Source organism: Sphingopyxis sp. 2PD (assembly GCF_005503695.1).
GTDB lineage: Bacteria > Pseudomonadota > Alphaproteobacteria > Sphingomonadales > Sphingomonadaceae > Sphingopyxis.
In genome coordinates this window covers 1-40,862 of the sequence record NZ_SCMU01000027.1, presented here as the reverse complement: position 1 = coordinate 40,862, position 40,862 = coordinate 1, and the positions used below count along the sequence as shown (strand labels likewise).

42 protein-coding genes and 1 pseudogene are annotated in these 40,862 nt (G+C 65.0%); 13 read left to right on the top strand and 30 right to left on the bottom strand.

The window, feature by feature from the left end; translation table 11 throughout:
- On the bottom strand, positions 1–804 hold an 804-nt coding region (locus FFS18_RS14560), incomplete at its 3' end, for an ATPase domain-containing protein (protein WP_137871371.1).
- A gap of 212 nt (positions 805–1,016) precedes the next feature.
- Between FFS18_RS14560 and fsa the strand changes: the two genes are divergently transcribed.
- The 3 genes from fsa (at position 1,017) to FFS18_RS14545 (ending at position 4,291) form a co-directional block, all read left to right on the top strand.
- A complete protein-coding gene (fsa, locus tag FFS18_RS14555; RefSeq protein WP_137871370.1) occupies positions 1,017–1,667 on the top strand; it encodes a fructose-6-phosphate aldolase in 651 nt (216 codons plus the stop codon).
- 215 nt (positions 1,668–1,882) lie between these two features.
- Positions 1,883–2,677 (top strand): crotonase/enoyl-CoA hydratase family protein, encoded by a 795-nt coding sequence (locus FFS18_RS14550; RefSeq protein ID WP_137871369.1) that lies wholly within the window; start codon positions 1,883–1,885, stop codon positions 2,675–2,677.
- Between the two features lie 120 nt (positions 2,678–2,797).
- Positions 2,798–4,291, top strand: a complete 1,494-nt coding sequence (locus FFS18_RS14545) for an acetyl-CoA acetyltransferase (protein ID WP_137871368.1) — start codon at positions 2,798–2,800, stop codon at positions 4,289–4,291.
- A gap of 123 nt (positions 4,292–4,414) precedes the next feature.
- Here the strand turns inward: FFS18_RS14545 and amaB are convergent, their stop codons facing one another.
- Entirely contained in the window at positions 4,415–5,914 is a 1,500-nt protein-coding gene (gene amaB / locus FFS18_RS14540) for an L-piperidine-6-carboxylate dehydrogenase (RefSeq protein ID WP_137871367.1), read from the bottom strand.
- A 98-nt stretch (positions 5,915–6,012) separates the two neighbouring features.
- Here amaB and acs point away from each other — a divergent pair, with 98 nt between their 5' ends.
- On the top strand, positions 6,013–7,977 hold the full coding sequence (gene acs, locus FFS18_RS14535; protein ID WP_137871366.1) for an acetate--CoA ligase: 1,965 nt from the start codon (positions 6,013–6,015) through the stop codon (positions 7,975–7,977).
- 98 nt (positions 7,978–8,075) lie between these two features.
- Here the strand turns inward: acs and FFS18_RS14530 are convergent, their stop codons facing one another.
- From FFS18_RS14530 to FFS18_RS14505, 6 genes are all read right to left on the bottom strand, one after another.
- Positions 8,076–9,260, bottom strand: coding sequence for a serine hydrolase domain-containing protein (locus FFS18_RS14530; protein WP_249340418.1), 1,185 nt, complete (start codon positions 9,258–9,260; stop codon positions 8,076–8,078).
- Between the two features lie 49 nt (positions 9,261–9,309).
- Positions 9,310–10,041, bottom strand: coding sequence for a proteasome-type protease (locus FFS18_RS14525; protein WP_137871364.1), 732 nt, complete (start codon positions 10,039–10,041; stop codon positions 9,310–9,312).
- A 48-nt stretch (positions 10,042–10,089) separates the two neighbouring features.
- Positions 10,090–10,893, bottom strand: a complete 804-nt coding sequence (locus FFS18_RS14520) for a transglutaminase family protein (protein WP_137871363.1) — start codon at positions 10,891–10,893, stop codon at positions 10,090–10,092.
- 11 nt (positions 10,894–10,904) lie between these two features.
- Positions 10,905–11,846, bottom strand: coding sequence for an alpha-E domain-containing protein (locus FFS18_RS14515; protein WP_120217100.1), 942 nt, complete (start codon positions 11,844–11,846; stop codon positions 10,905–10,907).
- A 193-nt stretch (positions 11,847–12,039) separates the two neighbouring features.
- A complete protein-coding gene (locus tag FFS18_RS14510) occupies positions 12,040–13,437 on the bottom strand; it encodes a circularly permuted type 2 ATP-grasp protein (protein WP_171005326.1) in 1,398 nt (465 codons plus the stop codon).
- Positions 13,438–13,625: 188 nt separating this feature from the next.
- Positions 13,626–14,432, bottom strand: a complete 807-nt coding sequence (locus FFS18_RS14505; protein WP_249340416.1) for a sulfite exporter TauE/SafE family protein — start codon at positions 14,430–14,432, stop codon at positions 13,626–13,628.
- Position 14,433: 1 nt separating this feature from the next.
- On the opposite strand from FFS18_RS14505, the gene FFS18_RS14500 reads away from it, so the two are divergent.
- Positions 14,434–14,871 (top strand): hypothetical protein, encoded by a 438-nt coding sequence (locus FFS18_RS14500; RefSeq protein ID WP_137871362.1) that lies wholly within the window; start codon positions 14,434–14,436, stop codon positions 14,869–14,871.
- Here FFS18_RS14500 and FFS18_RS14495 read toward each other — a convergent pair.
- From FFS18_RS14495 to FFS18_RS14475, 5 genes are all read right to left on the bottom strand, one after another.
- Positions 14,848–15,207, bottom strand: coding sequence for a winged helix-turn-helix domain-containing protein (locus tag FFS18_RS14495; RefSeq protein ID WP_137871361.1), 360 nt, complete (start codon positions 15,205–15,207; stop codon positions 14,848–14,850). The two genes, FFS18_RS14500 and FFS18_RS14495, sit on opposite strands and share 24 nt — an antisense overlap.
- Positions 15,207–17,942, bottom strand: a complete 2,736-nt coding sequence (gene secA / locus FFS18_RS14490; protein WP_137871360.1) for a preprotein translocase subunit SecA — start codon at positions 17,940–17,942, stop codon at positions 15,207–15,209. Before secA ends, FFS18_RS14495 begins: the two co-directional genes overlap by 1 nt.
- Before the next feature lie 107 nt (positions 17,943–18,049).
- Positions 18,050–18,322 (bottom strand): hypothetical protein, encoded by a 273-nt coding sequence (locus tag FFS18_RS14485; protein ID WP_168454528.1) that lies wholly within the window; start codon positions 18,320–18,322, stop codon positions 18,050–18,052.
- A 103-nt stretch (positions 18,323–18,425) separates the two neighbouring features.
- Positions 18,426–19,388 carry a TonB family protein gene (locus tag FFS18_RS17525; protein WP_249340415.1) on the bottom strand — a complete coding sequence of 321 codons (963 nt, stop codon included), beginning with the start codon at positions 19,386–19,388 and terminating at the stop codon, positions 18,426–18,428.
- Between the two features lie 66 nt (positions 19,389–19,454).
- The gene (locus tag FFS18_RS14475; RefSeq protein ID WP_120217105.1) at positions 19,455–19,970 is read right to left on the bottom strand and encodes a hypothetical protein; all 516 of its coding nucleotides are present in this window, start codon (positions 19,968–19,970) and stop codon (positions 19,455–19,457) included.
- A gap of 110 nt (positions 19,971–20,080) precedes the next feature.
- Between FFS18_RS14475 and FFS18_RS14470 the strand changes: the two genes are divergently transcribed.
- Positions 20,081–20,884: an SDR family oxidoreductase gene (locus FFS18_RS14470; RefSeq protein ID WP_137871359.1), complete on the top strand. Its 804-nt coding sequence runs from the start codon at positions 20,081–20,083 to the stop codon at positions 20,882–20,884.
- Between the two features lie 79 nt (positions 20,885–20,963).
- Positions 20,964–21,296 carry a hypothetical protein gene (locus tag FFS18_RS14465; RefSeq protein WP_137871358.1) on the top strand — a complete coding sequence of 111 codons (333 nt, stop codon included), beginning with the start codon at positions 20,964–20,966 and terminating at the stop codon, positions 21,294–21,296.
- A 49-nt stretch (positions 21,297–21,345) separates the two neighbouring features.
- Here the strand turns inward: FFS18_RS14465 and FFS18_RS14460 are convergent, their stop codons facing one another.
- The 8 genes from FFS18_RS14460 to FFS18_RS14425 are packed head-to-tail and all read right to left on the bottom strand — an operon-like array spanning position 21,346 to position 26,411.
- On the bottom strand, positions 21,346–22,056 hold the full coding sequence (locus FFS18_RS14460; protein ID WP_137871357.1) for a head GIN domain-containing protein: 711 nt from the start codon (positions 22,054–22,056) through the stop codon (positions 21,346–21,348).
- Between the two features lie 43 nt (positions 22,057–22,099).
- The gene (locus FFS18_RS14455) at positions 22,100–22,867 is read right to left on the bottom strand and encodes a head GIN domain-containing protein (RefSeq protein WP_137871356.1); all 768 of its coding nucleotides are present in this window, start codon (positions 22,865–22,867) and stop codon (positions 22,100–22,102) included.
- Positions 22,868–22,926: 59 nt separating this feature from the next.
- Complete coding sequence (locus tag FFS18_RS14450) at positions 22,927–23,577, bottom strand: NrsF family protein (RefSeq protein WP_137871355.1); 651 nt, start codon at positions 23,575–23,577, stop codon at positions 22,927–22,929.
- Between the two features lies 1 nt (position 23,578).
- Entirely contained in the window at positions 23,579–24,100 is a 522-nt protein-coding gene (locus FFS18_RS14445) for a sigma-70 family RNA polymerase sigma factor (protein ID WP_137871354.1), read from the bottom strand.
- Positions 24,097–24,555: a DoxX family protein gene (locus FFS18_RS14440; protein ID WP_137871353.1), complete on the bottom strand. Its 459-nt coding sequence runs from the start codon at positions 24,553–24,555 to the stop codon at positions 24,097–24,099. Before FFS18_RS14440 ends, FFS18_RS14445 begins: the two co-directional genes overlap by 4 nt.
- Positions 24,552–25,253, bottom strand: coding sequence for an HvfC/BufC family peptide modification chaperone (locus FFS18_RS14435; RefSeq protein ID WP_137871352.1), 702 nt, complete (start codon positions 25,251–25,253; stop codon positions 24,552–24,554). The genes FFS18_RS14440 and FFS18_RS14435 overlap by 4 nt, the downstream gene beginning before the upstream one ends.
- A complete protein-coding gene (gene bufB, locus FFS18_RS14430; RefSeq protein WP_137871351.1) occupies positions 25,246–26,112 on the bottom strand; it encodes an MNIO family bufferin maturase in 867 nt (288 codons plus the stop codon). Before bufB ends, FFS18_RS14435 begins: the two co-directional genes overlap by 8 nt.
- Before the next feature lie 5 nt (positions 26,113–26,117).
- Entirely contained in the window at positions 26,118–26,411 is a 294-nt protein-coding gene (locus FFS18_RS14425) for a BufA1 family periplasmic bufferin-type metallophore (protein WP_120218296.1), read from the bottom strand.
- 161 nt (positions 26,412–26,572) lie between these two features.
- On the opposite strand from FFS18_RS14425, the gene FFS18_RS14420 reads away from it, so the two are divergent.
- From FFS18_RS14420 to FFS18_RS14400, 5 genes are all read left to right on the top strand, one after another.
- Positions 26,573–27,049 carry a GreA/GreB family elongation factor gene (locus tag FFS18_RS14420; protein ID WP_137871350.1) on the top strand — a complete coding sequence of 159 codons (477 nt, stop codon included), beginning with the start codon at positions 26,573–26,575 and terminating at the stop codon, positions 27,047–27,049.
- Complete coding sequence (locus FFS18_RS14415) at positions 27,046–27,225, top strand: hypothetical protein (protein WP_077147385.1); 180 nt, start codon at positions 27,046–27,048, stop codon at positions 27,223–27,225. Before FFS18_RS14420 ends, FFS18_RS14415 begins: the two co-directional genes overlap by 4 nt.
- A 264-nt stretch (positions 27,226–27,489) precedes the next feature.
- On the top strand, positions 27,490–28,614 hold the full coding sequence (locus tag FFS18_RS14410; RefSeq protein WP_249340417.1) for a BaiN/RdsA family NAD(P)/FAD-dependent oxidoreductase: 1,125 nt from the start codon (positions 27,490–27,492) through the stop codon (positions 28,612–28,614).
- 66 nt (positions 28,615–28,680) lie between these two features.
- On the top strand, positions 28,681–30,546 hold the full coding sequence (locus tag FFS18_RS14405; RefSeq protein WP_137871348.1) for a DEAD/DEAH box helicase: 1,866 nt from the start codon (positions 28,681–28,683) through the stop codon (positions 30,544–30,546).
- Positions 30,547–30,729: 183 nt separating this feature from the next.
- The gene (locus tag FFS18_RS14400; protein ID WP_137871347.1) at positions 30,730–31,707 is read left to right on the top strand and encodes a quinone oxidoreductase family protein; all 978 of its coding nucleotides are present in this window, start codon (positions 30,730–30,732) and stop codon (positions 31,705–31,707) included.
- A 96-nt stretch (positions 31,708–31,803) separates the two neighbouring features.
- Here FFS18_RS14400 and fghA read toward each other — a convergent pair whose 3' ends face one another.
- The 5 genes from fghA to FFS18_RS14375 form a co-directional block, all read right to left on the bottom strand.
- Positions 31,804–32,652, bottom strand: a complete 849-nt coding sequence (fghA, locus tag FFS18_RS14395) for an S-formylglutathione hydrolase (RefSeq protein ID WP_137871346.1) — start codon at positions 32,650–32,652, stop codon at positions 31,804–31,806.
- Positions 32,649–33,152: a prolyl-tRNA synthetase associated domain-containing protein gene (locus FFS18_RS14390; protein ID WP_137871345.1), complete on the bottom strand. Its 504-nt coding sequence runs from the start codon at positions 33,150–33,152 to the stop codon at positions 32,649–32,651. Before FFS18_RS14390 ends, fghA begins: the two co-directional genes overlap by 4 nt.
- Positions 33,153–33,173: 21 nt before the next feature.
- On the bottom strand, positions 33,174–33,551 hold the full coding sequence (locus tag FFS18_RS14385) for a VOC family protein (RefSeq protein WP_120217120.1): 378 nt from the start codon (positions 33,549–33,551) through the stop codon (positions 33,174–33,176).
- Positions 33,552–33,601: 50 nt separating this feature from the next.
- Positions 33,602–34,462, bottom strand: coding sequence for a formyltetrahydrofolate deformylase (gene purU / locus FFS18_RS14380; protein ID WP_137871344.1), 861 nt, complete (start codon positions 34,460–34,462; stop codon positions 33,602–33,604).
- 128 nt (positions 34,463–34,590) lie between these two features.
- A complete protein-coding gene (locus tag FFS18_RS14375; protein WP_137871343.1) occupies positions 34,591–35,703 on the bottom strand; it encodes an S-(hydroxymethyl)glutathione dehydrogenase/class III alcohol dehydrogenase in 1,113 nt (370 codons plus the stop codon).
- 668 nt (positions 35,704–36,371) lie between these two features.
- On the opposite strand from FFS18_RS14375, the gene FFS18_RS14370 reads away from it, so the two are divergent.
- Positions 36,372–36,599, top strand: a complete 228-nt coding sequence (locus FFS18_RS14370; protein ID WP_137871342.1) for a type 2 periplasmic-binding domain-containing protein — start codon at positions 36,372–36,374, stop codon at positions 36,597–36,599.
- A gap of 27 nt (positions 36,600–36,626) precedes the next feature.
- On the opposite strand, the gene FFS18_RS14365 is transcribed toward FFS18_RS14370, so the two are convergent.
- The 4 genes and pseudogenes from FFS18_RS14365 to FFS18_RS14350 form a co-directional block, all read right to left on the bottom strand.
- A complete protein-coding gene (locus FFS18_RS14365; protein ID WP_137871341.1) occupies positions 36,627–37,127 on the bottom strand; it encodes a hypothetical protein in 501 nt (166 codons plus the stop codon).
- 28 nt (positions 37,128–37,155) lie between these two features.
- A complete protein-coding gene (locus tag FFS18_RS14360) occupies positions 37,156–38,535 on the bottom strand; it encodes an L-serine ammonia-lyase (protein WP_137871340.1) in 1,380 nt (459 codons plus the stop codon).
- 214 nt (positions 38,536–38,749) lie between these two features.
- A complete protein-coding gene (locus tag FFS18_RS14355; RefSeq protein WP_137871339.1) occupies positions 38,750–39,364 on the bottom strand; it encodes a superoxide dismutase in 615 nt (204 codons plus the stop codon).
- A 197-nt stretch (positions 39,365–39,561) separates the two neighbouring features.
- Positions 39,562–40,806 (bottom strand): annotated as a pseudogene (locus FFS18_RS14350) (cisplatin damage response ATP-dependent DNA ligase); the annotation flags it as partial.
- Positions 40,807–40,862 lie beyond the last annotated feature (56 nt).

Genomic DNA, 40,862 nt, shown 5'->3' with positions numbered 1-40,862 from the left:
CTCCCCCATCGCGAACACGCCGATCTCGTCGGTGCCGCCAAAGCGGTTCTTCACCGCGCGCAGGATGCGATATTGGTGGCTGCGCTCGCCCTCGAACGCCAGCACCGTGTCGACCATATGTTCGAGCACGCGCGGCCCCGCGATCGTCCCGTCCTTGGTCACATGCCCGACGAGCACGATCGCCGCATCGCTGTCCTTGGCATAACGGATCAGCTCCTGCGCACTCGCGCGTACCTGGCTCACCGTGCCCGGGGCGCTATCGATCAGGTCGCTGTGCATCGTCTGGATCGAATCGATGACGACAAAATCCGCGGTCTGCCGATCAAGCGTCGCGAGAATGTCGCGCACCGACGTCGCGCTCGCCAGCGCGACCGGCGCATCGCCCAGCCCCAGCCGCTGCGCGCGCAGCCGCACCTGCGCCGCGGCCTCCTCGCCGCTGATATAGACGACCGACTTCCCGGCCTTCGCGAGCTGCCCTGCCGCCTGCAGCAGCAAGGTCGATTTGCCGATCCCCGGATCGCCGCCGATCAACGTCGCCGATCCCGCGACAAAGCCACCGCCCAGCGCGCGGTCGAATTCGGCGATCCCGCACAGCATCCGCTCGGGCATCTTGCTGACCGCATCGAGTGTTTCGAGCGCCAGCGTCCGCCCGCCTTTGCTCAGGTCGTGCTTGGCGGAAAAGACGGTCTCGCCCGCCTCCTCGACCAAGGTGTTCCATTCGCCGCAATCGGCGCATTGCCCCTGCCAGCGATAGGTAGCAGAGCCGCAATTCTGGCAGACATATTGGCGTTTTGCTTTGGCCATGCGGGTTTCGATAGCGGGAACAAATATGGAACGCCAGCCCTTTCCTAATTCGTCACCCCGGACTTGATCCGTGGTCCATGCGGCGCCAGTGGAAATGGATGCCGGATCAAGTCCGGCATGACGAAAGGGGCGTGCGGACGGTTCATATTTCGGAAGCGTTGCTTTAGGGGAGCAGCAACACCGAATCACCTGCCCGCAAGAAAGCCCGCGCCATGAAATTCTTCGCCGACACCGCCGAAATCGCCGACATTCAGGAACTCGCCGCGACCGGCCTGCTCGACGGGGTGACCACCAACCCGTCGCTGATCGCCAAGTCGGGGCGCGATTTCAAGGAAGTGACCCGCGAGATTTGCGCGCTGACCACCGGCCCCGTGTCGGCCGAAGTCGTCGCGCTCGATCATGACACGATGATGAAAGAGGCGGAAATCCTCCGCAAGATCGCGCCCAATGTCTGCATCAAGGTGCCGCTGACGATCGACGGCCTCAAGACCTGCAAGGCGCTGACCAGCGAGGGCACGATGGTCAACGTCACGCTCTGCTTCTCGGCGGCACAGGCGCTGCTCGCCGCCAAGGCGGGCGCCACGTTCGTCTCGCCCTTCGTCGGCCGCCACGACGACAATGGCTTCGACGGCATGCAGCTGATTTCCGACATCCGGCTGATCTACGACAATTATGGTTATGAAACCGAAATCCTCGTCGCGAGCGTCCGCCACGGTATCCATGTGCTCGAAGCCGCCAAGATCGGCGCCGACGTGATGACCGCGCCGCCGTCGGTGATCAAGGGGCTGTTCAAGCATATCCTGACCGAAAAGGGCATCGAGGGCTTCCTCGCCGACTGGGCGAAGACCGGGCAGTCGATCTGAAATGACGATCCTCCCTGTGCCGCAGGCATGGGGAGGTGGCAGCGGCCGTAGCCGCCGACGGAGGGGCTTTGGCGTTGGCGTCGCCGCCCCTCCACCACCGCCTACGGCGGCGGTCCCCCTCCCCATCGCTTCGCGACAGGGAGGATCGATAGCCCTTTCCAGTTGACGTAAACGTCAACCAACCGCGATACTCGCCCGAAAGGGAGAGATTCGCGATGACCGACACCACTATCCTTACCGAACGACACGGCCACATATTGATCGTCACGATCAACCGGCCCGAGGCGCGCAACGCGGTCAACGCCGCGGTCCATGTCGGCATCGGCACCGCGCTCGAAACCGCGGAGAGCGACCCCGAAATCCGCGTCGTCGTCATTACCGGCGCGGGCGACAAGAGCTTCTGCGCGGGCGCTGATCTTGTCGCGCTGTCGCGCGGCGAAAGCCTCTATCCCGACGACCCGGCGCAGCAGGCGTGGGGTTTTGCCGGCATGGTGTCGCACCCGATCTCGAAACCGATCATCGCCGCGGTCAACGGCTTCGCGTTCGGCGGCGGCTGCGAGATCGCGCTGATGAGCGACATCATCATCGCCGCCGACCATGCGCAATTCGGGCTGCCCGAGGTCAAGGTCGGGCTGTTCGCTGCGGCGGGCGGCGCGTTCCGGCTTGCGCAGCAGCTGCCGAGCAAGCTCGCAATGGAATATATGCTGACCGGCGACCCGATCCCCGCTGCGCGCGCCGCCGAGTTCGGGCTCGTCAACCATGTCGTACCGCTCGCCGAGCTGATGCCCACCGCGCTCGCGCTCGCCGAAAAGATTGCCGCCAACGCCCCCCTCTCGGTGCAGGCATCGAAGCGCGTCGCGCTCGGCATCCAGGATGGGCGGATCGCGGCGGACGCACCCTATTGGGAGCACAACACCATCGAACGCAGCGCGTTGATGCGCAGCGAGGACGCGCGCGAAGGCCCACTCGCCTTTGCCCAGAAGCGCAAACCCGAATGGAGGGCGCGCTGACATGATGACCGTCGACGCTCCCCCCGTTTCCGTTCGCATCGAGCGAAGTCGAGATGCCCGTCGGCTTGGCGCTTGCCCTCATGGTGTCTCGACTTCGCTCGACACGAATGGAGAATTTGGATGACTGATCCCGAGCGCATTCCCGTCATCATCGGCGTCGGACAGGTCAACGACCGGCCCGACGATCCCGATGAGGGGCTCGATTCGCTCGGGCTGATGGTCGCCGCGCTGGAACTCGCGGCAAAGGATGCTGGCGTCGCACTCGCCGACATCGACAGTCTCGCGATCGTCGATCAGATCAGCTTCCACCACCTCGGCAAGCTATGCGAACCGCTCGCCGCCGCGATCGGCGCCACGCCCGCGATCAACTATCAATCCTCCGCGCCGCACGGCGACACCCCCGTCCGCCTGCTCAACGAGGCCGCGAACCGAATTGGCGCAGGCGAGGTCAAACTCGCCGCCATCGTCGGCGGCGAGGCGCTGCGCACTGCCGCGGGGCGCGCCGCCAAGGCCGCGAGCGGCGAAGACAAAAGCTATAACGCAATCCGCAAGGTCGCGACGCGCCGCGAGCCGAACTATGCGCAGAAGCACGGGCTCGCCGCGCCGGTCGATGTCTATCCGTTGTACGAAAATGCTACGCGCGCCGCGTGGGGCGAAAGTCTGGCGAAGGCGCAGTTCGAAAGCGCCGAAATCTGGTCGCGCTTCTCCGAGGTCGCGGCGGCGAACGAAGGGGCGTGGATCCGCAAACCCGCCTCGCCCGAGGACATCCTGCGCGTCGACGAGCGCAACCGCCCAATCGCCTTTCCCTATTCGAAGCTGATGGTCGCCAATTCGTCGGTCAATCAGGGCGCCGGCTTCATCGTCGCCAGCCTGGCCGAAGCGCGCCGCCGCGGCTTCGCCGAGGACCGGCTGATCTACGTCGGCATGGGCGCCGCCGCGAAGGAACCCGCGAGCATCCTCCACCGCGACCGGCACGACGGCAGCGTCAGCATGGAAACCTCGATCACCCGCACGCTCGCGTTGAACGGCATGACTGCGGCGGATTTCGATTTCGTCGAGCTTTACAGCTGCTTTCCCTGCGTGCCCAAGATGGCGCGGCGGATCCTCGGCTGGCCGGTCGATCGCCCCGCCACCGTCTTCGGCGGGCTGACCTTCGGCGGCGGCCCGATTGCCAATTATATGAGCCATGCGATTGTCTCGATGGTCGACCGCCTACGCGCCGAGGGCCGCTATGGCTTCCTGTTCGCCAACGGCGGCTTTGCGACCGACAATCATTGCGTCGTGCTGGGCAAGCAGCCGATTGCTGCCGCCAGCTTCCCGCAGGATTTCGACTATCAGGCCGAGGCGGAAGCCAAGCGCGGCCCGGTGCCTGAGCTGGTGGAGGATTATGCCGGACCAGCGACAATCGAGAGCTATACCGTTTTCTACGGCCGCGACGGGGCGCCAAAGGCGGGCGTGGTGGTGGCGCGGACACCCGAGGGGCAGCGCACGCTGGCGCATGTCGATGTGAGCGATGCGGCGATGCTGGCGTTTCTGACCGATGGGAAGCAGGAACCGGTGGGGACTGTGGGGCAGGTCGTGGCGCTCGATGATGGCTTCGGCTGGCGGGCGTAGGCCTCTCCCCTCTCGCTTGCGGGAGGGGGCGGGAGTGGGCAGCGACGTTGCGTTCACCCACCCCGCTGCGAGTAGCGAACAAGTTCGCAACTCTCGCTGCTCCTCCCGCAAGCGGGAAGGGGACTAAATCTCGAACGAAACCCCCTGCGCCAACGGCAACGCGTCCGAATAATTGATCGTATTCGTTGCCCGCCGCATATATTGGCGCCACGAATCCGATCCGCTCTCGCGCCCGCCGCCGGTTTCCTTCTCGCCGCCAAACGCGCCGCCGATCTCGGCGCCGCTGGTCCCGAGGTTGACGTTGGCGATGCCGCAGTCGCTCGCCGCCAAAAACCGCTCGGCTTCGCGCACGTCGGTGGTGAAGATCGCCGACGACAGCCCCGCCGCCACATCATTGTGCACTTCGATCACCGCGTCGAGATTGTAGTAGCGCATGACATACAGGATCGGCGCAAAGGTCTCGTCGCGCACCGGTCCGATCTGCCCCGGCATTTCGACGAGCGCCGGCTTCACATAATAGCTGTCGCCGTCGCCCACGCGGTCGCCACCGAAAACCACCCCGCCCGCGGCGCGCGCCGCGTCGAGCGCGCTTTGCATCGAGTCATAGGCCGCGCGGTCGATGAGTGGCCCGACGAGCACCGCGCTTTCCAGCGGATTGCCGACCGCGACGCTGGCATAGGCCGCCTTCAACCGGGCCACGAAATCGTCGTAAATGCTGTCATGGACGAACAAGCGCCGCGTTGTCGTACAGCGCTGCCCCGCGGTCCCCATCGCACCAAACGCCACGCCGCGCAGCGCGAGGTCGAGGTCGGCCGACGGCGCAACGATCGCGCCATTATTGCCGCCGAGCTCGAGGATCGCACGCGCGAAACGCGCCGCGAGCCGCGGCGCCACGCTGCGCCCCATCCGCGTCGACCCGGTCGCGGAGACGAGCGCGACGCGCCGGTCGTCGACCAGCGCCTCCCCCGCTTCGGGCCCGCCGATCAGCAGTTGCGCCAGACCGTGCGGCGCATCGCCGAAGCGCGCCGCCGCGCGGTCAAAGATCGCCTGCACCGCCAGCGCGGTCAGCGGCGTCTTTTCCGACGGCTTCCACACCACGCTGTTGCCGCACACCAAAGCGAGGGCCGCATTCCACGCCCACACCGCGACCGGGAAATTGAACGCCGAAATCACCCCGACGACACCCAGCGGATGCCAGACCTCCATCATCCGGTGCCCCGGCCGCTCGGTTGCGATCGTCAGGCCATAAAGCTGACGCGACAGCCCGACTGCAAAGTCGCAGATGTCGATCATCTCCTGCACCTCACCCGCGCTCTCGGACGGGATCTTCCCCGCCTCGATCGTCACCAGCCGCGCGAGATCGTCCTTCGCCGCGCGCAGCTCGTCGCCGAGCAACCGGACCAGTTCGCCGCGGCGCGGCGCGGGAACACGGCGCCAGGCACGAAAGGCGGCGGTGGCGGTGTCGAGCACGGCCGCGGTGTGCGCCGCGTCGGCGACCTGCACCATGCCGATCCGCTCGCCCGTCAGCGGCGTTACCGATGCCATCGACCCGCCGGTCCATGCGTCACGATCGACGCCGAGTCCGTCGAGCAGCCGCGCGACATCATGGCCCAATTGCGTCATCCTATGTCCCTCCCCTGCATGCGCGCGCCCTTGCAGTTTATGTCTCGCGGGTTATCGCAGCCAGCAAGCGAGTCAAATCGAAAGCGGGAGAAGCAGACGTGTCCGACCTACCCCCCTCCGAACCGCTGGTCCCGGTCCCCGCCGACGCCGCCGCGAACACGCATTGCACCGCCGCCGATTATGACCGGCTCTACCGGCAGAGCATCGACGACCCAGACGCCTTTTGGGCCGAACAGGCGAAGCGGATCGACTGGATCAAGGCGCCGACGAAGATCGCGAACTGGTCCTATGATCCCGTCGAAATTAAATGGTTCGAGGACGGCGTCCTGAACCTCTGCCACAACGCCGTCGATCGCCATGTCGCGGCAGGGCAAGGCGACCGCCCTGCGATCATCTTCGAGCCCGACGCGCCCGACGGCGAGACGCGGACGATCAGCTACGCCGCGCTGCTCGCCGACATCATCCGCATGGCGAACACCCTGAAGAAACTCGGCGTCCAAAAGGGCGACCGCGTCACCATCTATATGCCGATGATTCCCGAGGGCGCGGTGGCGATGCTCGCCTGCGCGCGCATCGGCGCGGTGCACAGCGTCGTCTTCGGCGGCTTCTCGCCCGAGGCGATCCACGGACGGATCGAGGATTGCGCGAGCGACTGGGTGATCTGCGCCGACGAGGGACTGCGCGGCGGCAAGGTGGTGCCGCTGAAGGCCAATGTCGACAAGGCGCTCGAGCGCGTCGACGTGAAGGCGGTGCTCGTCATCGCGCACACCGGCGGCGATGTCAGCATGACGGAAGGGCGCGACCACTGGTATGACGCGCTGTCGGCTGACGTCGGTGCCGAATGCCCCTGCGAACCGATGAACGCCGAGGATCCGCTGTTCATCCTCTACACCTCGGGATCGACCGGCAAGCCCAAGGGCGTGCTCCATACCGTCGGTGGCTACAGCGTGTGGACCGCGACGACCTTTCATTACGGCTTCGATTATCGTCCCGGCGAAATCTTCTGGTGCACCGCCGACATCGGCTGGGTCACCGGACACTCCTATGTCGTCTATGGCCCGCTCCAGAATGGCGCGACGACTTTGATGTTCGAGGGGGTGCCCAATTACCCCGACCACGACCGCTTCTGGCAGGTGGTGGACAAGCATCGGGTCAACATCCTCTACACCGCCCCGACCGCGATCCGCGCGCTCATGCGCGAGGGTGACGAGTATGTGACGCGTCACGACCTGTCGTCGATCCGCCTGCTCGGCAGCGTCGGCGAGCCGATCAACCCCGAGGCGTGGCGCTGGTATCACGAGACCGTCGGCAAGGGCCGCATCCCGGTGATCGACACCTGGTGGCAGACCGAAACCGGCGGCATCATGATCACCACCCTGCCCGGCGCGCATGCCATGCAACCGGGCAGCGCGGGCAAGCCGTTCTTCGGCATCCGCCCCGAACTCGTCGATGCCGAGGGCAACAAGCTCGTCTGCGAGGAAACCGGCGGCGCGGCCGAGGGCAACCTCTGCATCACGCACAGCTGGCCGGGGCAGGCACGGACGATATACGGCGACCATAACCGCTTCGCCGAAACCTATTTCTCGACCTACAAGGGCAAATATTTCACCGGCGACGGCTGCCGCCGCGACGCCGACGGCTATTGGCGCATCACCGGGCGCGTCGACGACGTCATCAACGTCTCGGGCCACCGCATGGGCACCGCCGAGGTCGAAAGCGCGCTCGTGCTGCATGAGGATGTCGCCGAGGCCGCCGTCGTCGGCTTCCCGCACGACATCAAGGGCCAGGGCATCTATGCCTACGTCACGCTGAACGCAGGGGTCGAGCCGACTGAAGAAGTCGCAGCGGCGCTGAAGCAGCAGGTCCGCAAGGAAATCGGCCCGATCGCGACCCCCGACCATATCCACCTGACCCCCGGGCTGCCCAAGACGCGCTCGGGCAAGATCATGCGGCGGATATTGCGCAAGATCGCCGAGAATGACTTCGGATCGCTGGGCGACACGTCGACGCTCGCCGACCCGAGCTTGGTCGACGGGCTGATCGAGGGGCGGAAGAACCGGTAGAACCGGCCTTGGAAAAATGGAACCGCAGCCCTGAGCCTGTCGAAGGGCGCCTCACCGAGAAGCGCCCTTCGACAGGCTCAGGGCTACGGTGATGGTCGCTATTCCGACAGCGCCTCGCACAGCCGGTCGGTCGCCAGCGCGATGCGCGATTCCGCGGTGTTGCGATTGGCCGCGCTATTCTGCACGCCCTGCGTTTCGGTGTTGAACGCGAGCAGGCTGCCGACGCGCTGGTCGGGGCAGAGGCTGAGGTAAGCGCGAAAGCCGTTCTGGTCGCCATTGTGGCGGATAAAACGGACCGTCGCGCTGCGGTCGATGAAAAATGACAAGCCAGCCTGCGTCGTCGTTGCCATGCGGCCTTGGGTGAAATCCTCGCCCGCCGAAATCTGCGGCACCCACATTTCTTCCAGCGATGACCGTTTCAGCACCAGATCATAGTCGGATTGCCGCGCCGGATCGCCGAGCAGGAATGCCGCATATTTGGCCATGTCAGGCATCGGCGCGTTGAGCCCGCCGTTCGACACGGTGACGCCAGTGTCAACGTCGAACGGTGCGGCGACGCGCTTGCCGCTCCGGATATAATAGCTGTGCGACCGATGCGGCAGCAGGTGCGGCGGGGTGCGATCGAAAGTGCTGGCGTGCATGCCCAGCGGCTTCAGGATATTCTTATCGATATAGACCTCATAATCCTCGCCCGACAGGCGCTCGATCACCTGTCCCAGATAGACGATGCCGGGGTTCGAATAGCCGAAGCGGCTGCCCGGTTTGAACTCGACCCGCGTGTAGGGCAGCATCGCGACCAGCTGGTCCCACCCCTGTGGCTCGAACGGCTGCCAGTCATGGTCGCGCCAGGGCCAGGTGCCGCTGCGAAACCCCGCACTGTGGCTCATCAACTGGCGCAGCGTGATCGCGCCGGTGTCGCCAAAGGGATTATGCACCGCCGCCAGCTCGGGAACATATTTGACGATCGGGTCGTCGAGCGACAGCAGCCCGCGATCGCGTAGCTGCATGATCGCGATGCCGGTCATCGTCTTGGTCACCGACGCCCAATGATAGATGGTTCGCGCATTGACCGGAACCTTCGCATCGGCATCCTGCTCGCCCAGATGGTCGGCGGCGACGGTCTGCCCGCCCCGCACAACATAAAAGCTGCTGCCCGCGATGTTCGATTTGCGTGTTTCGGCGCGATGCAGTTCGCGAAATTCGCTGAGCGCCTTGGCGAAACGCGCCTCGTTGGCGGCGGCGGGCGTGGCTGTCAGAACAAGCGCAGCGGCGATCCAGCGCATCACGGCAATCTCTCCCGATCCGGTGCTGGCGGACGGTGGCCGAAGCCGGTCAGAAATGAAAGTCCGGCAATTCCGCCAGCGCGATGCCCAGCGCTTCGGCCCAGCCGTTGGCGACGCTATCAAAATAGGGATCGCCGCGCTCGAACCGCCGCTCGCGCACGGTCGTATAGTCATCGCGCTCGTGAATCTTGAGGTCGATCGGCAGGTCGACCCCGGCATTGGCGCGGATCGTCGAATCGAACGACACGCAGAGCAGTTTCACCGCATCCTCGAAGGACATTGCGGGGTCATAAGATCGCACGATGATCGGGCGGCCATATTTGGTTTCACCGATCTGGAAGAAGGGATTATCCTCGCCCGCCTCGATAAAATTTCCCTCGGGATAGATCAGGAACAGGCGTGGTTCGGCGCCCTTGATCTGCCCGCCGACGATCAGCGAGGCGCGAAAGGCGGCCGCCGCGGCCGGCCCCTCGCTGTTGTAGCGCATCACGATCTGGCGCAGCGTTTCGCCGATGATCGTCGCGATCTGGAACATCGACGGCGCCGCCAGAATCGACGGGTGGCGGTCTTCGGGCGCCTTGGTGCGTTCGTCGAGCAGGCTGACCACCGCCTGCGTCGTGGCGAGGTTGCCCGCCGACATCAACGTGATGACGCGCTCGCCGGGGACGTGCCAGCTGCGCATCTTGCGCACCTGCGCAATATCGTCGACGCCCGCATTGGTGCGGGTGTCCGACATGAACACCAGCCCCTTGTTGAGCCGCATTCCAACGCAATAAGTCATCGAATCCCGTATCCCCGCCCCGGATCGTCCTGTGTCCCCGCAGTCCGCTTATTGCTGGACCTGCAATTGAACAACCAGATTTTCCTGCGCCGCACCATAACGAATGCCGCGAACCGGGGCCGCATCGCGGTAATCGAGCCCCGTTGCGACGCGGATATAACGCTGGTCGGGCGAATGGCCGTTGCTGACGTCGAATCCGATCCACCCGATGTGGTCGAAATGCGCCTCTGCCCACGCGTGCGTTGCGTCCTGCTGTGTCCGGTCGTTCATCATCAGATAGCCCGACACATAGCGCGCCGGGTGGCCGAGATGGCGCATCGCGGCGATGAAGATATGGGCATGGTCCTGACACACCCCGCTTTCTCCGGCGAGTGCCTGTTCGGCGGTCGTTTCGGCATTGGTGATCCCGATCCGGTACGCTAGCCGGTCGATGATCAGCGCCGACAGCGCGTGCGCGCGTTCGATGTCGCTGGCATGGTCGCGGCCAAGCTGCGCGACCAGCCCGCGCACTCCCCGCCCGGCGCGGGTCAGCGGCGTCGGGCGCAGAAAGGTCCATAAGGGCATGGCGCCGCGGTGCGGGCCAATCACCCCGTCCCAGCTTTGCAGTTCGACCTCGCCATGACAGCGGATCATCAGCTCGCTGGCGCCGCCCTCGACCGCGATCAGGTCGACACCATTGCCGTGATGGTCGGTGTAATGAAGCTGCTGCGTACCGCCGTCGATATCGATCGCCCAATTGACGACATGCTGCTGCCCCGGGCGATCCTTGGGCGTCAGTTTCAGCTGCTGCAGCGCGTAACGCACCGGGGCGTCATAATGATAGCGGGTGATATGTTCGACGAACAAACGCATGACCGGCCGCCCTATTCCACAAACCGATAGTCGCGCTCGACCTGCCGCGCGAGCGCCGCGGTGTCGCGCAGAAAGCCGGTGACATATTGGTGCAGGCCGCCGTCAAAGATCGACTGGATCGGGGCGTTCAGCTTGTCGTGAACCAGCGCATGCGCCATCCGCCACGCCTCCGTTTCGTCGCCATAGTGGCGTTGCAATTCGTTCAGATGATTTTCCATGCGCTCACTGCAAAAGGTCAGGCTGCGCGGCATCTGGCGATAGAGGATCAGGAATTCCGCAATCTTCAGCGCGCTGATCTCCGCCCCGTACAGCCAGCGATAGGCGCGGTGCGCCGACACCGACCGCAGGATCGTCTCCCACTGCACATTGTCGATCGACGTACCGATGTGCGCGACCGACGGCAGCAGCAGATAATATTTGACGTCGAGGATGCGGGCGGTGTTGTCGGCGCGCTCCAGAAAGGTGCCGAGCTGCGCGAAATGATAGCCGTCGTTGCGCAGCATTGTGCCATTCAGGGCGCCGCGCACCTGCGCGCTTTGCTGGCGGATCGTCGTCAGCACATCGGGCAGGTCGTCCTCGCGCACCTGCCGCTTGAGCAGCGCGACGAGGGTCATCCAGCTGGTGTTGACCGCCTCCCAGGTTTCGCGGGTCAGCGCGGTGCGCGCGGTGCGCGCATTGTCGCGCGCCTGACGGATCACCGACAATATGCTCGAGGGGTTGGCCGGGTCGCGCAGCAGGAAATCGATCACCCGCGCCGAGCTGTAATCGCCGTGCGCCGCCTGAAACGCCTGATTGACCCCGGCGGTCACCAGCACCGACTTCCACTCGGCGGCCGCGGTTTGCGACCGAGTGAGCGCAATGCGAAACCCCGCGTCGATCAGGCGCGCGTTATTCTCGCTGCGCTCGAGGTAGCGTGCCATCCAGAAGAGGCTGCCTGCGGTCTTGCCTAGCATGGGCGCATCCCCATTCCCTCCCGCACGCGGGAGGGGCAGTGAGACTTGCGAACCTGTTCGCTAGTCGCAACGGGGTGTGCATTCGCGCGGCGGGGTCGGCCCACCCCGCTGCGGCTAGGCAGCAAGCTGCCAAGCCTCGCTGCCCCTCCCGCTTGCGGGAGGGGATGATTGGGGGATGACGACACGCTCACCATCAATCCTCCAACACCCACGTATCCTTGGTCCCACCGCCCTGGCTCGAATTCACCACCAGCGATCCCCGGGTCATCGCGACCCGCGTCAGCCCGCCCGGCGTAATCGTGATCCCCTGCGGTGACATCAGCACGAACGGACGCAGATCGACATGGCGCGGCGCCAGCCCTTTCTTGGTAAAGATCGGCACCGTCGACAGCGACAGCGTCGGCTGCGCGATATAATTGCCCGGGTTCGCCTCCAGCTTGGCGCGGAACGCCGCCAGTTCCTTCTTGCTCGCCGCCGGACCGACGAGCATCCCGTAACCGCCCGATCCATGGACTTCCTTGACCACCAGTTCGGGCAGGCGATCGAGCACTTCGCGCAGATGCTCGGGCTCCGAGCAGCGCCAGGTCGGCACATTGGGGAGCAGCGCCTTTTCGCCGGTATAAAATTCGATGATGTCGGGCATATAGCTGTACAGCGCCTTGTCGTCGGCGATGCCCGTTCCCGGCGCGTTGGCGATGGTAATGCCCCCGGCGCGATACACGTCCCAGATCCCCGGCACCCCCAGCATCGAGTCGGGGCGGAAATTCAGCGGGTCGAGGAAGTCGTCATCGACGCGCCGATAGAGCACGTCGATCGCCTTATACCCCTGCGTAGTGCGCATCGCGACACGGCCGTCGACCACCCGCAGATCATGCCCCTCGACCAGTTCGGCGCCCATATGATCGGCCAGGAAACTATGTTCATAATAGGCGCTGTTGTGGATACCCGGGGTCAGCACCGCGACCGTCGGCGTCCCGCCGCATGCCGGCGGCGCACAAGCGGCAAGTGATTTCAAGAGGTTGATCGGATAATCGCTGACCTCGCGCACCGGCACTTTCGCGAACAGCTCGGGAAACATCTGGAGCATCGTTTCGCGGTTTTCGAGCATGTACGACACCCCCGACGGGGTGCGCGCATTGTCCTCCAGCACGTAAAACTCGTTGGCGCCGGTGCGGACGATGTCGGTGCCGCTGATATGCGTATAGATGCCGCCCGGCGGGTCGAGCCCCATCATCATCGGCAGAAAGGCGTCGTTGTCGGCGATCAGCTTGGTCGGCACCCGGCCGGCGCGCAAAATCTCCTGCCGGTGATAGATGTCGTAGAGGAATGCGTTGAGCGCGCGCACGCGCTGTTCGATGCCGCGCGACAGGCGGCGCCATTCGCTGGCCGAGATGATCCGTGGCACGACGTCAAAGGGGATCAGGCGCTCGTCGCCGTCGACGGCGCCATAGACGTTGAAAGTGATGCCGGTGGTACGGAAAAGCGCCTCGGCCTGCACCGCCTTGTGCTGGATGCGCGCCACATCCTCGGCTTCGAACCAGTCGCAATATTCGCGATAGGGCGACCGGGTCTCGCCGCCATGGCTGTTCATTTCGTCAAAAAAGGAAATGCGCCTGCCCTTTCCACGCAACGTGCCAACCCATGCCGCGCGCCCAATGTCCTGGGCTTGCACGGCGCATCCTGTTCCAGCTGCTGCGCTGCTTGCCGGCTACGTGGCCACCAAGCTTATGGCAACGATGCTAGCACCGCTACGCGCGAAGGCAAGCGCACAAAAAAGCGTTAGAAACCAAATAACAGGCGGATGGCGACAAAGCCGACAAGCACGGCGGTGAGCCGCCGGATCAGCGCCGCGGGCCCACTCTTGACGGCAAGCTGCGTCCCGATCGCGCCGCCGATCAGCACCGCGACCAGCAGCGGCCAATGGCTGGCAACCGCGCCGACCATCGCACCGCCCTGGCCCTTGATCAGCTGGCCGGTCAACCCGAACAGGCTGTTGACGAGGATGAACAGGCTCGCGGTCGCAGCGACGGACCGTTCCTCGGCCCAGCGGATGAGGTGCAGGATCGGCGCGAGGAATATCCCCCCGCCAATGCCGACCACGCCCGCAAGATAGCCCAGCGCCGCCGCGATCGGCAGCAACAGCTTGGGCGACAGTTTGACGGGCTGGGCCGTCCGCGGCTGGAACAGCAGCGCGATCGCCGAGGCGAGCAGCGACAATCCTAGCAGCATGACGAGCACGCCCTGTTTCACCGGGGTCAGTCCGCCAAGGAACGCAAGCGGCGCCGCGACCGCGATCAGCGGCAGCGCCTTCGCCCACGGCATCACCCCGGCGCGCGCGAACCGGATCGTCCCGCCGCTGACGACGATGACGTTGCACGCGAGACTGATTGCCGGAACCAGCCCCACCGCCACGCCTCCAAGGATCAGCAGCGCGGTATAGGTCGACCCGCCACCGAACCCGACCGCGGCGTAGAGCAGCGCCGTGAAACCGAAAGCTATTGCCAGTCCGCCCATGAAAACCCCTTGCCTGATGCGCCAAGCCATATACAGCAGGATATAGATTGACCAGAGGGACGGAATGATCACGATGTCTTTGCAAACCGCTTTGCTGGCGCTGCAAATCGTCGCCGCGAAACCCCCCGCGCCCGAACCCGTCACTGCGGCTTGCACCGCCCCGGCGGACCTGCGCGCTACACCGTTCGCGGCATGGTCCTTGCCCGACGGGAACCACGCGGTGATCCCCGAAGTCGGCCGCCCGACGGTGCTAGCGCTCGAAAATGGCGGCACATCGCGGCAGATCGCAATTACGGAGGCGGGTCGCTATGGGATCGCCGCCGATGAAAAAGTCTGGATCGATGTCATTACGAACGCCGCACCCGTGTCATCGATCGGGCACGGCCATGGCCCCGCCTGTTCGGGCATTCGCAAGATCGTCTGGTTCAATCTGCCGGTCGGGACTTACGAACTGGCGTTGTCCAAAGCCGAGGTCGCGCGCGTCCGGCTATTGATCGTCCGAGCTCCCTGATCGCAGGGCAGCAATGATCGGTCCAGCGGCCCGGGTCGCCGCCGCCTGCGCCGCAGCGTCGCTGGCCCGGTAGGCAGCAAGCATCGCGTGGGCTGAATCGCTCAGCTGCGCACCGGCCCCCGGCCTGGCCTCGACCAGCGGGGCGGCAAAACAGCTGTTCATCTCCTCGACGAGCAGCCACGCACGGCGATAGCTCATGCCCAGTTGGCGCGCCGCTGCCGAGATCGAACCGGTCGCGTCGATCGCGTCGAGCAAGTCGGCCTTGCCAGGCCCCATCGCAATGGCATCGCCGAGCCGGATCCGCAGCCGCAGCTCGGTCCGCCCGACGTCCGCCATCAGATCGCGCCGTGGCAATGCTTGTATTTGCGCCCCGAACCGCACGGACATGGCGCGTTGCGGCTGATCTCCAGCGCTGCATAGGGATTTTCGCCCTCCGGCATGTCGGGCCGCGGAATCTGCATCGGGGGCAGCGTGTTGGCGATCACGCCCAGCCCGCCGCTATCGATGTCCGCGCTATTGTCCTCTCCCGTGAACGGATCGATATGCGTCGTCAGGAAATCGGGCAGATCGGGAAGCGCCATCGGCTCGGGTTCTTCGAAACGCAGATCGATGCGCGCCACGGTGCGCGTCACATCCTCGCGGATGTTCGACAGCATCCGCTCGAACAGTGCGAACGCCTCCTGCTTATATTCGTTGATCGGCTGTTTCTGGGCATAGGCGCGCAGGAAAATCGCCTGACGCAGCGCGTCGAGCGTCGCCAGATGGTCTTTCCACTGATGGTCGAGCGTCTGGAGCAGCACCGATTTCTCGATCCCGTTCCAGGTGTCCGGATCGACCTGCGCGGCCTTTTCCGCCGCGACCGCGTCGGCCATCGCCTGGATGCGCTGTTCGAAAATCTCGGGATCGACGGCGTCTTCCTGCATCCACTCGTCGATCGGCGGGTGGAGATCGAGAATATTGGCGACGCGCTCCTTCATCGTCTCGATGTCCCATTGCTCGGGATAACTGCCCGGCGGGCAGGCGTCGGCGACGATCGCGTTCACCGTTTCGGCGCGCATCGCCGCCATCACATCATCGACGGTTTCGCTGTCGATGATGTCGCCGCGCTGTTCATAAATCACCTTGCGCTGGTCGTTCATGACGTTGTCATATTCGACGACCTGCTTGCGGATGTCGTAGTTGCGCGCCTCGACCTTTTTCTGCGCGGTCTCGATCGCTTTCGACAGCCATTTAGACCCGATCGCCTCGCCATCCTCCAAATTCTTGTTCATCATCTTCGAAAACAGCGTGTCGGGACCAAAAATGCGCAGCAGATCGTCGTCGAGGCAAAGATAGAATTTCGACAGGCCGGGATCGCCCTGACGCCCCGAACGACCGCGCAGCTGGTTGTCGATGCGGCGGCTCTCGTGGCGTTCGGTGGCAAGGACGAACAGCCCGCCCGCCGCCTTCACCGCTTCGCGCTCGGCGGCGACCTCGGCCTTGATCCGCTCGACTGCGGCGTCGCGCTCGGGACCGGCGGGCATGTCCTTGAGCTCGTCCTCGATGCGGAATTCCTCGTTGCCGCCGAGTTTGATGTCGGTGCCGCGGCCTGCCATGTTGGTGGCGATGGTCACCGCACCGGTGCGGCCCGCCTGCGCAACGATATGCGCCTCGCTTTCATGGAAACGCGCGTTGAGGACGCTGTGCGCGACATTCTCTTTTTCGAGGAAGGACGACAGCAGTTCGGACTTTTCGATCGACACGGTGCCGACCAGCACCGGCTGGCCGCGCTCCTGCGCCTCGCGGATCGTCTTGGCGATCGCGCCGAACTTGTCGGTGATATTCTTGTAAAACTCATCCTCGTCGTCGATCCGCGCGATCGGGCGGTTGGTCGGGATGGTGACGACATTCATCTTGTAGATGTCGAAAAATTCGGGTGCCTCGGTCGCGGCCGTCCCGGTCATGCCCGAAAGCTTGGGATACATGCGGAAATAATTCTGGAAGGTGATCGACGCGAGGGTCTGGTTCTCCGGCTCGATCTGTACGCCTTCCTTGGCCTCGACCGCCTGGTGCAGGCCGTCGGACCAGCGGCGGCCGTCCATCATGCGCCCGGTAAACTCGTCGATGATGACGACCTTGCCGTCCTTGACGATATAGTCGGTGTCGATGCGGAACATCTGAATCGCCTTCAGCGCCTGATTGACGTGGTGGACGACCTGGGTGTTCTCGATGTCATAAAGGTTGCTGCCCTGGAGCAGGCCCGCGGCTTCGAGCAGCCGCTCGACATGTTCGGTGCCGTCTTCGGTCAGGCTGATCGATTTGGACTTTTCGTCCTTCTCATAATCCTTGTCGGTCAGCTGCAGGACGATCTCGTTGACCCGGACATACAGCTCTGACTTGTCGTCGGTCGGGCCGGAGATGATCAGCGGTGTCCGCGCTTCGTCGATCAGGATCGAATCGACCTCGTCGACGATGCCGAAATTGAACGGTCGGTGGACCATCTGCTGGCGGTCGAACTTCATATTGTCGCGCAGGTAATCGAACCCCAGCTCGTTGTTCGTCGCATAGGTGATGTCGCTGTTATAGGCGTCGCGGCGCTGCATTTCGTTGAGGTTGGGGACAATGATCCCAGTCGTCAGGCCCAGGAAACCATAAACGGTCCCCATCCATTCGGCGTCGCGCCGGGCGAGATAGTCGTTGACGGTCACGACGTGGACGCCCTTGCCTTCCAAGGCGTTGAGGTAACAGGGCAGCGTCGCCATCAGCGTCTTGCCCTCGCCGGTGGCCATTTCGGCGATTTCACCGCGGTGGAGGACGACGCCGCCGATCATCTGGACGTCGAAATGGCGCATTCCCAAAGTGCGCACCGCTGCCTCACGCACCGTCGCAAAGGCTTCGGGCAGGATATCGTCGAGCGTCTCGCCCGCCGCGAGCCGGTCGCGGAACTTCTGCGTCTGCGCCTGCAATCCCGCGTCGTCGAGCGCCCGCATCGCGGGTTCGAATGCGTTGATCTTGTCGACGATCTTGCGGATCGAGCTCACATAACGGTCGTTGGACGAGCCGAACAGGCTCTTGGCGAGGCCAGAAAACATCTAGGATTCCTTGGAATATGAATGAAAGGGCGGCCCAGAGGCCGCAAGAATATGCAAAGCCCCATCGCGGGGCGGCGCCTGCACGAACAGGACGCTAAACCGGCACTCTATTCGAGCGCGCGGTCGCTGCCGGTGAGGAGGCCGGGAAGATGCGGAGGCGGCGCCTTGCGCGGCTTGCGGCCCGTACCGCCGCCGCTCGACCGCCGGGTCGGCGTTGTCGCGGACGGACGACGTTCGCTATCGCTGACCTCGGCCTGGCCCGCGGTTTCGGCGAGCAGGACCAGCGCCCCCATCGCCGCCGGAACGGCAGGCGCGGCAACCGCCCGGTCGGCAGTCGCCAGACCGGTCAGCAATGCCAAAAGGGTCAGCAATAACCGCAAGAATCGCCCCTGTTACGCATCGGAGCGTAACATATTGCGCCCCGTTCCCTGAACATAGGGTGAAAGCTGCGCGGCGTCTAGGGGCAGAACCTTAGTGGGCGGATTATGGCACCGTGGACGGCTTTGCGACGTCGGGCGCCTCGATCTTCGCTTCGATGCGGAGCGTTATGCGCCGCGCGACCGGCTGGCCCTTGGCATCCGTGAAGGGAATATAGTGCTGCGCCCCACCGATCGTGTCGCACGGGTTGATGCCGGGGGCCACAAGCCATGTTTCGCCGATTCTTGAATAAGTACAATTGCTCGCCTTGCCTTCGGCGTCCAACAGTACCGACAGCGAGGATTCCCCCGGTTCGCTCATCGGAAATTTCCGCAGCGCGAGCGACCGCTCGGCGTTGGCGACGGGTGCCTCCGGCCGCGGCAGGAACCAGCGGAACATCGCGGGCACGACCCCCTTGGTCGGCTTTCCATTGCCGTCGAGCGCCGGCGTGAAGGCACCCTGGCTCAACATCAAGGCACAGGCCGCCTTGTCGAGATCGGCCGACAGGCTGCTGTTAATGACACTGCATCCGCTCACCTTGCCCAGCGCATCGACGCTTACAGCCATATGGACATCGCCCTCGTGGCGGGCGGCAAGGGCTGCGGCGGGATAATGGGCTGTCGTGTCGATCAGCAGCATGGCGGGAAGGGGCGACGGACCGCGCGGCCAGCTCTCGCGTGTCTGGTCGACGCTAAATCCCGCATTTGCCAGTTTGTCGATGTAATTGTCCGGGATCGTCCAGCGAATGCGGTTGGAATAGGTACCGCCGACGGGCTGGTTATTTTCGTCGCGGCCCGGCCGAAAGCGCGCGCGCTCCATCACCAGTCGGCAGGTCGTGGTATCAAGATCGGTATGTCCGCTCGACGATGTGACGTCGCACCGCTGCGGCAGTCCGTCCGGCCCGATCGTCAAGCGAAAGCCCGTCGTTCCCTCGCGTTCGTCGCGCATCGCCGTCGCTGGATAATCGGCGTTGGTAGCCCAGGTTCCCGGGTTCCCCGCCGGTGTCATCGGCTCGCCAGCCCTCGCCACGTCAGTTGGCGTCACGGGGTCAGCCGCCGTGGCGAGGAGCAATAACAATGGCAACATGAATTCCCCCTATCCCAACTCTGGGTTAAGCCCCTTCACCTCGATCAGAAAACTCTTCGGTTTCTTGAACAGCTTGCTGTTGCGATTGACCTTGAGCCCGACCGCCTCGGCCAGTTCCATGACGAAATGCACGCAGTTGCGCTTGTTCAGGCTATAACTCGGCTGTTCACGGTCGCGCCATTCGGCGACTTTGGCGATCAGTCGCGCATAGGTTGCATCGTCGACGACGACATCGAACTGGCGATCGCTCTTGGCGATATAGTCGGGCTCCGACGATTCCACCTTGCCCTTGACCGACCCGAACAGGATCGCCGGACTGACGGTTGTCGCGGTAAAGCCGTAATTGGCGTCGATCACCTCGCCCGTCGCATCCAATTTGCCCTTCATGACGATGAAGGCGTGCGGAAAGCGGTCGCCGAAATCATGGCTGTAAAAGCTCACGACCACCTCGGCACGCGCCGGAGCGGTCAGTCCGGCGCAAAACAGCAACAGGAACAGGAGGATCAGGCGGAGGCCGCGGGTCATCGCCGCCCTCTTAGCCAGCCGCCCGCCCGCTTGCCAAGCCGTCATTGTCGCTTGACCGGCACGTCAACTTGGCATCTTGTCGGACTGACAAGAATGTAAGGAGGGGCGGGATGGCTCGAAAGGCGATTTTCATTACCGGTGGCGGTTCGGGCATCGGGCGCGCGGTCGCGCGCCATTTCGCGGCGCAGGGCTGGTTCGTCGGCATCGCCGACGTCAACCGCGCCGGGATCGACGAAACCGCCGCGCTCCTCCCCGACGGCGCATCGTCGCGCCACGTCATGGACGTGCGCGACCGTGATCAGTGGAAGGCGGCGCTGGATGAATTTGCCGCCGCCAGCGGCGGCCGGCTCGACGTCCTGTTCAACAATGCCGGGATCGGTACCGGCGGCCAGTTTGCCGACATGCCGCCCGAGGAGGACGATCGGCTGATCGCGATCAATTTCGGCGGCGTCGTCAACGGCATCTATATGGCGCTCCCGCAACTGCGCGCCACACCGGGATCGGCGATCCTCAACACCGGGTCGGCATCGGGATTCTACGGGGTCGCCGGGCTGGCCGTCTATTCGGCGACCAAATTCGCGGTGCGCGGGCTGACCGAGGCGCTGGAAATCGAATTTGCGAAATATGGCATCAAGGTCCGCTCACTGATGCCAGGCTTCATCGACACCCCCCTGCTCGACCAGGTCAGCGCCGACAGCAACGAACCCGCGCGCGACCGCCTGTCGCAGAGCGGATTCGAGATCGTCCCGGTCGAACGTGTCGCCGAGGCGGCGTGGGCGGCGGTCCACGGCGACAAGGTCCATGTAACCGTCGGCAAGATGGCCAGGCGGCTGGCGCGCCTCGCGCGCTGGTTCCCCGGACTGATCATCCGCCAGTCGAAGAAGATCGATGGGTTGGGGACAGCCGGGCAGTAAGCGGCCTGCCGCCGGAGGTCAGCTTTGGGGTGGATTGCAGACGTTCACCATTTTACGCCGATGGAGGGGAGGCGAAGATATGAGTTCCAGTGCGTGTGTTGCGTATTTTGGCTTGCGTTTCGACGTCTCTGTAGAAGAGATCGATAGCTTGGAGCAGCGACGGGACGCTCGTCAAATCGCAGCAAAAGGCGTCGGTCTCAGCAGCTATTGGGGCAATTTCGGCGGGGAGAGCGAACGTTATGTGCTGCTGATCGGCACAAAGATCGCTATTCTCGGCGTCGAGAATGAGGTTGCAGCGACACTTTCCAATCAGCAACTTTCAAAAGTGATGATTGAGACGGTGGATCGGCTTCGTTCAGCCAATTTCGCTGATGGTGCTGGCCTTCATCTTGAGTGGTTGAGCGACGCCTGACGTCCACTTTCGGTCGATACCCGACATTCCCGCTTTACACGCTATACTATTACTTCGCCGCCCCGCACTGCACCGACCCGGCGCCGACATTGCGCACCGTGCACACGGGCTTGCCCAGCACCACCGTCTTGCCGACCCCCCGCGCCGTCACTCCCGCGGTCTTTACTGCAAGCAGCCGGTTCTCGCCCGCGCCTTCGCCGTCGAAGGTCAGCATGTCGACTGCCAGTGCGCCCGCGTCGAACAGCCCCGCGCCCGACACGGTCATTTGCGCCTGTTTTGCCGTTCCGCCCAGCGTCATCGTGCCGTTGCCGATCATCGCGACCGAAAGCCGGTCGGTGGCGATCGCGCCGACCGAAACCGTCCCGGGCCCGCGCAGCGCGATCGACACGCGATTGCCCTTCATCCGGTCGATGCTGAGCGATCCCGCGCCGCCCATCGTCGCCGTCCGCAGACCCGCAACATTGATCCGGATCGTCACTGCACCGCGCGGCGCGCGGCGTTTTTCGTCGCCCGCGAACTGGCGTGTCCCGATCACCAGCCGTCCGTCGCGCGCCTCGAGGCTCAGCCGGTCGAGCGCATCCTGCGGCCCGGACGCGACCGCACCGACGGGAGCGCGCGTCGTCACCTCGATCACATAATCGGCGTTGACTTCGATCGCTTCGAAGCTGGTGAGGCCAAAGCGTTTTTCGGCTGCCGCAGCGGGGGCGGTGGCCAAAAGGACGGCGGCCGCCAGTGCGGCGTTTCGAAGCGCAAGGGTCATGGCACCGCCTTACCCCGTCCGGGCAGACGGTGCCAGCACCGCATCATTTGCAGGTCACGGTCCCCGATCCGACTTCGCGCGACGAACATTTTGCGCCACCGCCCAGCGTCACGTCGCCCGATCCCAGGATGCTGACATCGGCCGTGCCCGACGCCTGCGCCTCGACATTACCCGATCCGGTAACCGACACCTCCAGCGTCCGCGCGACAAGGCCGTCAGCGTCGATGTCACCCGATCCGGTGATACCATATTCGCCGGCATCAACGGTGCCGCCGCCGATTTCGATGTCGCCCGATCCCGATACGCTGATGTCGACACGCTTGGCGGTCAGCTTCGCGACCTTGAGGTCGCCCGAACCGGTGACCACCGCCTCGACCGCATCGCCGTCCATGCTGTCGGCATCGATCGACCCCGACCCGGTCAGCCGCGCGCCGGTCAGACGCGGCATGGTGATCGTGATTTCGACGTCATTGTCCTCGCGGCTCGAAAAGCTGAAGCCTTCGCGCTTGCGTCCGATCAAAAGCGTCGGGCCGTCGACCTCGATCTCGAGCCGGTCGAGCACCGCCTGCGGCCCCTTGGCGCTGATCGAAAAGGCATCGCCGCGGCGAATGGTCACGTCGTCGGGACCGGCGACCTTGACCTCGGTAAATCCGGACAGCGCATAGGTTTGGGTGGTGGTCGGGCCTGCATCGGCGGGCTGCGCCGCGTCGCCCTTGCCTGCCGAAGCGCCGTCCTTGCGGTCGGCGCCGCTGCACGCGGTGACGGTCATCGCCAAGGCCAGCGGCAGCGCCGCCATCGTCCAGTTACGCATCGCAAATCTCCTTTGTGTATTACACGTATAACACACAGAAGATATGCTGTCCAGCGATCCTACCAGCGCAGCAGCGGCGCCAGCAATATGCGGCCCGCAATGCCCGACAACAGCACCGCGAGCCCGTGCCACAGCGCGATATGAATCATGTCGTTCGATGCGCAATGCAGCGCGACGATCGTCGCCCCCGCCGCGCCCGCCGCGATACCGACCACCCAGCCGGCGCGCTCCGGCGACGTCGGCGCGCCGTGCTTCAGCCAGCCAAACAGCGCCGCGCCGACGCCAAGCCCCGCGAGCACCCCCTGCATCAGGCAATGCAGGCCATTTTCAGGATGCGCCGCTTCCAGCGCCGCATGGCCATCGTCCATCGCCATCACCAGCGCCGACAAAGGCAAAGCGAGCGCCGCCAGCCCGGCCCAGCGCCATCCGCTGTAATCGCGCCCGACCCCCGGCAATCCCATCCGCAGCGCGCTCCACGCCGCGGCGAAACCCAACGCCACGATCAACCAGAAGGCGAGCAGCGGCAGCGGGGGCATCATGACGCCTTCGGCCAGATCGTGCCGCATCCCGCCCAGCCCGAACAAGATTGCGGCGCCCGCAGCCCAGCCCGCGGCAACCCACAGCGATCCGCGCGCGACCCGGCGCGGGCGCACCGGCTCCAGCTCGTCGGCAAGATTGTCGATCAGGTCGTCGATCGCGGCGTCGCTCATCTCATTCGCTTTCAATCAATTGCGCGAGCTTCTTCAGCCCGCGATGAATATTCACCTTCACCAGCGCCTCGCTCTGCCCGCAAATCTGCGACGCTTCGGCGATCGAGGCACCCTCGATCTTGACCAGCGTGATCGCCTGTGCCTGCCCCGGGGGCAGCAGCGTGAGCATGCGGTCGAGGCTGAGGCGCGCGTGGACGACCTCGTCCTCGGCCCCGACCGCCGCGTCGCCCTCGCCCAGCTCGACCTCGTCGCGCTGACGGCGCAAAAGGTCGATCCAGCGATAGCGCGCGATCGCCGCGAGCCAGGGCAGGAACGGCCGGCTGTTGTCCCAGGTCGCAAGCTTGCGATGCATCGATACCAACGTCTCCTGCACCAGATCGTCGACCTGGTGCGGCGCGATCCGCCGCGCGAAATAGCGCGCCAGCCATTTGCCCGAATCGCCCAGCAGCGCGCGGTAGGCGGCGCGGTCGCCGCGCTGCGATGCCGTCATCAGGCGCGCCAGCGAGGGTTCGTCGATGCTCATCTGCCCCGCAGTCTAGCAATGACCGCATCGAGCGAAAACAGCCCGCCGCCGCGCACGATCAGGATCGCCGCCATCGCGGCCCACAGCGAATGGACGGGCCACCAGGCGTCGGGAAAAATAAAGGTCTGGATCACCAGCGTCATCACCAGCAGCGCGCCCGCCGAAAATCGCGTCGCCAACCCCAGCAGCAACAGCGCCGGGAAAATATGCTCGGCATAGGTGGTCAGGGGGACCGCGATAACGGGATCGAGCGGCAGGCCCGAAAATTCCGACGCGAACAGGTCATATTGCACCGGATCGATCGTCAGAAACGCGCCCTCGACCGTCTTGGTGTGCCCCGATCGCCAGAACACCCCAGCGAGTGCGATCCGCAGCAACAGCAATGCGAACGCTTCGGGCACCCGCCCCGCGATCAGCGCAACACTGCGATCGTAAAGTCCAACCACCCGGTTCATTCCGCAAGCCTTTCGAAAGCACCAGCGCCGATCAGCGCCGCGACGGCAGCGCCGCCATCGGGATGGGTTTCGGCAAGATGCGCGATGAGGTTACCGAGCGGCGTAATTTCGTGCGCCAGATCGAGCGCCGCAGCATCGGCAGCGTCGATCGCAAAGAGCCGCACCGCGGCGTCAGGCCGCGCGATCAACAGCATGCGGACATCGCGCGTCAGGCCGGGATCGAGCAGCGGGGCTGACGGGCGCGACAGCGCGACGACACGCACCGCCGGGTGACGCCGCACGGCAAGGCCCAGCAGCGCCGCTTCGTCCAGCCCGGCGAGGTCGGCGAGCGTGAGCGCCGGTGCGTCGGCCGCATGATAGCTTTCGAGCCATGCCCATTCGACGCGCGCCAGATCGGCGGCGACCGGATCGGCAAGCCAGCCCGGAAACGCCGTACCAATATACGCGAGCGTGCGACCCTGCGCGCCGCCACCGTCGATAAAGGCGCGCGACACCCGGTTGAACTCGGCGGCGCCCAGATGGTCGCGGGTGCGCGGAAAACTGTCCTCCAGCGCCACCAGCCGCGCATGCGATATGGTGTTGGCATGGACGCAGAGCCCGCGCAGCACCGCGCCGCGATCGCCCGCGAACAGTCCGTGCGGCAGATGATCGGGTCCGCCGAGCAACGTCGCGGCGATCGCCGCCTGCGCGTCACGCATCGACCGGCTCCGACGCGAGCAGCGCATCGGCCCTGGCCACTTCGGCGATCAGCGTCGCATAACCGGGAACATCGCTGTCCCATTCGACCAACACCGGTCTTGGGCCCGCGCGGCGCAGGAAGGCGCTGAGCAAATCCCAGCAGCTTTGCCGGACCGCCGATCCATGATCGTCGATCGCGATCGTCCCGCCGACGCCATCGTCCTTGCGGCTGTGCCCCGCGACATGCACTTCGCCGACCAGCGCCGGATCAAAAGCATCGAGCCACGGCGCCGGATCGCAGCCCAGGTTGAACGCCGACACTTCGACATTGTTGACGTCGAGCAGCAGCCCGCAACCGCTGCGGCGGCACAGTTCGTGAAGGAAATCGACCTCGCCCCAATCGTCGGCGGCATAGGCAAGGTAGCGCGATGGATTTTCGATCAACATCGGCCGCCGCAAGCGGTCCTGTACCCGTCCGACCTCGCCGACGAAATGGGCGAGCGCCGCGTGGCTGTAGGGGATGGGCAGCAGATCGGGGAATTTGTCGTCCGGCCCATTGCTCCAACTCAAATGGTCCGAAACGATCGCCGGTTCGTATCGCTCGCACAGCGCGGCGAGCGAGGCGAGCTCATCGCGATCGACTCCCGCCGCCGACCCCAGCGAGAGCCCGACCGAATGAAAGCTGAGCGGAACATGGTCCGCGATCGCGGTCAGCCAACGATGCGGAGGCCCGCCTGCGCCGAAGTAATTTTGGGGGTGGACTTCGACCCAGGCGGGCAGGGGACCCCGCTCCGCCGCCGCCAGCACGTCGGCATAATGTTCGGGCTTCAGCCCGAAACCGGCGCGCTGCGGCAAGTCGCGGAGCGGGCGGGGGGGCACTTGCCTCAGCTCTTCTTGGCGACCGGCTTGGCGTTGCCCTTGTGCGCCGCCAGCGTGCCGCCCATCTTTTCGCAGCTGCCCTTGGCGACATATTTCCAGGCATTGCCCTGATAATCGACCGTCGAGGTGCCCGCACAGCTGGTGCCCGGACCGGCGGCGCAGTCATTCTTGCCCTTCAATGCCACGCCGTAGCATTTTTCCTTGGCGCCATCGGCGGCGGCGGCGGGGGTGGCGAGCGTGCCAGCCGCCATGGCAAGGACGGCCGAGGCGGCGAGCGACAGTTTCAGACTATTCGACATCATGGATACTCCCTTGGGAAATGGGCGATGCGGGGGATGGCATCGACAGGAGTTTCGCGCGGCGCCCGCCGAAGGTTACGCCCGACGCGGTGGGCTGCGCCATTTTGTCGCCACCTTCGGCGTCCAGAGGACAACTTCTCCCTGAAACCGAAAGCCTGACCATGAGCGTAGCGTTTCGCCGCGAAAGCGACGACGATCATAAGGAACCCGAATTCGAGCTGCCCATCGCAGTCGGCCCGAATCTGGTGACCCCACGCGGGCTTCGGTTGCTCGGCGAAGAGGTGGCGCGGCTTGAAACCGAGATTGCGAAGACTGCGGATGAAGAGGCGCGCAAGAAATTGCAGCGGCGCCTGCGTTATTTTCACACGCGTCAGTCGACCGCCGAGGTGCAGGCACTGCCCGAGGACGGCAGCGTTGGCATCGGCAGCCGCGTCACCTATCGCCTCAACAAGGCCGAAAAGACGGTCACTATCGTCGGCGGCGACGAAGCCGACCCGGCGCTGGGGTGCGTTGCCTTTTCGGCCCCGCTCGCACGCGCGCTGATGGGCGCTGAGGCGGGTGATAGCGTCGAATTTCAGGATCGCGAGGATGCCATCAAGATCCTCGTCGTCGAAGCCGATCCGGAGACGCAGGCATGAAGGACAAGTTCGAACGCCACAAACAGCCGTGGACCGCGGCCGAAATCGACAAGCTGCACACGCTGGCGAAAAAGGGCATGGCGCTGAAAGCGATCGCCAAGGCGCTTACTCGCAGCGAAGAATCGGTGAAGACCCGCGCGAAGGCCGACGGCCTGTCGATCGCCAAGCTGCACTGATATTGTCATGGATCAAACGCACGGCCCCTCCCTCCCCCTCGATGGGGGAGGCCGCGAGACTTGCCAGCTTGCTGACTTAGTCGCAGCGGTGGGGGTGCGCTCTCGGCCTGAGATGGCGGTTGAAGGACGCACCGTCACCCCCATCCAACTCCGCCTAGCCGCTGCGCGGCAAGGCTGCGTATCCTTCCCCCATCAAGGGGGAAGGTGGCGGTGACCGTCACCCATTACGACGCCATCGTGCTGGGTGCCGGCGCGGCCGGGCTGATGTGCGCCGCGGTCGCGGGGCAGCGCGGGCGGCGTGTGTTGCTGCTCGATCATGCCGATCAGGTGGGCAAAAAGATCCTGATCTCGGGCGGCGGGCGCTGCAATTTTACCAATGTGAACACCGCGCCGGACCGCTTCCTGTCGGCGAACCCGCATTTCGCCAAATCGGCGCTCGCACGCTACACCCCTGCAGACTTCATCGCGATCGTCGAGCGCCACGGCATCGCCTATCATGAAAAGACGCTGGGCCAGCTGTTCTGCGACGGTTCGGCGAAACAGATCGTCGCGATGCTGCTGGACGAATGCGCGAAGGGCGGAGTCGATGTACGCACCGGCCAGCCGATCCGCGACGTCACCCACGCCGACGCGAAATTCGCCGTTCAGTTCGGCGACGCCTGTTTCACCGCCCCCGCACTGGTGATTGCGACGGGCGGTCCGTCGATCCCGCAAATGGGTGCCACCGGCTTCGCCTACGACCTCGCCCGCCAGTTCGTGCTCAAGGTCGTCGAACCGCGCCCCGCGCTAGTCCCGCTGACGCTCGGCGGTGACGATGTGCTGTTCCGCGAACTGTCGGGAATCGCCGCGCCGGTCGAGGCGCGCGCGGGCAAAGCAGCCTTTCGCGAAGCGGCCCTCTTCACGCACAAAGGGCTCTCCGGTCCGGCGATCCTGCAAGTCAGCAGCTATTGGCGCCATGGCGAGCCGGTAACGATCGACTTCTTGCCCGACGCACCGAAAGACTGGCTGCTCGGCGCCAAACGCGCCCGCCCGCGCGCCACGGTGCGCGCGGCGCTGGCCGCGATGCTCCCCGACCGCCTCGCCGAAACGCTTGCCGAACGCCTTGCGCTCCCCGGCGAACTTGCGGCGCAAACCGACCGCAAACTCGCCGACGCCGAGTCGCGTCTCGCCCGCTGGACTTTCCGTCCGAATGGCACCGAAGGCTTTGCCAAAGCCGAGGTCACCGTGGGCGGAATTTCGACCGCCAGCCTGTCGTCGCAAACAATGGTGGCCAAAACCGTTCCAAACCTCTATGCGGTCGGCGAGGCCGTAGATGTCACAGGGTGGTTAGGCGGCTATAATTTTCAATGGGCCTGGGCAAGCGGACACGCTGCCGGACAGGTGATTTAAGCCCATTGAGCCCCTTTCTATCGGCTCGTCACCGCACCGGTGGCCGCCTATGCTATTGAGATAACAATGACTTTCGAAAATCTTTCGCCCGTCCTTTCGGACGCTCTCGTCGCGCGCGGCTATGAAGCGCTGACCCCCGTCCAGACCCATGTCACCGAATCCGAAGCGAAGGGCCGCGACCTGCTCGTTTCGGCGCAGACCGGATCGGGTAAGACCGTCGCTTTCGGTCTCGCGATGGCCGACGAGTTGCTCGAGGACGGACGCCTGCCCTTCGCAACCTCGCCGCTGGCGCTGATCATCGCCCCGACGCGCGAACTCGCGCTGCAGGTCAGCCGCGAACTCGCCTGGCTCTATGGCAAGGCCGGGGTGCGCATCGCAACCTGCGTCGGCGGCATGGACGCCAGCAAGGAACGCCGCGCACTCGGCCAGGGCGTCCAGATCGTCGTCGGCACCCCCGGACGCCTGCGCGACCATCTCGAACGCGGCGCGCTCGACTTGAGCGCATTGCGCGTTGCGGTGCTCGACGAAGCCGACGAGATGCTTGACATGGGCTTTCGCGACGACCTCGAGGAAATCCTCGACGGCACCCCCGAAACGCGCCGCACGCTGCTGTTTTCTGCGACGCTGCCCAAACCGATCGTGCAGCTCGCCAAGCGCTATCAGCGCGACGCGCTGCGCATCTCGACCGTCGGCGAAGATCGCGGCCATGGCGACATCGCCTATCAGGCGGTGACCGTCGCCCCCGCCGACATCGAGGGCGCGGTGATCAACCTTCTGCGACTCCACGAGGCCGAAACCGCGATGCTGTTCTGCGCGACGCGCGACAATGTCCGCCGCCTCCACGCCAGCCTGGTCGAACGCGGTTTCGCCGCCGTCGCGCTGTCGGGCGAGCATAGCCAGAACGAGCGCAACCACGCGTTGCAGGCGCTGCGCGACCGCAGGGCAAGAGTGTGCGTCGCCACCGACGTGGCGGCGCGCGGCATCGATCTGCCGACCCTCAGCCTTGTCATCCACGTCGAAATCCCCCGCGATGCCGAAGCACTTCAGCACCGTTCGGGCCGCACCGGCCGGGCGGGCAAGAAGGGGACGGCGGTGATCATCGTCCCTTATCCCCGCCGCCGCCGCGTCGACGGCATGCTGCGCGGCGCGCGGATCGAGGCCGAATGGATGGACGCGCCGACCGCCGCCGATGTGCGCGCGCGCGACCAGGAACGGCTGATGGAAAAGCTGCTCACGCCGCAGGAGCATGAGCCCGAGGATCTGGAACTCGCGCAGCGGTTGATGGCCGAGCGCAGTCCCGAAGACATCGCCGCATCGCTGGTCCGCTCGCACCGCGCACTGATGCCGCCGCCCGAGGACCTGATCGACAACGGCCCGCGCGGCCGCGATACCGCTGGCCGCCCCGAGCGCGGCGAGCGTTTCGAACGTCCCGACCGCGGCGGAGATCGTCGCGAGGGGTTCGAGGACGCCGTTTGGTTCCGCCTCAACATCGGGCGCCATCAAAACGCCGACCCGCGCTGGATCCTGCCTTTGCTCTGCCGCCGCGGGCATGTGAGCAAGAACGAAATCGGCGCGATCCGCATCGGCCCGAAGGAAACGATGTTCAACATCCCGCGCGCGATCGCGGACCGCTTTGCCGAGGCGGTGGTGCGGACAGCGAATCAGGATGGCGAAGACGACAGCGGCGTGTCGATCACCCCGGCGCCCGACGGCCCGACCTATCCGCCGCGCCGCGATAAAGGCGGACATGGGGGCGGCCATTCGGGCGACCGCGCGCCGCGCGCCACCTTGGGCCGCGCGCCTGGCGGCGACCGCAGCTTCGGCGACCGCGCCGGCCCGCGCGGCCCGCGTGGTCCCGGCGGCCCGGGCGGCAACGAACGCTATAAGCCCAAGCCCTTCGGCCAGCGCAGCCCGCGCCGTCCGTCGAAATAGCCGTCATTGCGACCCCGGCGAAAGCCGGGGGAAGCAATCCGGCGCGGCCCTGCACCGCTCCAGATTGCCGCGTCGCCCCGGATCAAGTCCGGGGCTCCTAGCAATGACGATGTTGATGGACGGACTTTCCCTTGCGCTCCCCTGCCCGGCCCACCAGATGGGTCGGACAGCAGGAGCAAGCCGATGCAAGCAATCCAAGCCTTTATCGAACGCCAGGGCGGCCCCGAGGTCATCGACTGGCGCGAGGTGACGCTGGACAAGCCCGGCCCCGGCCAGGTGCTGCTCCGTCACACAGCGATCGGCCTCAACTACATCGATATCTACCACCGCGACGGCACTTATCCTGTGCAGCTGCCCGGTGGACTTGGCCTTGAATCCGCGGGTGAAGTGATCGCCGTCGGCGAAGGCGTCCACGGCTTCCAGCCCGGCGACCGCGTCGCGACTTTTGGCCCTGAACGCACCGCTTATGCCAGCGCAAGGTTGGTCAGCGCGGCATCATTGTTCAAGCTCCCCCCCACCATCGACGACGAAACCGCCGCTGCCGCACTGCTGAAGGCGTGCACGGTCGAAATGCTCGTCGAACGCTGCGCCAAGGTGGAGGCCGGGTGGCCCGTGCTGGTCCACGCCGCCGCGGGCGGGGTCGGGCTGATCCTCGTCCAGTGGCTGAAGGCGATCGGTGCCACGGTGATCGGGACGGTCAGCACCGAAGCGAAGGAACATGCCGCCCACGCGGCGGGCGCCGATCATGTCATCCGCTACAAAAACGACGATGTTGCCGCGCACGTCCGCGAAATCACCGACGGGCAAGGCGTTCCCGTCACCTTCGACGGCATCGGCATGGCGACATGGGACGTATCGCTGAAGGCCACCGCGCGGCGCGGACTGATCGTCAGCTATGGTAATGCCGGCGGGCCGGTGACCGGCGTCAACCTTGGCATACTCGCGCAGCACGGATCGCAGTTCGTCACCCGTCCGACTTTGTTCGATTATTACCACCTCCCCGGCGAGCGCGCAGCGGGCGCGGCCCGCGTGTTCGAGATGATCGAAAGCGGCGCGGTGCAGATTACGGTGGGGCAGCGCTATTCATTGCAGGATGCGGCGAGGGCGCATGCCGATCTGGAAGCGGGTAGGACGACTGGATCCAGCCTGCTGATTCCGTGACCAACCGTCGCCCCCGCGAAGGCGGGGGCCGCCGGAGGTTTATGCAGCGAGGAAGATCAAGGCCGACAGCGGCCCCCGCCTTCGCGGGGGCGACGCCTAAGCCTGCAACCGCTCCGCATGCCACGCGACATGCTCGGCCATGAAGGTCGAGATGAAATAATAGCTGTGGTCATATCCCGGCTGCATCCGGATCTCGGCCTTTTGCCCCGCGCGTTCGCACGCCGCGATCAGCAGTTCGGTCTTCAGCTGTTCGGTCAGGAAATTATCGGCGTCGCCCTGATCGACGAGCAGGTCGGGCACGCGCAGCCCTTGGTCGAGTAGCGCGCACGCATCATAGGCCTGCCATTCCTCACGGTCGGCGCCGAGATAGTTGCCAAACGCCTTTTCGCCCCACGGACATTGCGACGGCGCGACGATCGGCGAAAAGGCCGACACCGAGCGGAAACGATCCTGATTGCGCAGCCCGATGGTCAGAGCCCCATGCCCGCCCATCGAATGGCCGGTAATGCCCTGCCGCGTCAGGTCGGCGCTCGGGAAATTGCGCAGGATCAGTGAGGGCAGCTCGTCCTCGACATAGGAGCGCATCCGGTAATGTTTCGCCCATGGTTCCTCGGTCGCATCGACGTAGAACCCAGCGCCCAGCCCGAAATCCCACGCCCCGTCGGGATCGTCAGGAACACCCTCGCCGCGCGGCGACGTATCGGGCGCGATAAAGATCACCCCATGCTCGGCGCAGGCGGCGCGATATTCGCCCTTTTCCATCACATTGGCGTGGGTGCAGGTCAGCCCCGACAGATACCAGAGCACCGGAAGGCACGCGCCTTCTTCATGGTCGGGGACAAACACGGCAAAGGTCATATCGGTGCCAGTGGTCGTACTCGCGTGCTTGTACACGCCCTGTGTGCCGCCATGACTGCGGACGGTGGAGACGGTTTCGAGGGTCATGCGATTTCCTGAACGGGAATGGGGACAATCACCGGATCATGCCCCCAATGACGCAAGAGGTCGAGGATCGATCCGCCCGACAGCCCCAGCGTCGCGGTATTGCGCAGTGGATGGACATTCACCCGGTCGGCCGCCGCCAACCCCTGGTCGAGCACGACGGTGATGCTGCCCGGTACCGCATTGATCGCGGCGAGTGGGGTGACCGATCCCGGGGCGATGCCGAGCAGCCGGTCCATGTCGTCGGCCTTGCCGAAGCTCACCCGCTTGCTGCCGATCGCCGCGGGCAGTGCCTTCAGGTCGACGCGCGCCTCCGACGGCACGGTGACGAGCCAGAAGGCGCCGCCATTATCTTTCAGGAACAGGTTTTTCGTATGCGCGCCGGGAATATCGGCGTTCACCGCATCGCTCTCCGCAACCGTGAACACCGCATCATGTTCGTGCGCGGCGAAGGGGATGGCGAGCGTGCCGAGGTCCGCCAGCAATCCCGCTTCGCCGCGCATCGTCAATCTTTCAGCTGCGGCTTACAGACGCTTCAGCGCGCACAGCTTGTTGCCGTCGGGATCGCGCAGATAGGCGAGGTACAGCTTGCCGAAACCGCCCTCGCGCACACCCGGCGGGTCTTCGATGCTGGTGCCGCCCGCCGCGACGCCGGCGTCGTGCCATGCCTTCGCCTGCGCCTCGTCCTCCATCGCGAAACCGATGGTGCAGCCGTTGCCAGCCGTTGCGGGCTCGCCGTTGATCGGCGGGGTGACGAGGAACAATCCGCCATTGTGCATATAGATCAAGCGGCCCTTGTCGTCCTCGATCCCCGGCTTGCCGCCGATCGCCTGGAAGGTCGCGTCATAAAAGGCTTTCGCTTTCGCGACGTCGTTCGTGCCGACCATATTGTGACTATACACCGCTCTCTCCCTTTTCGTTGCGAATCGATACCGATCTTGTGCCAGCCTTGTCAGCGAAACACCACGGTCTTGCGCCCGTCGATCAGCACCCGCTGTTCGGCGACCCAGCGTACCGCCTTGGCCAGCACCTGCGCCTCGACATCGCGGCCGATGCGGATGAGATCCTCGACGCTGTCGCGGTGATCGACACGCTCGACCGCCTGTTCGATGATCGGCCCTTCGTCGAGGTCGCTGGTGACGAAATGCGCGGTCGCACCGATCAGCTTGACCCCGCGTTCCTGCGCCCGGTGATAGGGCTTGGCGCCCTTGAAACCGGGGAGGAAGCTGTGGTGGATGTTGATGCAGCGCCCGGCCAGCTTCGCCGACAAGTCCTGCGACAACACCTGCATATAGCGCGCCAGCACCAGATATTCGGCGTCGCTGCGCGCCATCAAATCCAGGATGCGCGCTTCCTGGTCGGCGCGATTGGCGTCGCTGACCGGGAAATGGTGGAACGGTACGCCGTGCCATTCGCTCAGCCGCCGCTGATGTTCGTGGTTCGACACCACCGCGACGATGTCAATCGCGAGATTGCCGGTCGACCAGCGGTGGAGCAGGTCGTTGAGGCAATGGCTGCCCTGCGACACCGCGATCACGAAGCGCGGTTTTGCGGCGCTGTCGCTGATCCGCGCGTCCATCTGAAAACGCTCGACGATCGGGGCGAAGGCTGCCTGCACCCCCGCCAACCCCTCGGGAAAGCGCGGCCCCGCGCCGCGAAATTCGACGCGCATGAAAAAGCGCCCCGAATCGAGGTCGGCATATTGCTGGCTGTCGAGGATGAAGCCGTCGCGCTCCGCCAGCAGCCCGGTGACTGCGGCCACGATCCCCACCGCGTCGACGCAGCTGAAGGTCAGGACATAGGGTCCGGTCAATTTCTTCCTCCCTCGGCGCACCCCCACAACCGCTCGTGCTGAGCCTGTCGAAGCACCGTTCTTTCCTTGGCCGCCGCATGAAGCAAGAGCGGCCCTTCGACAAGCTCGGGGCGAACGGAAAATAAGGGTTAGAAGACTACCACCGAACGGATGCTCTCACCCGCATGCATCAGGTCGAAGCCCTTGTTGATCTCTTCCAGCCCCATGACGTGGGTGATCATCGGGTCGATCTCGATCTTGCCGGTCATATACATGTCGACGATCTTCGGCACGTCGGTGCGGCCCTTGGCGCCGCCGAAGGCGGTGCCGCGCCAGTTGCGGCCGGTGACCAGCTGGAACGGCCGCGTCGCGATCTCCTTGCCCGCCTCGGCAACGCCGATGATGATCGAGGTGCCCCAGCCGCGATGGCACGCTTCCAATGCGGTGCGCATCACTTCGGTATTGCCCGTCGCGTCGAAGGTGTAGTCGGCGCCGCCGTCGGTCATCTGGACGATCGCGGCAACCGTGTCTTCGCGGCTCATGCCTTTGGTGTTGAGGAAGTCTGTCATCCCGAACTTGCGGCCCCACTCCTCGCGATCGGGGTTGATGTCGACGCCGATGATCTTGTTGGCGCCCGCGAGCCGCGCGCCTTGGAGCACGTTGAGCCCGATCCCGCCGAGCCCGAACACCACCACATTGTCGCCGACTTGGACCTTGGCCGTGTTGGTCACAGCGCCGACGCCGGTGGTCACCCCGCAGCCGATATAGCACGCGCTCTGGAAGGGCGCGTCCTCGCGGATCTTCGCGACCGCAATCTCGGGCAGCACGGTGAAGTTCGAGAAGGTCGAGCAGCCCATATAATGGAAGATCGGCTGGCCCTTGTACGAAAAGCGCGTCGTGCCGTCGGGCATCAGCCCCTTGCCCTGCGTCGCGCGGATCGCGGTGCAGAGGTTGGTCTTGCCCGAAAGGCAGCTTTTGCACTGGCGGCATTCCGGCGTGTAGAGCGGGATCACATGGTCGCCAGGCTTCACGCTGGTGACGCCCACGCCGACCTCGCGCACCACGCCCGCGCCCTCATGCCCCAGCACGCTCGGGAAGATGCCCTCGCTGTCGAAACCGTCGAGCGTGTAAGCGTCGGTGTGACAGATGCCCGTCGCCATGATCTCGACCAGCACTTCGCCCGCCTTCGGGCCTTCGAGGTCGAGTTCGACGATTTCGAGCGGCTTCTTCGCTTCGAACGCAACGGCGGCGCGGGTCTTCATGGCGGGTCTCCTTCTCGGGCGTCCCAATCAGGCAAATGCGGCGGCAATGCAAGATACGGATGATCCTCCTTGTGGCCAAAGGCCATGGGGAGGGGGACCATTCGCGAAGCGAATGGTGGAGGGGCGCGACGTCGCGTCATCGTCCCTCCGTCAGCGCTTCGCGCTGCCACCTCCCCATCGCTGCGCGACAGGGAGGATTGACGGCGCTGCTTCGCCCCTAAAGCCACAAAAGCCCCGCATGCGCGCGTCAATATTGTGTCCTTTGTGGCTTTAAGCGCTAGCGCGAATATCGGCGGTCAATGTGCCGAAATTGCAGGCTGACACAGCGAAATAATGTAGGAAAGCGCTATTTTTCGGCATGCGTCCGTTCGTCGGAGTTGAGCGCCAGCCCATCATTTTCGTCATGCTGAACGCGTTTCAGCATCCATGGCCCGGCGCCAACCGCTTTGGGCGGCGCCAGATATTTTTCACACAAAGGCACGAAGCCACGAAGACGTGGGCTTGGGCCGACAGGCCCATTCCTCCATCAACGGCGCGACTGGCGCACCGTTGCAGGGGCAAGCCGCTTCGCGGTCGGCGCGACCTCTTCGTGGCTTTGTGTCTTTGTGCGAAACAAAAACGCGGCGCCGAGGGAAATGGCAGGCAATGGACCCTGAAACGAGTTCAGGGTGACGAAGGTGGTGAAACGCTGGCGCCTGCCAGCCTCCCGATTTCCATGTGATGCCGCGTCTGCAAAGCGGCGCGCGCTCTCGCTCGTCGACCCGCTGCGGCCGCAGGAAGAACCGATCTGGGCGTTCTATCCGAAGCGGCGGCATTTGCTGCCGAAGGTGCGACTGCTGATCGACAAATTGCGCGAGGAATTGCCGGGGGCATTGCGGCGGAGCGAGGTTGCGTAATCTTGCACACGCGCTCTGCTCAAAAGACTATTTCCGCCCTCGCCGCTTGAGGCGCCACATCGCACCCATAAGGAGAATAAGGAACAAGCCACCAAAAGCTGCTGCGACTTTGGCGGTCGTGACTCTGCCTCGATCAACGAGCCCTTGGCGCTCCCAACTTTCGGCTGTTTGGGGCATGATCAATCCGTCAAAATGAGCGCTGGATTCCGCTGAAACCGCTAGGAAACCAGCATCGGCCAACCCACTTGGTCCGAGCGCGCCGATACAGCCGCCCGCAATGGGCAATTGAAGGAACTGAAAGCTCCTGCCCTGCCCTTTGTGAGTTTTGACTACCAAGAACTTCCCGCCATCACGGTCATCCGGACTGGCGAGGATGACCCCCTCATACACGCCATCAGCATTCTCAAACTGCTGCCGCGCGTTCCGATCGATTTCTTTCGGGGTCTTCTGCACGTCGGCCACCTCGCAAGCTGTCGCATTTGCGAAGCCCAGAAAGGTCGCGACCAAAAGGATCAGCAGGCGAAACAACGGCACGGCTTCCCCATTTGGCTACCCCTCAACACTCCACCACACTAACCGCCAGCCCGCCCTTCGACGTTTCCTTATACTTATCCCGCATATCGCGGCCCGTCTGCAGCATCGTCGCGATCACCGTGTCGAGGCTGACGACATGGGTGCCGTCGCCGATCATCGCGATGCGGCTCGCGTCGATCGCCTTGATCGCGCCCATCGCGTTGCGCTCGATGCACGGGATCTGGACGAGCCCGCCGATGGGATCGCAGGTGAGGCCGAGGTTGTGCTCCATGCCGATCTCGGCGGCATTTTCGACCTGCGCGTTGGTGCCGCCCAATGCCGCGGTCAGCCCCGCCGCCGCCATCGAACAGGCGACGCCGACCTCGCCCTGGCAGCCGACCTCGGCGCCCGAGATGCTGGCGTTGCGCTTGTAGAGCGCGCCGACCGCGCCCGCGGCGAGCAGGAAGGTGCGCACCCCCGCCGCGTCGCCGCGATAGCTGCGCTTGTAATAGCGGATCACCGCCGGGATGATCCCCGCGGCGCCGTTGGTCGGTGCGGTGACGACCTTGCCGCCCGCGGCATTTTCCTCGTTCACCGCCATCGCCCACAGGTTGATCCAGTCCATCATCGCCATCGGGTCCGACAGGTTCGCCTCATGCCGCTCGCGGATATCGGCGGCGATCTGCGGCGCGCGGCGCTTGACCTTCAGCCCGCCGGGCAAGATTCCGGTGCTGCAGCAACCGGCGTCGATCGAGGCGTCCATCGCCGCGGCGATGGCATCGAGTCCGGCGTTCACTTCGTCGAGGCTGCGGTGGACAAGCTCGTTTTCGAGCATCATTTCGGCAAAGCTCTTGCCCGCCGCCGCGCCCATGGCGAGCAGGTCGGCGCCCGAGGTGAAGGCGAACGGCAGTTCGACCTCGTCCTCGGCGCCGCGGCTGTTGCGCCCCGCCTCGTCCTCGTCGACGACGAAGCCGCCGCCGATCGAGAAATACATGCGTTTCGCCAAAATCTCGCCGTCGCTGTCGCGCGCGGTGAAGCTCAAGGCGTTGCTGTGGAACGGCTGGCGCTGGCGCATCTGGAAATGCAGGTCGCGCGCCGGCTGGAAGCGCACCCGCTGGCGGCCGAGCAGGTAGAGAAAGCCTTCGTTCGTCGCGCGATCCCAATGCGCGGTGATCGCGGCAAGGCTGGTCGAGGCGGGAATTTCGCCCGCGAGCCCCGCCACCACCGCGGTGTCGGCGGCGTGCCCCTTGCCGGTCAGCGCGAGCGAGCCGTAGAGGTCGGCCTCGACATGCGCCGTCTTCGTGAGCAGTTCGGACTCGTCGAGCCACACGGTGAAACGCCGCGCCGCAACCATCGGCCCAACCGTGTGCGAGCTGGAAGGACCGACACCGATTTTGAAGAGTTCGAACAGGCTGATCGTCATGACGGCGCCTATAGAGGCGGCACCGTCATCACGATAGATACCAGTTCAAATTTCGTTACGGCTTCGGGCAAATCCTCCCTGTCGCGAAGCGATGGGGAGGTGGCAGCGCGAAGCGCTGACGGAGGGGCGATGACGCTACCGTCTCTGCCCCTCCACCATCGCCTGCGGCGACGGTCCCCCTCCCCACGGCTTCGCCGCAGGGAGGATTTTCGGGTCAGGCCGGATAGGTCCAGGTCGTGTCGCGCGCGAAATTCTCCGCCGCGAAATCCCAGTTGAGCAGTTCGTCGACCACCGCATCGACATAGGCCGGGCGCAGATTCTTGCGGTCGATGTAATAGGCATGTTCCCACACGTCGATCACGAGCAAAGGCTTGATGCCCGCGGTCAGCTCGGTTCCCGCGTCATGCGTGTCGGTCACTGACAGCGTGCCGTCGCGCGACACCAGCCATGCCCAGCCCGACGCGAAATGGTTGACCGCGGTGTCCTTCAGCTTCTTTTTGAGTTCGTCGAGCGAACCGAAATCGCGGTCGATCGCGGCGGCGAGGTCGCCCTTGGGTTCGGTCTTGGCCGGGCTCAGGCTTTCCCAGTAAAAGGCGTGGTTCCACGACTGCGCGCTGTTGTTGAACAGCCCCTTGTTGCCCGACCCTTCGGCGTGGTGGATGATTTCCTCAAGGCTCTTGTCGGCAAGTTCGGTGCCCTCGATCGCGGCGTTCGTCTTGTCGACATAGGCCTTGTGATGCTTGCCATGGTGCGTCGCCAGCGTGTCGGCCGAGATATGCGGCTCCAGCGCATCCTGAGCGTAAGGCAGGGGCGGATGGGCGATCGTCATGGCAGTCTCCATTATGTTTATCAGAGGGGATGATGGCTTAAACTCGGTATCGGGGCGGCGGGTTGCAAGGTTTGCGTGGGGAAATTTTCGCATGAATCCCCCTCCCTGGAAGGGAGGGGTTAGGGGTGGGTGGCCGCAGGCGTTCTTGCTTTGCCGCCTACCCACCGCCAGCCCCTCCCTTGCAGGGAGGGGAGACATCACGTCACCATTGCCAGCAACGTCGCGATCCGATCCGCCTCCTCCGCGGGCTTGTCCCGCCTGATGCGCGAGATGCGCGGGAAGCGCATCGCGAGCCCCGACTTGTGGCGCTTCGACGCGTGGATCGAATCGAAGGCGACCTCGAGCACCAGCGACTTTTCGACCTCGCGCACCGGGCCGAAGCGGTTCAGCGTGTTGTCGCGCACGAATTTGTCGAGCCATTTCAGCTCCTCGTCGGTGAAGCCCGAATAGGCCTTGCCGACCGGGAGCAGCTCGCCATCGTCGCTCCAGCAGCCGAAAGTATAGTCCGAATAGAAGCTTGCACGCCGCCCGTTGCCGCGCTGCGCATACATCATCACGCAATCGGCAGTGAGCGGATCGCGTTTCCATTTATACCAGAGCCCGGCGCGGCGGCCCGCGACATAGGGCGCATCGCGGCGCTTGAGCATCACCCCCTCGATCGCGGCGTCGCGCGCGCCCGCGCGGCGCGCGGCGAGATCGTCGAAGTCGGTCGCCTCGATCACCTGCGACAGGTCGAAATGGCTGGCGGCGAGGCGCGGTACGAAGCCCTCCAATTGCCGACGCCGCTCGGTCCACGGCAGCGGGCGCAGATCGTTCCCGTCCACGGCGAGCAGGTCATAGACGCGGACAAACGCCGGATAGTCGGCGAGCATCTTCTTGGACACCGTCTTGCGCCCGAGCCTTTGTTGCAGCGCGTTGAAGCTTGCCGCTTCGCCGCCCTGCACCTCGCCGCGCACCAGCAGTTCGCCGTCGATCACCGCATCCTGATCGAAGGCCGCGACCAGTTCGGGAAAGGCGGCGCTGATCTCCTCGCCGCCGCGGCTGTAGATGCGCGTTTCGGCACCGCCGCGCACGATTTGGACGCGGATGCCGTCCCATTTCCACTCGGCGGCATAAACGGCGAGATCGACCGTTCCGTCCTCGAGCGGATGCGCGAGCATGAACGGGCGGAAGAAGGCCACGTCGGCAAGGTCGGGGCGCTCCGCCCTGCCCTCACCCCAGGCAAAAAGCGGGGCATAGGGCGGCGGGATCGCGTGCCACAGCTCCTCGACATCGTCGACCGCCACGTCGAACGCCTGCGCAAACGCCTGTTTCGCGAGCCGCGCCGACACCCCGACGCGCATCCCGCCGAGCGCGAGCTTGAGCAAGGCATAGCGGCCGTCGGCGTCGAGGCGGTCGAGGAGCGAGGCGAGGATCGCGGGGGCGGTGGCGCGGGTGGCGGCGGGCGGCGGAGAGGGCGTCGACGGCGGCGGAGACGCTTAAGCCCCTCCCCTTCAGG

What these genes read in the sequence shown, in the direction of transcription:
- FFS18_RS14390 (WP_137871345.1), bottom strand. Translation starts at nt 33,152, where the DNA reads ATGCGCGGCGAAGCGGGATTGCTGGCGGACCTCGGCACGCTCGCCATC.
- FFS18_RS14410 (WP_249340417.1), top strand. Translation starts at nt 27,490, where the DNA reads ATGTGCGCCGCGGTCGCGGGGCAGCGCGGGCGGCGTGTGTTGCTGCTC.
- FFS18_RS14355 (WP_137871339.1), bottom strand. Translation starts at nt 39,364, where the DNA reads ATGACGATCGCCCATCCGCCCCTGCCTTACGCTCAGGATGCGCTGGAG.
- FFS18_RS14445 (WP_137871354.1), bottom strand. Translation starts at nt 24,100, where the DNA reads ATGAGCATCGACGAACCCTCGCTGGCGCGCCTGATGACGGCATCGCAG.
- FFS18_RS14510 (WP_171005326.1), bottom strand. Translation starts at nt 13,437, where the DNA reads ATGAACAGCCATGGCGGCGAGACCCGGTCGCCCTATCGCGAATATTGC.
- FFS18_RS14470 (WP_137871359.1), top strand. Translation starts at nt 20,081, where the DNA reads ATGGCTCGAAAGGCGATTTTCATTACCGGTGGCGGTTCGGGCATCGGG.
- FFS18_RS14525 (WP_137871364.1), bottom strand. Translation starts at nt 10,041, where the DNA reads ATGACTTATTGCGTTGGAATGCGGCTCAACAAGGGGCTGGTGTTCATG.
- fsa (WP_137871370.1), top strand. Translation starts at nt 1,017, where the DNA reads ATGAAATTCTTCGCCGACACCGCCGAAATCGCCGACATTCAGGAACTC.
- FFS18_RS14545 (WP_137871368.1), top strand. Translation starts at nt 2,798, where the DNA reads ATGACTGATCCCGAGCGCATTCCCGTCATCATCGGCGTCGGACAGGTC.
- FFS18_RS14450 (WP_137871355.1), bottom strand. Translation starts at nt 23,577, where the DNA reads ATGAGCGACGCCGCGATCGACGACCTGATCGACAATCTTGCCGACGAG.
- FFS18_RS14460 (WP_137871357.1), bottom strand. Translation starts at nt 22,056, where the DNA reads ATGACCCTTGCGCTTCGAAACGCCGCACTGGCGGCCGCCGTCCTTTTG.
- FFS18_RS14455 (WP_137871356.1), bottom strand. Translation starts at nt 22,867, where the DNA reads ATGCGTAACTGGACGATGGCGGCGCTGCCGCTGGCCTTGGCGATGACC.
- amaB (WP_137871367.1), bottom strand. Translation starts at nt 5,914, where the DNA reads ATGACGCAATTGGGCCATGATGTCGCGCGGCTGCTCGACGGACTCGGC.
- FFS18_RS14375 (WP_137871343.1), bottom strand. Translation starts at nt 35,703, where the DNA reads ATGAAGACCCGCGCCGCCGTTGCGTTCGAAGCGAAGAAGCCGCTCGAA.
- FFS18_RS14465 (WP_137871358.1), top strand. Translation starts at nt 20,964, where the DNA reads ATGAGTTCCAGTGCGTGTGTTGCGTATTTTGGCTTGCGTTTCGACGTC.
- fghA (WP_137871346.1), bottom strand. Translation starts at nt 32,652, where the DNA reads ATGACCCTCGAAACCGTCTCCACCGTCCGCAGTCATGGCGGCACACAG.
- FFS18_RS14435 (WP_137871352.1), bottom strand. Translation starts at nt 25,253, where the DNA reads ATGCGTGACGCGCAGGCGGCGATCGCCGCGACGTTGCTCGGCGGACCC.
- FFS18_RS14420 (WP_137871350.1), top strand. Translation starts at nt 26,573, where the DNA reads ATGAGCGTAGCGTTTCGCCGCGAAAGCGACGACGATCATAAGGAACCC.
- FFS18_RS14425 (WP_120218296.1), bottom strand. Translation starts at nt 26,411, where the DNA reads ATGTCGAATAGTCTGAAACTGTCGCTCGCCGCCTCGGCCGTCCTTGCC.
- FFS18_RS14360 (WP_137871340.1), bottom strand. Translation starts at nt 38,535, where the DNA reads ATGACGATCAGCCTGTTCGAACTCTTCAAAATCGGTGTCGGTCCTTCC.
- FFS18_RS14475 (WP_120217105.1), bottom strand. Translation starts at nt 19,970, where the DNA reads ATGACCCGCGGCCTCCGCCTGATCCTCCTGTTCCTGTTGCTGTTTTGC.
- FFS18_RS14405 (WP_137871348.1), top strand. Translation starts at nt 28,681, where the DNA reads ATGACTTTCGAAAATCTTTCGCCCGTCCTTTCGGACGCTCTCGTCGCG.
- FFS18_RS14400 (WP_137871347.1), top strand. Translation starts at nt 30,730, where the DNA reads ATGCAAGCAATCCAAGCCTTTATCGAACGCCAGGGCGGCCCCGAGGTC.
- secA (WP_137871360.1), bottom strand. Translation starts at nt 17,942, where the DNA reads ATGTTTTCTGGCCTCGCCAAGAGCCTGTTCGGCTCGTCCAACGACCGT.
- FFS18_RS14500 (WP_137871362.1), top strand. Translation starts at nt 14,434, where the DNA reads ATGTCTTTGCAAACCGCTTTGCTGGCGCTGCAAATCGTCGCCGCGAAA.
- FFS18_RS14530 (WP_249340418.1), bottom strand. Translation starts at nt 9,260, where the DNA reads ATGCGCTGGATCGCCGCTGCGCTTGTTCTGACAGCCACGCCCGCCGCC.
- FFS18_RS14515 (WP_120217100.1), bottom strand. Translation starts at nt 11,846, where the DNA reads ATGCTAGGCAAGACCGCAGGCAGCCTCTTCTGGATGGCACGCTACCTC.
- FFS18_RS14550 (WP_137871369.1), top strand. Translation starts at nt 1,883, where the DNA reads ATGACCGACACCACTATCCTTACCGAACGACACGGCCACATATTGATC.
- FFS18_RS14520 (WP_137871363.1), bottom strand. Translation starts at nt 10,893, where the DNA reads ATGCGTTTGTTCGTCGAACATATCACCCGCTATCATTATGACGCCCCG.
- FFS18_RS14440 (WP_137871353.1), bottom strand. Translation starts at nt 24,555, where the DNA reads ATGAACCGGGTGGTTGGACTTTACGATCGCAGTGTTGCGCTGATCGCG.
- FFS18_RS14495 (WP_137871361.1), bottom strand. Translation starts at nt 15,207, where the DNA reads ATGGCGGACGTCGGGCGGACCGAGCTGCGGCTGCGGATCCGGCTCGGC.
- FFS18_RS14415 (WP_077147385.1), top strand. Translation starts at nt 27,046, where the DNA reads ATGAAGGACAAGTTCGAACGCCACAAACAGCCGTGGACCGCGGCCGAA.